The sequence below is a fragment of the Nocardioides sp. NPDC004968 genome, from assembly GCF_040608935.1.
Taxonomy (GTDB): Bacteria; Actinomycetota; Actinomycetes; order Propionibacteriales; family Nocardioidaceae; genus Nocardioides.
In genome coordinates, this window is record NZ_JBEXJF010000021.1 from 1 (window position 1) to 55,593 (window position 55,593).

Genomic DNA, 55,593 nt, shown 5'->3' on the forward strand with positions numbered 1-55,593 from the left:
TTCTCCACCGCCTTGACGGAACCAGCATGGACAGCCTCGTCAAGACGACGCTCCAGCTCGGCCAGCTTCCCGGCAGTCGTGTGCAGATCGATCTCTGGCTGAGGAGTGGGTTCGGCGCTCACGGTGCTCCTTTGGACTTCGTGCGGTGCGAGGGCCAATCTAATCCTCGTGCCACCTATCCCGATGCGACGCCCGTCACTTGACCGCTCCCGGCTCGATGCGTTGCCGGGGGGATGGCGCGTCGAGGTCCTCGACGAGACGCCCTCGACCAATGCCGTACTGGCCGAGCGTGCGCGCTCGGGCGAAGCGCCTGGCCTGGTGATCACCACCGAGCACCAGACCGCCGGCCGGGGACGCCTCGACCGGGGCTGGACCACCCCGGCGCGCTCGGCGCTGACCGTATCCGTGCTGCTGCGGCCCTCGCCCTCGATCCCGGTCGAGCGGTGGCCGTGGCTCCCGCTGATGACCGGTGTCGCGGTCGCATCGGTGCTGCGGAAGAAGGGGTACGCAGCCGGGCTGAAGTGGCCCAACGACGTACTCATCGAGGGTCGCAAGGTCTGCGGGATCCTGATCGAGCGGATCGAGGCGCCTGAGGGTGCGGCCGCCGTGATTGGGTTCGGGCTCAACACCTCGCTGACGCGCGAGGAGCTGCCGATCGAGACCGCCACCTCGCTGGAGCTGGAGAGCGGCGTGCCCGTCGACCGCACCGAGATGCTGGCCGTGCTGCTGGAGGAGCTGGGTGCTGCGTACGAGATCTGGGGGTCGGACCCCGCCGAGCTGGCTCGCCGCTACCGGGAGCTGTCGGTGACCGTCGGTGAGCAGGTACGCGCCGAGCTGCCGGGTGGGGACGTCTGGGAGGGCGTGGCCACCGAGATCGACGACTTCGGCCGCCTGGTCATCGCGACCGACGAGGGGTCGCGGGTGGTCGGTGCGGGCGACGTCATCCACGCCCGGCTCCGTCCGCGATCGTGACGGACGGTTGTGACGGGCGGTCGTGACGAGCCGGATGGCATGATCTGTTCGTGGCGAAATCGAAGCAGCCCGTCAACCTGACCTCGGCGGAGGTCGCCGAGAAGGCCGGCGTGAGCCTGGACCAGGCGAAGCGCCTGTGGCGTGCGCTCGGGTTCCCGGAGATCAAGGACGACGAGGCCTTCTTCGACGAGGCGGACGTGCAGGCCCTGGCCAAGGCCAACGAGATCGCCGGCAACGGGCTGGTCAGCTTCGACCTGGTCGTCAACCTGACCCGCGGCATCGGGCAGTCGATGGCGCGGCTGTCCGACTACGAGGTCTCCGCGCTGCTGCACCACGTCGAGACCCAGAACGAGGACGACCGGACGCCCGCCGAGCTGCTGAAGGCGACCGTCTCGGTCTCCGAGCAGTTCGAGAGCGCGTTCGAGGAGATGATGATCTTCGCCTGGCGCCGGCACACGCGCGCCGCGCTCGCGCGGGCCGAGGCCTCGGTCGCCGGCCCCGAAGAGCAGCTGGGCACGGTCTGGCAGACGGTCGGGTTCGCCGACATCGTCTCGTTCACCGCGCTGTCGAACACGCTGACCGAGGAGAAGATCGGTGACCTGGTCGAGCTCTTCGAGTCGCGGTGTGCCGACGTGGTGGCGACCTGGGGCGGCCGGATCATCAAGTCGCTCGGCGACTCGGTGCTCTTCGTCAACGACGACCCGCTCCAGGCGTACGGCACCGCCGAGGGGATCATCAACGTGATCGGCCGGGACCCGCGGATGCCGGACGTACGTGTCGGGCTCGCCTCCGGCAACGTCGTCTCGCGTCTCGGCGATGTCTTCGGACCGCCCGTGAACATGGCCGCGCGGCTGACCGCCGTCGCCCGCCGCAACCGGATCATCGTCGACGAGGCGACCGCCGGGACGATGCCCGAGGACGAGTTCGAGACCCGGCGACTGGCCGCTCGACCGGTGCGAGGCTTCGGGATCGTGGAGCCCGTCGCCGTCCGCCGTGTCTGAATCGTGACCTTCAAGGGTGCTGTTGACCTGCGGTTTCGCGGATTTGTTCACATTCCGTTGTAGTTAACAGTCGATCAACGCCGGGTGCTGACTGCTTTACCTGACCATGCCTTCGTGGGCATGGTTGAGTGCGCCATTCGGGGGCGCACGTTTGTCATGCCCAATTCGTTGCACTCTGGCATGAAGATGTCAGTGGCAATATCGTGCAATCCTTTGCCAAGGGCTCTTTACCTCTTTAATGTCGGTCTCATGATCGAGGTACAGGAGATCAAGCTCGACCCGGAGACCCGGCGAGCATGGCGGAACAATGAGGAGCTGACGCTCTCTCGCAAGGAGTTCGACCTGGTCCACGCCCTGATCAAGAGGGCTGGCAACGTCGTCTCCCGTGACGAGTTGATGAGGGACGTGTGGAACGCGACCTTCTACACCTCGTCGAAGACCATCGACGTACACCTGGGATGGGTGCGTCGCAAGCTGGGCGACGACCCCCGGAAGCCCCATCTGATCACCACCCTGCGCGGCAAGGGCCTGCGCTTCGAGAAGGCCTGACCTTCGTTCACCTGCCGGGGGTCGGGTTTCGCGGATTGCGTGAGGGGGATCCGCGAAATCGGCCCCGGCGGGGCAGTTTCCTTATTCTGTCGTCGTGACCCTCGCACCGACCCTTGCGATCATCGGCGGCGGCCAGCTGGCCCGCATGATGGCTCAGCCTGCAATCGCGCTCGGCCTCCCGCTCCGGCTTCTCGCCGAGGGCGAGGGTGTCTCGGCCGCTCAGGTCATCCCCGACCAGCTGGTCGGCGACTACCGCGACCTGGACACGCTGAAGAAGGCCACCGAGGGCTGTGAGGTGGTCACCTTCGACCACGAGCACGTCCCGACCGAGCACCTGCACGCGCTCGAGGCCGGCGGCGTCGCGGTCCGCCCCGGTCCGGACGCGCTCGTGCACGCCCAGGACAAGGGCGTCATGCGCGCTCGGCTGACCGAGCTCGGCATCCCGTGCCCGCGCAACGCCATCGTGTCGTCCACGACCGAGGTCGAGGCGTTCGGCTTCCCGTGCGTCCTCAAGACCACCCGCGGTGGATATGACGGCAAGGGCGTCTGGGTCGTACGCGACGTCGCCGATGTCGCCGAGCCGCTTCGTGTCGCCGAGGAGGCGGGTGTCCAGGTCCTGGCCGAGGAGCTCGTCGACTTCCGCCGGGAGCTCTCCGCGATCGTCGCCCGTTCGCCGAGCGGCCAGGCCGCTGCGTACCCGGTCGTGCACACCTACCAGGAGAACGGCGTCTGCAAGGAGGTCATCGCTCCGGCGCACGACCTCTCGCCCGAGCTCGCCGTCCAGGGGGAGCAGATCGCGCTGCGCATCGCGGGTGAGCTCGGCGTCGTCGGCATCCTGGCGGTCGAGATGTTCGAGACCGTCGACGGCCGGCTGCTCGTCAACGAGCTCGCCATGCGCCCCCATAACACCGGCCACTGGACCCAGGACGGCGCCGTCACCTCGCAGTTCGAGAACCACCTGCGCGCGGTCATGGACCTGCCCCTGGGCTCTCCCGCGCCCCGCGCGAAGTGGTCGGTGATGGTCAACATCCTCGGCTCGACCCGGGAGAACGTCGGCCGCCTCTACGACGGCTACCCCCACGCCATGGCCCGCGACCCCCACCTCCGCGTCCACCTCTACGGCAAGGAGATGCGCCCGGGGCGCAAGGTCGGCCACGTCAACGTCTACGGCGACGACCTCGACGACTGTCTCGAGCGCGCCCGCCACGCCGCCGACTGGTTCCAGGGAGACCTCGGCAACGACTCCGACTGACCGAGAAATCACCTGCGCCGGACGAGACGTCACTTAGGTCGGTCGAAACGTCAGTTAGGTCGGTCGAGTTGTCACGGCGCTGCCGACTCGGCCTGCATAAGTGACGTTTCGACCTGCACAAGTGACGTCTCGGCGGGAGTTGGGCGAGGTCAGACGCCTAGGCGCTGGCGTTCGGTGGCGACGACGTCGCGGGCGATCTCGGCGTCGGAGGCTTCGGCGGCGAGGGTGGTGGAGGGATCCTCGGGGTGCGAGGTCTCGTACGCTTCGGGGCTGCTGGCGGCGGTGGCGCTGACCCGGGCGAAGTCGTCGAAGAGCTCGGCCTTGGCGGCGAGGATGTCGTGGACGCGCTGGTCGACTCCGACCTCCGAGAGCAGGCGGTGGACCTGGACGGACTGGAGCTGGCCCATCCGGCGGGCGCGGGCGATGGCCTGCCACTCGATGGTCGGCTTGAGTTGGGGCTCGCAGATGACGACGACGCTGGCCGACTGGATGTTGAGGCCGACGCCGCCGGCGACGATCTGGGTGATCAGCACGGCACCGTGCCCGGCCGCGGAGAACTCGTCGACCATCTGCTGGCGCTCCTCGGCGGGGACCGACCCGGTGAGCGGGCCGAAGACCTCGCCCGGCAGGAGCGTGACCAGGTCGTCGAGGACCTTCCTGAAGTGGGAGAACACGATGACGCGGCGGCCGTTCTCCTCGGCCTCGCCGACGATCTCGACCAGCCGCTCGACCTTCGCCGACGAGGTGCCCTGAAGCATCGCGGCCTGCCGCATGGCCATGAAGTTGCCGTCGCGGACGCACTCGGCGTACGCCCTCTCGTCGGCCACGGACAGGGGCAGCCAGTCCTCGACCTCGACGAGGTCGGGCAGCTCGGTGAGTACGTCCTCCTGGTTGCGGCGCAGGTAGACCGGGGCGACCTGCTTGCGGAACCGGTGGGGGTTGAAATCGTCGGCGGAGAGCAGCAGGTCGGGGCGGAGATAGGAGACCAGGTTGCGGAACTCGTCGATACGGTTCTCCATCGGCGTGCCGGTGAGCAGGATGGCGCGCTCGCAGGAGTCGAGGACGCGGCGTACGCGTTCGGTGCGCTGGGTGCGGGGCGACTTGATCATGTGCGCCTCGTCCACCACGACGCAGGCGACCTTGACCTGGTCGAGGAACGGCTGGATCGCGTTGAGTGTCTCGTAGGTGGTCACCGCGACGCCGCCCTGCTCGACCCAGATCTTGGCGGCCTTCAGGCGGCGGTTGCCGTGGAGACGGTGGGGGATCAGGGTCGTCTTCGAGTCGGTCTCGCGCACCCAGTTGGTGACCACGGCAGCGGGGCAGACGACCAGCGTGTGGGACGCGCCCATCGTGTGCAGATGAGCGAGCACGGCCAGCGACTGGAGCGTCTTGCCGAGCCCCATCTCGTCGCCGATTATCACCTTCATCTGCACCAGCGCGAAGCGGACGCCGAAGTGCTGGTAGCCGCGCAGCGACGCGGTCAGGTTGTTGGTGCGCAGCTCCTGCGCCCGCACCGCCTCGATGATCTCGGCCGACAGGTCACCGTGGATCTTGTCCTCGTCCTCGGTGAGGAAGCCGAGCTCGGAGAGCATCGCGTAGTAGTCGGCCGGCCGCTTCTCGAAGTCCTCCCACGGGTCGCCGGGGCGGTTGCCCGGGCGCACCCGGCGGGCCATCTCGGCCCGGTGTGCGATCGCCCGTAGCGCGCCCTGGAAGTCGTCGAGGCTGGCCGCGTTGGCCAGGATCAGATGGAACCTCGCGCCGCTGTCGAGCGACCGGGTCAGCGGCCGCAGCGACTGGACCAGGGCGAGCTCCGCCCCCGCGTCCTTCGTACGCCGCCCGGCCTCCCACTCCGCCAGCCGCGCGAGCAGCCTGGTGGCCGCCGGGGTGCGGCGCTCGTGGTCGATCGCGAGCGGCATCTCGTCGTAGGTGCGCTGCCACAGCGCCTGTGCCGCCTCCTGCATCCGCATTGCGGTGGCCGGGCCGACCCCGGGGAGTTGTCGCAGGTCAGAGGAGGGATGGATGACCTCGTGGACGGTATGGATCCCGGCCTCGAGGAGGGGTTCGACGCGTACGAGATCGGCGAGCTCGTCGACCGGCAGCGACCTGACCGCCGTGTCGGTGTCCGCGCTCCGGACCGCGTTGGCGGCGTCGGTCGCGGCTCGACGCGCGGGCTCCTCGGAGCGCCTGGCCTCGTTGAGGGCCTCGCCCTCGTTGCGCAGCACGAGGACGCCCTTGCGCGGAGCCAGCACCGCCTCGGAGCCGAGGTCGGAGAGCGCCTCCAGCAGACCGACGCTCGGCAGCAGCGCCTCGCGGATCCGTACCCGGCGTCGGGACGGGAGCCTGGCCAGCCCGTCGAGCCGCGCCGGCGCCTGGATCTCGCTCGCACGCTGGTGTAGATCGAGGACCTGTCTCCCCGCCAGCTCGGCCTCCCCGCGGCGGCTCCTGCGCACCAGCAGACGACGCGCCCCGGAAGCCTTCTTGGCCTGCGTCACGACGTCCGCGGCGTCGGCGAGCGAGTCGACGAGCTCCTGGGTGGTCTCCTCGACCGGCTCGAGCGCGTGACGCCGCGCGATCGCGGCCAGGCGCGGCCCGTCGCTCCGGTCCAGGGCGATGCTGCGCCAGGCCACCTGCGCCGCGCGCTTCAGCTCGGCCGCGCTCGCCCGGTAGTGGTCTACGGCCTCCGCCGCCTCCTGCTCGATCTCAGCCCGTGCGCGGGTCGCCGACGCCGCCTGCCGGGACCAGGACGCGACCTGCCGCACCCGGGACGGCAGCGCCTTGCGCTCCGCCTTGGTCAGCCCGGTGAACCGCTCGACCGCGGTCGGGTTCGGTCGCGCGCTGACGACGACGTCGGTGCTGGTAGCTGGATCCATCTGCCTTTGTGGGGTCGTGGGGGAGAGTGGCCAGCACACTAGCGGGCAGGACCGACACTCAGGTGACAGGCAGAGGTCGGGGCCATGACGCGACCCCTTCGTCGAGCGCGAGCTCGGCGTCGGCCTCGGCGGCGGCTTCGGGGTCATGGGTGGCGAGGACGACGATCGCCCCCCGCGCCGCCTCGGCCCGAAGCGCGGCGATCATCCGCTCCCGGTTGCCGGCATCCAGGTCGCTGGTGGACTCGTCGGCGAGGATCACCGCGGCCCGCATCGCGAAGGCGCGGGCGAGCGCGACCCGCTGCTGCTGACCGCCTGAGAGCTCGTCGACCAGGTGGCGTCCGGACTCCTGTAGACCGACCAGCTCAAGCGCGGTCTGCGTGCGCCTGCGCGCCTCGCCGGGTGTGGTGCCGAGAGCCAGCAGCGGTACCAGGATGTTCTCGGTGGCGTTGAGCGACCCGGCGAGCCCGTTGCCCTGCGGGATCAGAGCGACGCCGAGCCGCGCGGCCTTGTCTCGCCCGTCCAGCTGCGTCCCGTCCAGGCTGAGCCTGCCACCGGCCGGCGTGACCGCGCCCCCGAGAGCCCACAGCAACGACGACTTCCCGGCGCCGGAGGGACCGGTTACGGCGAGCATGTTCCCCGGGCGCAGGCGCAGATCGAGAGGACGCAGGGCGACCAGGTCGTCGTACGTCACGCTCAGCTGCTCAACAACCAGGTCACCCATCCTCGGTCCCTCCCTGCTCCGGCACCAGCTCGTAATGGTCGCCGGCCGGGTGGAAGCGAACCAGCGTCCCAGGCGGGAGATTGTCGCGTACGTGGTGCGGCAGCGGTAGGAACCCGTCGGCCGTCACCACGGCGTACTCTTCACCGCTGCGCCCCTCGCCACCGATCCGACCGTCGCGGATCGTGACGGTCCGAGGCAGAAACGTGGCGACATGCGGATCGTGGGTGACCAGTACGACGGTGGTGCCGTGAGTGCGGTTGATCCTTGCCAGGCGCTCGAGGACCCGATCGCGAGCATCATGGTCGAGTTGGCTGGTCGGCTCGTCGGCGAGGACCAGCCCCGGGCGCGTGCCGAGCGCGACTGCCATCGCCACCAGCTGCAGCTCGCCGGGAGTGAGTCGGGAGAGCGGGCGGTTGGCCACAGCCGGGATGCCGAGCTCCTCGAGCACGACCTCCGGCTCCGGCAGATCCATGCCGGCCAGGCGCGCGGTGTGCTGCGCGAAACGTATGTTGGCCGCCGGTGTGGCGTAGGGCAGCAGGTTGCGCGCTGCGCCCTGCAGGATCAGTGAGACATGGGTCGCCTTGAGCCTGTCGAGCTCCTTCGTCGATGCCGCCGAGACCTCGTACTCGCCCACGAAGATCTTGCCGGCGCTGGGCCGGAACAGGCCCGCAAGCAGGCTCATCAGCGTCGACTTGCCCGACCCGGACGGACCGAGCAGCCCCATCAGCTCGCCGGCTCCGACATCGAGGTCGATGCCCGAGAGCGCGGCCACGTCATGCCCGTCGGCGTGGTAGATGTGCACCAGTCCGTGGGTGCGGATCGCCAACCCGTTCATGCGGTCTCCCGGAGTCGGTCGAATCGAACCGTGGCGGCCACCGAGCGACCGAGAACCACGGCGGTCGCGCAGAGCACGATCAGGCACCCGATGGTGGTCGTCGCGACTGCCAGCCAGGGGATGCTCAGATCGGTGACGTCGACCTCCGGTGGAATTGCAAACAGCGGGATATCCGGCAGGGTCAGTGCAGCGCCGATCGCGCCACACGCTGCACCGGCCACGACCCCGACGAGTACCGAAAGCAACTGGGCGTCGGTGGGAATCCGAGCGACGGTCCGCTGGCCCACTCCGGCTAGCCTCAACGCGGTCAGGTCCATGGCCCGGACACGCCAGCTGGTGACGGTGAGCACAGTCAGCGCGACCACCGCGAGGAGCACCGCGGCGATTCCGACCACGCCACCGAGCCAGAGGCTCCAGGATGCCATCGAGGCATCCAGGTTGTGGCGTACGCCGGTCAGGGTGCGGGTGTCAGCCGCGAACACTCCCTTGCTCGCGAGTGCGTCGGTGACCTTGTCGATGAACGCCGGGTCCTCAGAGGCGAACCAGATCGAGATGCTGGACTCGGAGTCGGGCTCGGCGAGCTTCTTGGCGGTGGCGAGGTCGACCACGGTGAGGTCGGGTCCGTCACCAGGGATCCGGTCGACGACCGCGACCCGCCTGGCCTCCTGCAGGATCCCGTCGACACCGTGGACCTTCACCTTGTCGGCCTCGACCTCCGCGGGCTCGCCTGCGGCGATGGTCGGAATCGGCGTCCGGGCGGGCCCGGCGGAGAGAGCCGCCCAGGCCTTCTGGCTGGGTGCACCTTCGGCGAAGAGCGCGATTCGACTGAACGCCTCGGGCTCGACCGCGAGGGTGGCGATACCACCGCTGGGTGCGGCAGTGCGTACGACCGGAGTCACTCGCGTCCCGTCGGGGTCCAGGTCGGCCAGCACCGACTCGACCTCCGTCAACCGCGTCGCGGTGAGAGAGGTGCTCTGTAACTCGACCACAGCTGGTGCCCCGACAGCCTGCTCGGCGGCAAGTCCGCGGTTGCGATCGCCGACCACCAGCCCGCAGACCGAGAAGACCGCGAGAGCCCCGGCAACCGTGGCCAGAGCGACCGTACGCCGCGTCATGATGCTCCGCGAGGCGTCCAGTAGCGAGACTCCGGCCCGCAGGCGGCCCTGCTGGAGGAGTGATCCACCCAGCCGGGCAGCGGCCGGAGGAAGGATGTGGGCGAGAACCAGTCCGACGAACACTGAGAGCAGGGCCGGCGCGGCCAGAGCGAGAGCGCCGGTGAGGCTGCTGGTCGCGAAGGCGACCACCCCGACACCAGAGACAGCGATCGCGATCGCGTCGCCGACGCCTGGGAGCCATCCGGGGCGATGGCCCGCCGTCCGGTGCAGGAGCGTGCCGAGCGGTTCGCGGGCGACCCGGATCACGGCGGCGTACGTCACCAGCACGAGCACCGCCACCGCGATGAGGATGGCGACCAAGAGACCGCGGGGCAGCTCGAACGGTGGGTCGCCGGGCAAGATGTAGGTGCGCGCCAGCCACGAGCCGATCAGGGCGACCGCCGCTCCGGGCACGACCCCGAGCAATGCCGCCGGAACAAGCTCGCGCATCAGCAGCGTCCTGGCACCCGCGGTCCCGCGTCCGCGCAAGCGGGCAACCACGACCTCGAACCGGCGCTGATCGGTTGCCGCGCGCAGCATCAGCCAGAGCACGAGGAGGCCGAGGAGCCCGAGCTGACACAGCAGCAACGGGACGGTGGTGCGACCTTGCTCGATCTGCGCGTCTACCTGCTCGGCGAGCGCCGGCAGCGACGTGACGGCGCTAGGGGACGGGTCGTCACGTGCCGTCGAGTCGGTGGCCGCGCCCGCCTGATCCTCGAGCATGGTCCTGAGCCGGGCTATGTCGGTTGCGATGGTCTCGAGCTCGTGGACCCCAATGGTCTGTGTTCGTAGTCGGTAACCGACCCACGGGCGCTCTCGGGACAAGATGGGCGTGGGCGTGGCGAACGTCGACTCGTCGGTCAGCCAGACATCGTGCCGCGCTAGGTCACCGTCGGCGACACCTGCCAGACCTTCGAGCTGCAATCCCTGCCACCAGTCCGGGTCAGCGGCGCGGTAGACGCCGACGATCTCATATTGGACGATCGGCGGATCCGGGTTGCCGGGGGTGGCCACGAGTGACGACGCCTCGGCATTGACGGTCGTCCCCACGGCGAACCCGTAGGCATGCGCCTCGTTCTCGGAGACCATGATCTGTCGGCTTGCGGACGGACAGGAGCCGACAGTGACCACGACGTGCTCACACTGGCCCGCACGCCACCAAAGGTCACCCTCGATGGTGTCGAAGCGACCCAGGTCCAGCTCTGTCGTTGCCGAATTCCCCCGCACGGGCTTCTGAAACAGGTGATCAGCGCCGGGAATGAGGCCTAGCAGATCATCCGGAGCAGTGCGGAGGGACCAACCGGCGTCCGGCCCATAGATCTGCAGGTCGCGCACCGCGCTCGGTGCATCCTCGAGGATCACGGAGACAGCCGCCTGCTGCATCGCCCGGTCATAGAGAGGTGCGAAGGCCGCGCAAGCTGTGACCAGGGCGGACAGGAGGGCGATGACCACGACCTGGCCGGCGCGGAACCTCAGAGCCGACAGCATCGGGCCACGATGGCAAAGTCCGACAGGTTCGGAAACCGAAATACGACACGGCCCAAGTGCCCGCCGTTGTTCAGCAATCTCCTAGATGACGTCGCCGCGTCGGCCCCGGTTCCGTCAGGGAGGCTTCGCTCGGCCTAGCCTGTCCCCATGAGTGCGCGCGTGGGGATCGTGATGGGGTCCGACTCCGACTGGCCGACGATGAAGGCTGCGGCCGAGCTTCTCGACGAGTTCGGGATCGAGTGGGAGGCCGATGTGAAGTCGGCCCACCGGATGCCGCAAGAGATGCTCGACTACGGTCGCGAGGCCGCCGGTCGCGGCATCTCGGTGATCATCGCCGGCGCCGGTGGGGCGGCTGCGCTCCCGGGCATGCTGGCCTCGGTCACCCCGCTCCCGGTGATCGGCGTCCCGGTGCCGCTGAAGTACCTCGACGGCCTCGACTCGCTGATGTCGATCGTCCAGATGCCCGGTGGCATCCCGGTGGCCACGGTGGCCATCGGCAACGCCAAGAACGCCGGCATCCTCGCCGCCCGCATCCTCGGCGTCGCCGACCCAGAGCTGCAGCAGAAGCTGGTGGCGTACGAGAAGTCACTCGCCGAGCTGGCGGCCGCCAAGGGCGAGGTCGTCCGCAACGCCACCTCCTGAGTTTCAGGGCAGGAGCGAGAGCCCCTTGACCAGCTTGTCGATGATCCGGCGGGGGCCGAAGAGGCTGACCGCGTAGTAGGACATGTCGGCGCTGCGACTGTTCCCGACGGCGTACAGGTAGTCGTCGTAGACCCTCGTGTGCTGCGCCTGGGTGGGCATGTCGATCACCGCGACCCCGGGCTGGGCGACCGCCTGACGCCGCAGGTCGGTCAGCCGCTGTGCCGGGGCGCCCAGGACCGTACACCCGATCCAGGGCAGGCCCGGGTGTGCCGAGTCGTCGGCATCGACCGCGTCCTCCCCGAGGAGGCCGACCGTACGCTGCGTGGTCGCCCCCGCGACGCAGACTGCGGCGTTCACCGCGCGTCCGGCGGGAAGGGCCTGGTCGACGACGACCACCCACTTGAATGGCACGTCCCGCGTGCTCGCGGACTGGTCGATCTCGTCCGGTGCGAACCCGACCCTGGCTTCCTCGACGTCTGTGCTCATCACTCTGACTCCTGTCATTCGCCAACTGATTCGAGGACAAGTCTTGAGAATGTCAGGACTGAGCGCAATCACACCGGTCATTGTCAGGAGGGTCGGTTAATCTGGCGTGCATGGACGAAGTCGACCGTCAGATTCTGGCTGCCTGGACGATGGATGCACGGCGGAGCCTTCGGGACATCGCCGCAGAAGTCGGCGTCTCGGCGACCACCGTGCACGACCGCGCGCGGGCGATGCAGCGCCGCGGGCTCATCCGCGGGGCGTACCTCGATCTCGACCTGCGCCAGATCGACCGGGGCGTGCAGGCGCTCGTCGCCGTGCGGATCCGACCGCCCTCGCGCGCCAACATCGAGTCCTTCCGCGACTGGGTCGGCGCGCTCCCGGAGGCCATCGGCGTCTTCGTCACCTCCGGCCGGATGGACTTCATCGTCCACGTCGCGGTCGCCGACAACGACGCGCTCTACGCGTTCGTGATCGACCGGCTCACCTCGCGAGCCGAGATCGCCGACGTGGAGACCTCGGTGATCTACGAGCACCTGCGGACGATGACGTTCGAGCCGTAGCCCTTATGCCTGTGCGCCGGACCTGCCGCGCTGGAACCAGATCTTGCTGGGGCAGGTGTCCATGACCATGGGTACGCCGGCCGCGGTGGTGCGCTCGAAGGCCGACTCGTCGACCACACCCATCTGGAACCAGACCCCGCCGGCGCCGATCGCCACGGCCTCGTCGGCGAACTGGCCAGCGGCCTCGGAGCGGCGGAAGACGTCGACGACGTCGATCTTCCCGACGGCCGCGGCGGCGTCGGCCAGGGTCGCGTAGACCTTCTCGCCGAGCACCTCCTTGCCCTCTGCCGCGGCCCCCGGGTGGATCGGGATGATCCGCTTCCCGTGCTGCTGGAGCTCCTGCGCGATCGAGTAGGCGGTTCGCCACGGGTCGCCCGAGAGGCCGACGATGGCCCACGTCTCGGAGTCGTCGAGGAGCTTGTCGATGGTGTCCTGGTCAAGCCATGCCGAGGTCATGTAGCGCACAACAACAACCTGGCTCGGAGGATTCCGTGACCCGCCGACGTAGCGGCGACTTACTGGCGAGTAGCAAACAGGCATAGACTCCGGGACATGAGTGCCGAGTACCCGTTGTTCGCCCTCTCCGAGGAGCACCAGGAGATCCGCAAGGCCATCCGCGAGATCTGTGACGCGAAGATCGCGCCGGCCGCTGCTGCGGTCGACGAGGAGGCTCGCTATCCGCAGGAGGCCCACGACGCGTTGGTCGAGACGGAGTTCTTCGCGCCGCACGTGCCGGAGGCGTACGGCGGTGTCGGTGCCGACGCCCTCGCGACCGTTCTGGTCATCGAGGAGATCGCTCGTGCGGACGTCTCGGCCTCGCTGATTCCCGCGGTGAACAAGCTCGGCTCGCTGCCGGTGCAGATCGGTGGCTCGGAGGAGCTGAAGAAGAAGTACCTCGGCAAGCTCGCCGCAGGTGAGGGCAACTTCTCCTACTGTCTCTCCGAGCCCGATGCGGGCTCGGATGCGGCCAACCAGAAGACCCGGGCCGTACGCGACGGCGACTTCTGGGTGCTCAACGGCGTCAAGCGCTGGATCACCAACGCGGGTGTCTCGGAGTACTACACGGTGTTGGCGGTGACCGACCCGGAGAAGCGCTCCAAGGGGATCTCCGCGTTCGTGGTGGAGAAGTCCGACGAGGGCGTGTCCTTCGGTGCGCCGGAGAAGAAGCTGGGCATCAAGGGTTCGCCGACGCGCGAGGTCTACTTCGACAACGTACGCATCCCCGCCGACCGGCTCATCGGTGAGGAGGGTATGGGCTTCACCTACGCCATGCAGACCCTGGATCACACCCGGATCACCATCGCGGCTCAGGCCGTCGGTGTCGCGCAGGGTGCGCTGGACTACGCGCTGGGCTACATCAAGGAGCGCAAGCAGTTCGGCAAGCCGATCGCGGAGTTCCAGGGCCTGGAGTTCATGGTCGCCGACATGGGCATGAAGATCGAGGCCGCCCGCCAGCTCACCTATGCCGCGGCGGGTCGTTCCGAGCGCGGCGACAAGGACCTGACCTTCTTCGGCGCCGCGGCCAAGGCGTTCGCGAGCGATGTCGCGATGCAGGTCACCACCGACGCCGTGCAGCTGTTGGGTGGCTACGGCTTCACCCGCGACTACCCGGTCGAGCGGATGATGCGTGACGCCAAGATCACCCAGATCTACGAGGGCACCAACCAGGTCCAGCGGATCGTCATGGCCCGCCAGCTCCTCGCCGGCATCCAGTCGACTCTGTGACCGATCGGTGCACCGCGCCGGTGTCGGCGGGTGCACCGATCGATCAGGTGCACGATCCATGCACCCGTGATCCCCGCAAAGGTGCACGGATCGTGCATCGATGGCGAAGATCAAGCCGAGCACGCGGCGGGGGCCGCGCTTCGTACGCCTCTTCAGTGGTGTGTACGTCTCCGCCGACGCTCCGGCAACGCCGTTGCAGCGGGTCCAGGCTGCCCTCGTCCCGTTCCGGGGACACGGCTTCGCGAGCCACGCGTCCGCGGCCAGGGTCTACGAGGTGCCGATCCCGACGCTGCCCGACGAGCATGCGACGGTGACGGCCGCGGCCCACCGGCGTACGCATCCTGGCATCGTCTGCCATGTGATGCGGAAGCCGCGAGCGGTGGTTCTCGACGGCATCGGCGTCTCTTCACCTGACCAGCTCTTCACCGAGCTCGCGAGTCAGGTGAGCCTGGTCGACCTCGTAGTCGCGGGCGACCACCTCGTACGCCGTCACCGTGGCGTGACTGCGTCGACGTTGGCCGATTTCGCGGCGACCGGCGTCCTGCCCGGCTCGCGCGTTGCTGCCACGGCTGCGGGCTACGTACGCGAGAACGTGCGCTCCCCGATGGAGACTCGCCTTCGCATGTTGATCGTGCTCGCGGGACTCCCCGAACCACGCATCAACGCCCTCGTCGGCACCGGAGACGGCATGCTCAAGCGGGAGCATGATCTGGTGTACGCGGCGTCGAAGACAGTGGTCGAGTACGACGGCCAACAACACGCTGCTGAGCAGTGGGAGCGTGACCTCGAGCGACGTGAGGAGGCCGACGATGACGGCTGGCGCATCCTGACCGTCGTAGCGAAAGGCATCTACCGTCGACCCGACCTGACTCTGGAGAAGATCCACCGGGTGTTGCTGGAACGAGGTGAACCCGGAGTGCCGAAGCATCTCTCGGATGCCTGGCGTCCCCACTTCCCGGTGGTGCGCTAGCAGCCGTGAACGATCTGTGCACCTAAGCAGTGCTCGCCGATGCCTGGATCGTGCATGTGCACGATTGGTGCATTCGAGTTGGCGGTGTCGGTGCACCGATCGTGCACGACTGGCTGGTGGCTATCGTGTGCCTTATGAGGAACGACGGGTTTCGGCTCCGCGAGTGGGAGGAGTCGGATGCGGCGGTCCTGCTCGCTGCGTACGCCGGTGCTGGGATGGAGACCGAGCGGCCGGAGGACGTGGCCACCATCGAGGATGCGAAGCGGCTGATCGCCGGGTGGGCTGAGGACGCGGTCGCGGACCGGGCCTACACCTTTGCAGTCATCGACGGCGTCGACATCCTCGGGCAGATGCGGGTCACCACCCAGATGCGGGTCCACAGCATCGGCTGGATCTCCTACTGGACCCTCGAGAAGCACCGCGGGCGCGGTGTCGGCAGCACCGGCCTGAAGCTGTTGGCCAGGCACTGCTTCGACGAGCTCGACCTCTTCCGCCTCGAGACCGGCCACCGGATCGACAACCCCGGGTCGTGCCGTGTCGCCACCGCGGCAGGCTTCCTCGTCGAGGGCCGCGAACGCCAGAAGCTGCTCTACGACGGCGTCCGCTACGACACCGAGACCCACGCCCGGCTGGCCACCGACCCCGACCCCGCCTGACGCCGAGAGGGCGCGTACGTCGGCCGAGGCGTCACCCCGGTCGGGCGAGGCGTCGCGTACGTCGCGCGAAGCGTCGCTCCGGCGAATCGAGATGTCCTTGGTGACATCTCGCCCGACGTAAGTGACGCCTCGGCTGACCTAGACGACGCCTCGCCCGACGTACGTGACCTTTCGGCCGACCGGGTTGACGCTTCGGCCGACGGGGGTGACGGCTCGCGAGGTCAGTCTTGGACGCGGCCGCGGAGCTGTTTGGTCTGGCCGCGCTGGCGCTTGGCGTCGAGACGGCGCTCCTTGGAGCCACGGGTGGGCTTGGTGGGGCGGCGGGTGGGAGGTGGCGGGGCGAGGAGCTCGCGGATGCGGAGGGCCAGTCGCTCGCGCGCGGCGATGCGGTTGCGGTGCTGGGAGCGCTGCTCGTGGGAGACGACGAGGAGCGGCCCCGAGGAGCGGGCCAGGAGGCGGGCGAGCTGGCGCTCGTCGAGGGCGGATGATGCGGCCGGGTCCCAGGAGAGCTCGACGCGGGAGTCGGTGGTGTTGACCGACTGCCCGCCGGGGCCGGGGGAGCGGGAGAAGCGTTCGACCAGCTCGGTGTCGGGGATGACGAGACCTTCGGGCAGCCCAGGGCCCGGTGGTACTCGAAGATCCTTCACTCGAAGAACCCTAGACCGCGGGTCTACCGAGCGGCGGGCCCGGTCGAGTCGCGCACCACGAGCTCGGCGGGGACCCGCTGCCGCCGGGCGCGTGAGCCGGGCTCCTTCAACGCCAGCGTCAGCGCCCGGGCGCCCATCTCGGCCATCGGCAGGCGGACGGTGGTGAGTCCGGGGGATAGGTCCTGGGCGACGGCGACGTCGTCGAACCCGCTGACCGAGACCTGGCCGGGCACCGAGACGCCGGAGCTGCGCAGCTGGGAGAGGCACCCGATGGCCATGTCGTCGTTGAGGGCGATGACGGCGGTCGTACGCGGGTGGTCGGCGAGCATCCGGCGGATGCACTCGCGACCGCCCTCGCGGGTGAACGGCCCCTCGAGGACGGGTACGTCGCGGGCGTCGAGCCCCGCCGCCTCGAGCGCGTCGCGCACTCCCTCGAGTCGGTCGGCGACGGTGGTCAGCTCCAGGGTGCCCGAGACGACCACGATGCGCCGGTGGCCCAGGCCGAGGATGTGCTCGGCAACGGCGCGGCCGCCGGGGCGGTTGTCGGGCAGCACGCTGTCGACTCCGAGGTGGTGCCGGCCGACGACGGCGACCCGGCCGCCTGCCTCCGCGTAGCGCTGCACCTCGAAGCGCATCGGCGCCTCGACCGAGGCGTCCACGAAGCCCGACCCCGCGATCAGGATCGCGCCGACGCGGTTGGCCACCAGGCTGCGTACCTGCTCGACCTCGGCCTCGGGGTCGCGGCCGGTGTGGCAGATCTGGACGGTGCGCCCGTGTTCGGCGGCGAGGCTGAGCACGCCGCTGGCGATCTCGGAGAAGTAGGGGTCGCCGATCTCGTGCACGACGAGCCCGATTGTGGCGGTCGATCCGCTGGCGAGCGAGCGGGCATGGAGATTGGCGACATAGCCGAGCTCGCGTGCCGCCTGGCGGACCTTCTCGGCCACCGAGTCGCTGACACCGGGGGTTCCGGAGAGCGCGCGGGAGGCGGTTGCGATCGACACGCCGGATGCATGCGCGACGTCGATCAGGCGGGGGGAGCTGTTGGTTCGGACCATCGATGCCCCTTGTCGTCAGGAATGTGACTCTTGCCACACTAAGCGAGAGTGGGTAACGTCATCGTAAACGCTTACGTAAGCGCTTTCGTAGAGGAGACCCGCAGATGCGCTTCACGAAGATCCCCACCGCGAGCAAGCGGTCCAGAGCAACCCTGGCTGCCGCGGCGGCCGTGACTCTCGCCTCCACCCTCGCCGCCTGTGGCGCCGCCGAGGAAGGAGGCAGCGACGACGAGATCGTGATCGGCATCTCGCTGCCCCTGACCGGCGACTTCAGCGAGCCCGGCAAGGGCATCCAGCGCGGATACGAGGCCTGGGCCGAATACGTCAACGCCAACGGCGGCCTGCTCGGCCGCGACGTACGACTGGAGATGCTCGACGACCAGTCCAGCGCCGAGCGTGTCGCCGCCGACTACGAGAAGCTGATCAACCAGGAGCAGGTCGACCTCGTCGTCGGGCCGTTCTCGACCCGCCTGGTGATCCCGGCCGCCCAGGTCGCCCAGGACTACGGCTTCCTCTTCGTCGAGCCTGCCGGTGCGGCGCCCGAGGTCTTCGAGGAGGGCTTCGACAACCTCTTCTACGCCGCCCCCGCCGTCGCGAACGACCACTACAAGCTCCTCGCCGAGCACATCCTGGCGATGCCGGAGAGCGAGCGGCCCAAGACCGCGGCGTACGCCTCCATGGACGACCCGTTCGCCCAGGGCACCGCCTACGGCCTCAAGGACGCGCTGGAGGAGGGTGGCGTCAAGACCGTCGCGGACGAGGTCTACCCGCCCAACACGACCGACTTCAGCGGCATCGCCGCCAAGATCGCCGACAGCAAGGCCGACATGGTCGTGGGTGGCAGCCAGTACCAGGACGGCGTCAACCTGATCGTCGCGCTGCAGCAGCTCAACTACCAGCCCAAGCTGGCCGCGTTCTCGACCGCGCCGACCGAGACCGAGTTCGCCGAGGCGATCGGCGACAAGACGCAGGGCATCATCGCGCCGACCGGCTACACCACGAAGGCGGACTACCCCGAGAACCAGGAGTTCGTGAAGTTCTACGAGGAGAAGCACGGCGAGGCGCCCGGTGAGGACGAGGCCAACGCCTGGACCACGGGTCAGGTCGTCGCGGCAGCGGTCGAGGCGGTCGAGTGCGCCGAGCCCGACCCCGACTGCCAGTCCAAGCTGATCGACTGGCTGCACGAGAACGAGGTCGAGACCGTCGTCGGGCCGCTGAGCTGGGACGAGAAGGGTCGCCCGCAGAGCGCCCACATGATCCAGCAGTGGGTGGACGGCGAGATCAAGATCGTCCTGCCCGAGGACCAGGCCGAGGCCGAGTTCATCTACCCGAAGCCGGCGTGGTGAGCCGATGTCAGGACCACTCCTTCTGCAGAGCCTGATCCTTGGGCTGCTGCTCGGAGGCCTCTATGCCCTGCTCGCCGCCGGCCTGACGCTCTACTTCGGCGTCATGCGGGTCGTGATGATCGCCCACTCCGCGTTCCTGATCCTGGCTGCGTACCTGGCCTGGTTCTTCACCACGCAGACCGGACTCGACCCGCTGCTCTCGCTGATCATCACCGTGCCGCTCTTCTTCGCGGCCGGCTATGGGATGCAACGGGCGCTGCTCTCCCGGCTGCGGCCGGCGACGCTGACCATGATGTCGGTGCTGCTGACCTTCGCGATCGCGCTGGTCATCGAGGGCGGCCTCGGATACCTCTTCTCCGGCACCCAGCGGCGGATCCAGCTCGACTACTCCAGCGCGAGCCTGGAGCTGTGGGGAGCACGGATCGCGGTGGTCAAGCTGGTCGCCTTCGGGCTGGCCGCGGTCTCGCTCCTGGCGCTCTACCTGCTCCTCAAGAAGACCCGCTTCGGCCAGGCGCTGCGCGCCACGATCCAGCACCGTGAGGCCGCCCAGCTGCTCGGCATCGACACCGACCGGATCGCCGGCTTCGGCTTCGGGCTCGGCCTGGCGACCGCGGCGGTCGGTGGCACCGCGCTGGCGCTCGACGCCACCATCTATCCCTCGCTGCACTGGCACTGGATCGGACCGTTGATGGCGATCATCGTGATCGGCGGCCTCGGCAGCATCCCCGGCGCCGCGGTCGCGGCGATGGTCCTCGGCGTGACCCAGAGCCTGCTGCAGATCCCGATGGGCACCACCTGGGCGCAGACGGTCTTCTACCTCGCCCTCTTCGCCACCCTCATGTTCCGCCCCCAGGGATTCTTCGGAGGTCGCCTTGCTCAGCGCTTCTAAGCACAGAGAAAGCCGTACGCATCCGGGCCGATCCGTCCTGGTGACGAAGCTCGTCGCGGCCGCGGTCGCACTGGGCCTCGTGCTCGCCTTCCCGGCGCTCGCGCCGGACCCGTTCATCCTGTCAGTGGGCGTGGTGATCGCCAGCTACGCCGCGCTCGCGGTGGCGTGGAACTTCGTCGGCGGGCTGACCGGCTACATCTCGCTGGGTCACGCCGCCTACGCCGGGCTGGGTGGCTACGGCACCGCCCTGCTGGTGACCGAGGCCGGGGTGAACCCGTGGGTCTCGATGGTCCTCGCGGCCGTGCTCGTGGGCCTGGCGGCGGTGCCGATCGGGATCGCGTCGCTGCGGGTCCGGGGCGCCTCGTTCGTGATCGTCTCGATCGCGCTGGTGCTCATCCTGCTGCTGGTCGCGCAGAGCTGGGCCGACGTGACCGGCGGGTCCAACGGGCTGCGGGTGCCGCGGCCGTTCGGCACCGACGTACTCCGGCCCGAGCAGCACGAGCGGTTCTTCTACCTGTTCGTGGCGTTGACCCTGGTCGCCCTCGTGCTGTGGTGGGTGATCGACCGGTCGCGGCTCGGCACCGGACTCAAGGCGATCCGGGAGGACGAGGACAAGGCCCAGGCGCTGGGCGTGCCCACGTTCGCCTACAAGCTGGTCGTCTTCGTCGTCTCGGCGTTCATGACCGCGATGGCGGGCGGGATGTACGCCCTCTGGTTCGGCTCGCTCGACCCGATCTTCCAGTTCTCGATCCTGACCGGTTCCTATCTGGTGCTGATGTCCCTGCTCGGCGGCGTACGCAGCCTGCTCGGTCCAGTCGTCGGCGCGGTGATCGTGGGCTACGCGGTCGAGTTCTTCAAGAACCAGTACGGCGACACCCAGCTGCACCTGGTCGCGCTCGGTCTGCTGCTCGCCCTGGTCGTGCTCTTCATGCCCGACGGGGTCATCCCCTGGCTGACCGCGCAGTTCGACCGGTTCCGACCCGGCGACACCTCGATCCGCGAGGTCGACGCCGCCCAGCTGGCCGAGGAGCGCAAGGCGCTCGAGGAGACGAAGTCATGAGCGCAGCGAGCGAGCAGTTCCTGACGACCCAGAACCTGACCAAGGCGTTCGGCGGCGTACGCGCCGTGGACGAGGCCACGGTCAGCTTCCAGGAGGGCAAGATCAACGCCCTGATCGGCCCGAACGGGTCGGGCAAGACCACCTTCTTCAACTGCGTGACCGGGATGATCCGGCCCGACTCGGGCACGGTGACCTACCAGGGTCGCGACGTGACCGGCCACGCACCTCACCGGATCGCGCGGGCCGGGCTCGGGCGCAGCTTCCAGCTGTGCCGGATCTTCCCGCGGATGACTGTGCTCGACAACGTGCTGGCCGGGGTCCGGTCCAAGGGGCTGGTCCACCGGCTGCGCGGGGCGCACAACCCCGACGACATCGCCCGGGCGCGGGAGCTGCTGGCCCGGGTCGGCATCGAGCACCTCGAGCGCAGCGAGGCCCGCGACATCTCCTACGGGCAGCAGAAGCTGCTCGAGCTCGCGGGGGTGCTGATGGCCGAGCCCGACACGATCATGCTCGATGAGCCCGCCGGCGGCGTGAACCCGGCGCTGATCGGCCGGATCGCCACGCTCGTGCGCGAGCTCAACGCTGAGGGCCGCACCTTCGTCATCGTCGAGCACAACATGGAGCTGGTGATGAGCCTCTCCGACCATGTCGTGGTCTTCGACCGCGGCCGCCCGATCGCCTCCGGTGCGCCGGCGGACGTGCAGAACGACCCACGAGTCCTGGAGGCCTACCTTGGTGTCTGAACCTCTTCTCGAGCTGCGCGACATCGAGGCCGGCTACGGCCGTGCGGCGCTGGTGCTGCGAAGCCTCACCGTCACCGTTCCCGCAGGTCAGATCGTCTGTCTGGTCGGCCCGAACGGAGCCGGCAAGTCCACGGTGCTCAAGGTCGCCAGCGGCATGCTGACGCCCCGCTCGGGGACCATCACCGTCGACGGTGTCGACGTCACCCGCAACGGGCCGCAGCAGATGCTCCGCGCGGGCATGGCCCATGTCCTCCAGGGCCACTCCGTCTTCAAGGAGATGACCGTGGCCGAGAACGTCGGCCTGGGCGCCTACACGGTGCGCGACGCGGCCGCGATCCAGGAGCGGACCGACTTCGTGAAGACGCTCTTCCCGGTCGTCGCCGAGCGGTGGAACGCCCTCGCCGGCGCGCTCTCGGGCGGCCAGCAGAAGCAGGTCGAGTTCGCCCGCTCGCTGATGGTGAGCCCGAAGGTGGTGCTGCTCGACGAGCCCAGCATGGGCCTGGACCCGAAGACCACGGCGACCGTGTTCGAGCAGGTCGTACGCATGCGGGACGCCGGTCTGGCGGTCCTGCTCGTCGAGCAGAACGCCCGGCGGGCCCTGGAGTCGGCGGACCTGGGCTGCGTACTCGATCTGGGGAAGGTGCACATCGCAGGGGCCGCTGCCGACCTGCTCGCCGACCCGCGCATGGCCGAGCTCTACCTCGGGGGAGCCGCAACAACCTCAGCAGGGACCACCGACGGTCCCGATTAGGGGAAGGGAAAGCACCATGAGATGGAAGCTGAACCGAATGGTGGGGCGAGGCGTACGCGCCGGTGTGGTCGCCCTCGCAGTGGCTCTGGCCGCTCCGGTCGCCGGAGCCCATGCCCAGACACATACACAGCCGACCGAAGGACCCGGCCTGGCCGTGGTCAAGCCCAGGGCGAGCCTCGCCGACTGGGATCCGGTGACCGATGACAAGTGGGCCTTCGAGGGCGGCCAGGTGATCCTGACCGAGCCTGGGACGGCGCAGCCCGGCCCGCGACGCCCCTTCGAGTACGCCGTGGTGACCAAGGGTCCCCAGCTCGGCTCGCTGACCTACCGCGCCGAGGTCCGCATCGACGAGGCCGTCGAGGTCACCAACCGCGACGTGATCCTGGTCTGGAACTACCAGTCCCCGACGCGCTTCTACTACGCCCACCTCTCGACCGACAACACCATCTACCCCCACAACGGCATCTTCGTGGTCAACGACGCCGACCGGCTGCGCATCGACCACCAGTGGAACGGCACCGTCGGCGCCGCGCCGTCGATCACCGACGCCGAGTGGCACGACGTACGTCTCGACTACAACGCCCGCACGGGCGCGATCGCGGTCTACCTCGACGGTGCCGACGAGCCCCGGATGACCGCCACCGACACCACCTTCACCGGAGGCCGGTTCGGCTTCGGTTCCTTCGACAACTTCGGTCGCATCCGTGACGTCACCGTCGCGGGCCTCCGTCATCGCTGAACCTCGGTAAGGAGAGAACACACCCATGGGAACCTCACGTCTATGGGGCGGTCTCGCGGTGGGCGCCATGCTCGCCGCGCTACTCACCCCCACACTCTCTGCCAACGCCGCCATCCCCGGCAGCGAGCCCGTCCCCGACCCCATCCCCGAACAGCCTCTACGCAGCAGTCTCGGCCTCGTCCTCCAGGAGGTCGCACAGCTGCCGAAGACCGAGCCTTATCCCGCCCCCACCGACCAGCGCCTGGTCCGTCAGAACCGCATCAACTTCATCGGCGAGGTCCCCGACGGCTCGGGCCGGATGTACGTCCCCGACCTCAACGGGCCGATGTATCTGCTCGAGGGCGGACAGCAGCACGAGTACCTCAATCTCCGTGACCACTTCGTCGACTTCTGGTCCGGTGCCGGGCTGGGCAGCGGCGCCGGGTTCATCACGTTCCACCCCGAGTTCGAGACGAACGGGCTCTTCTACACCACCCACACCGAGCGCTTCGGCGGCTTCGCCAAGACGCCCACCTTCCCGTCGCAGACCAACCCCGGCTCCGGACGCACGGTCAGCGTGGTCACCGAGTGGGATGCCACCGATCCTGCGGCCGACACCTTCGAGGGCACCAGCCGTGAGGTGATGCGGATCGACTTCGCCGGCCAGATCCACGCCATCCAGCAGATCGACTTCAACCCGACCGCCAGGCCCGGCGACGAGGACTACGGGCTGCTCTACATCGCCTCGGGCGACGGCGGCAACGGCGTCCGCAGCGACGACCCGCAGAACCTCGGGAACCCGTTCGGCAAGATCCTGCGGATCGACCCGCTCGCCCGCGACGGGCGCAACGGGGCGTACGGGGTCCCGGACAGCAACCCGTTCGTCGACCGCGAGGGTGCGATCGGCGAGATCTGGGCGTACGGCATGCGCGACCCGCACCGGTTCTCCTGGGACGTCGAGAAGGGCACCTTCCTGCTCGGCCACATCGGCCAGCACGCGATCGAGGCCGTCTACGACGTACGCGCCGGGGACAACCTCGGCTGGAGCGAGATCGAGGGCCGGCTGCTCTACGACAACACCGACGAGTGTGCCCTCTACACCGTCCCGGACGACTACGACATGTCCGGCTTCACCCTTCCGGTGGCCTCCTTCGACCACGACCCGCCGGCCAACTACTCCTGCACCTCCGACAGCGGCCACGCGGTCAGCGGCGGTGTCGTCTACCGTGGCCGGTTCAACGACCTGAAGGGCAAGTACGTCTTCGGGGACCTGGTCAACGGCGAGGTCTACTGGACCGATGCCAAGCAGATGCGCCGGGGGAGCAGCCGGGAGGCGACCCTGCACCAGATGCAGCTCTTCGACACCTCGGGCAAGCGGCTCTCGATGCAGGACTTCGTCGACGACCCGCGCGTCGACCTGCGTTTCGGCACCGACTCCCGCCGCAACCTCTACCTGCTGGCCAAGGCCAACGGGAAGATCTGGAAGGTCGTGAACACGGTGCACCGGCCCTGGCCGAGCGAGGTCGTGCCGTCGCTGCGCGAGGACCTGGTCAGCTACTACGACTTCGAGCACCCCTTCGCCCCGGGGTCGCGCGAGGAGGACCAGGGCTTCTCGCGGACGCTGCTGAACCAGGTCAACGGCGGCAACGCCATGCAGGTGCGCGACTCGGCCTACCGGACCAGCAACAACGCGCTGCAGACCCAGCAGCTGAACCCGGAGGTCAACGGCAACGACGACTGGAAGGCAGGGTCGTGGAACCAGAACGGGGTCGCGTCGCTGGCGCCGTTCGCGGGAGCCGAGCAGATCACCGTGGCCGGCTGGTTCAAGGTCGACATGGACGCGCCGGCACTCAACTCGGTGACCGCTGATCCGACGGACCGGTTCAACGCGATCGGACTGGCCGGGGTGCTCTCGGGCAACTCCGACGGCCATGGCGTACGCGCCCTGCTCGAGCTCATCAACGTCGACGGCACCCTGCGCCTGGTCGCGCTGGGACGCCGGCTCGACGAGGGGGCCTCGCAGACCTTCGCCGCCTCGGCGGACTGGCAGACCCTGCTGCCACGAGGTCAGTGGGTGCACCTGACGGCGACGTTCGACTACACCACGGGCAAGATGGCGCTCTACCGCAACGGCAAGGCCGTCGAGGGGTTCTACACCACTCCCGGTGACCCGTGGCAGGTTGACGGCACCGGCACCTCCGACACGTTGCCGCGCGGCTACAAGGTCGGCGGATCGTTCCCGCAGGACACCGTCGAGCGGAACCCGTGCAACTGCCGGATGGACTCGCTGATGTTCCTCGACCGGGCGATCACGCCGGACGAGGCGCGAGCCCAGTATCAGCGGTTCGTCAACGGCCGCTGAGCCTGTGAGCGTCCGCGGCCCGGTTCAGCGAACCGGGCCGTGGACCTCGCTGCGTAGCCGCGCCATGGTGGCGTCGAGGTCGGCCGCGGTGCGGGCCGCGGCGCCGAGCTCGTCGCGCAGGGTCGTGGGGACGGTGCCGTCGTACTTGTAGTAGATCGAGTGCTCGACGCTGGCCCAGAAGTCCATCGCGATCGTGCGGATCTGCAGCTCGACCGGCACGTCCACCGCCCGGTCGGAGAGGTAGACCGGGACCTTGATGATCAGGTGGAGGCTGCGGTAGCCGTTGGCCTTCGGGTCGGCGATGTAGTCCTCGACCTCGACCACGTCGACATCGGACTGGCTGCCCAGCATCTCCATGATCCAGTAGACGTCGGAGACGAACGGGCACACGACCCTGATCCCGGCGATGTCGCGGATCTGCTGCTCGAGCGCCTCGAGGGTGAGCGGGCAGCCGATCTTGCGGGCCTTGGCGAGGAGGCTGTCGGGCGTCTTGAGCCGGGTGCGTACGTGCTCGATCGGGCTGTGGTCGTGAGCGTGCTCGAACTCCTCGCGCAGGATCGCGATCTTGGTCGAGACCTCGTCGATCGCGAACTTGTAGCGCATCCGGAACTTGGCCAGCTCGCGCGCCATCTCGTCGCTACTCGTCCCGACGAGATCGATCAACCCGTTGATCGGGTTGTCGTCGACTGTTGTCATTGTCCCCTCCTGACAGAGCCATCTTTACAGGCGTCGACAAGACGGCAGCGCGGTGCCCAGCATGAGACCGGGGCGAGCGGCCCGGGCCTCACCAGGTCTTCCGTCCCTCGTCTGGACACCAACGTGCGCTCGGCCGGACGTGCCCGATACAGTGACACCCCTCGGGGGATAAATACCCCTCGGGGGATACGAGGTCTGTTCGGGCTACTGACAAGAAGGACACTTCCCCCACATGCGCATTCTTCTGCTCGTCTCCGCGTTCAACGGTCTTACCCAACGCGTCTGGTGCGATCTCAAAGAGGGCGGCCATGACGTCGGTGTCCTCCTGGCGCCGGTCCACGACGACTCGTCCCTGGTGGCGGCCGTCGAAGCGATCGAGCCTGACCTGATCCTGTGCCCGTTCCTCAAGCACCGGGTGCCGGAGGCGGTCTGGGGTCGTTATCGAACGGTGGTGATCCACCCGGGCCCGGTCGGAGACCGGGGCCCGTCCTCGCTCGACCACGCCACCCTCGACGGACGGGACCGCTGGGGCGTGACCGCGCTGTCGGCCGTCGAGGAGATGGACGCCGGCCCGGTCTGGGCGACCGAGACCTTCGCGATGCCCGAGATCCCGATCGCGAAGAGCGCGCTCTACAACGGCCCGGTCGCCGATGCCGCGATGGACTGCGTCGCGGAGGTCCTCCGGATGGTCGCGGCGGAGGAGGCGCCGAAGCCTGCCGAGGAGTGGGCCGCCGGGGTCGAGGGCACCGGCGAACTGCCGCTGCTGCGCCGCAAGGCCTTCGAGATCGACTGGTCCGCGCCGGCCACCGAGATCGCCCGGCGGATCGCGGCGGCCGACGGTGCCCCGGGTGCGCCGGCGATCGTCGACGGGAAGACGTACTGCCTCTTCGACGCTGCCACGACGCCTGAGGACCATGGCGACGTGGAACCGGGCACCATCGTCGGTGTCGACACCGACGCGGTCGCGATCGCCACCGGCGAGGGCACTCTGTGGGTCGGCTACGCCGCCACGCTCGAGAAGAAGCGCGGTCCCAAGCTCCCGGCGGCCTGGGTGCTCGACCCCGGGCACGCGCCCTACCGGCGGATGCCGGATGCGCTGGCCGAGACGACCTACGAGCGCGACGGCGACGTCGGCTACCTCACCCTCCGCTCCTACAGCGGAGCGATGCACACCCAGCAGTGCCGGCGGATGACCGATGCCGTCCGCAAGGCGCTCATCGAGGACACCAGGGTCCTGGTCGTACGCGGCACCGAGCACGCCTTCTCCAACGGCATCCACCTCGGCGTGATCGAGGCGGCGCAGGACCCGGCGGCCGAGGCCTGGGACAACATCCGCGCCATCGACGAGCTCTGCCTGGCGATCGCCGAGGCCGAGCAGCTGACCATCGCCGCGTTCACCGCCAATGCCGGAGCCGGCGGGGTGATGGCCGGCCTCTGTGCCGACATCACGGTCTCGCGCGCCGGTGTCGTGCTGAACCCCTACTACGACATGGGCATCTTCGGGTCCGAGCTGCACACCTGGGGCCTGCCGAGCCGGGTCGGCGCCGAGAAGGCCGATGAGCTGCTCGGCGCGAAGCTGCCGATCTCGGCGGCTGAGGCGGCGCGGATCGGCATGGTCAGCGATCTCGGTCCGCGCGACGCGGCGGAGTTCGAGGGCTGGCTGCGCCACCTGGCGCAGAGCGTTGCGGAGCCCGAGGCGTACGTCCCGGCCCTGGCGGCGCGCGAGGCACGCCGTGCCTGTGCGATGCCGATGTCCTACTACCAGAGCATCGAACTGGCCGAGATGGCCCGCGACATCTTCGACGACCGCTTCGGGTTCGCCGCGAAGCGGAAGGCGTTCGTCACCAAGGCCGCGCCGACCGAGACACCGGCGAAGATCCAGTTCTGATCGGTTGACAAACTAGAACGTGTTCCACCAACCTGGTGGTGTGTGACCTGACTCACACGCCACCAGGAGGAGCACGTGACCCAGGCGCCCCCACCGCCCGAGATGACCTTCCAGCGATCGGGCCGCGACCCTGCGGCGATCGGCGCGAGGCTGAAGCAGTGGCTGGCTACGGCGCTACCGCCCGGTGCCGACCCCGACGTAGCCCTCATCGGAGGCATCGACGCCAACGGGCTCTCCAGCGAGACCGTCCTGCTCGATGTCACCTCGACCGTCGCCGGAGAGAGGCAGACGAAGGCGTACGTCCTCCGGGTGGCGCCCCGCCCCGAGGACATCCCCGTCTTCGCGACCTATGACCTGCAGGCGCAGTACGACGCGATGCGCCTGGCCGGCTCGCTGTCGCCCGTGCCGGTGCCGGAGGTCGGCCTCGCCGAGATGAGCGGCTCGGTCCTGGGCACGCCGTTCTTCCTGATGGAGCGGGTCGAGGGAGTCGTCCCGCCCGACGTGATGCCCTACAACTTCGGCGACAGCTGGCTCTTCGACGCCTCGTCCTCGGACCGGGCGGCGCTTCAGCGGCGTACGGTCGAGGTGCTCGCCGGGCTCCACTCGATCCCCGACGCCGCCTCGCGGTTCGGCTTCCTCGATCCAGCCGCGGCCGGTCACTCCGGCGAGACGCTGGTCGCCCGCAACCTGGCCAAGACCCGGGCCTGGTACGCCTTCGCCTCCACTGCCGAGGAATGGGGCGGCCGCTCGCCGCTGGTCGAGCGAGGCCTGGCCTGGCTCGAGGCACACCTTCCCGAGACTGGCCTCTCCGAAGACGGCGGCGAGCCCGTCCTGTGCTGGGGTGACGCGCGGATCGGCAACATCATCTACCGCGACTTCGCGCCGGTGGCGGTCCTCGACTGGGAGATGGTCAGTCTCGGGCCCCGCGAGATGGACGTGACCTGGATGATCTTCGCCCACCGCATCTTCGAGGACCTGGCCGCGATGCTGGAGCTGCCCGGGATGCCGGGTTTCCTCACCGCCGACGAGGTCCGGAAGACCTATGCCGCGGCGAGCGGCATCGAGCTCGGCGACCTGACCTGGCACGAGGTCCACGCGGCCGTCATGTGGGGGATCATCTACCTGCGGATCGCGGCGCGGCAGATCCACTTCGGTGAGATCGAGGCGCCCGAGGACCCGGAGTCTGTGCTCTACCACCGGGCGATGTTCGAGGCGATGCTGGACGAGGTCGGCGCGTGAGCGTGCTTGGCGGGCACGGCGAGTACGTCGGTGTCGGGCCGCTCGACGAGTACCCGATCCACCAGCTCCCGCGACCGGTGGCCTGGGCTGGGAGCAGCGACCGCAACTTCTACGACCGCTGCTACCTCAACGCCCACGACCGCACGGGCGACATCTTTCTCATCTCCGGGATGGGGTTCTATCCCAACCTCGGCACCAAGGACGCGTACGTCCTGCTCCGCCGTGGCGACGAGCAGACCGCGGTGCACCTGGGCGACGGTGCCGATCCGCGGGGCGGTGACCGGCTGGAGCAGCAGGTCGGGGCGTACCGGATCGAGGTCTCGGAGCCGCTGCGGAAGCTCCGGCTGGTGATGGAGGAGACCCACGGGATCGCCCTGGACCTGCGATGGGAGGGCTCGTTCGAGGTGGTCCAGGAGCAGCCGCACGTGATGCGTCAGGGTGCGGCGACAGTGCTCGATGCGCAGCGGTTCGCGCAGGTCGGGACCTGGGAGGGGGTGATCGAGGTCGACGGCGAGACGATCGTCGTCGACCCCGACCGCTGGGTCGGCACCCGGGACCGGTCCTGGGGCATCCGCCCCTCCGGCGAGGGGCTGCCGCCGGGCAAACCGGCCGACCCCGGGTTCGACGGGATGTGGTGGCTCTATGTGCCGCTGCGGTTCGAGGAGTTCGCCGTCGTCCTGATCATCCAGGAGACCCCGGACGGTCATCGCACCCTCAACGACTGCACTCGCACCTTCGCCGACGGGCGGGTCGAGCAGCTCGGCTGGCCGCACGTCCGGATCCGCTACCAGGACGGGACGAGGCTCCCGGAGGGTGCGACGATCACGTGCACGACACCGGCGGGGGAGCCGCTGGTGCTCGAGGTCTCCTCGCTGCTGGGGGTGCCGATCCATGTCGGTGGTGGCTACGGCGGCGACTCCGACTGGTCCCACGGGATCTGGAAGGGCGCCGGGTTCACCGAGCGGCTGACCTACGACATGAAGGCGCCCGACGTCGTCGGCCGAGTGCCGTTCGGGGTGATCGATCACGTCGGGCACGCGGTCGCGCGCGGTCCGGGGGTCGCGGATGCCGCTGGCGCTGTCGGTTGGGGGCTCTTCGAGCACGGGATCCTCGGTCGCCACGACCCTTCCGGGTTCACCGACTGGCTCGACCGCGTCTGACCCCATCCCGCCGAGACGTCGCTCCCGTCGGCCGAGATGGCAATCGAATGCCAACTCGGCCGACGCAAGTGACGTCTCGGCCTGCGTACCTGACTTCTCGGCGGTCTCAGGATCCGAACGGGCATTTATGGCTAAACTCTAGTGACTTACTCTGGTTTGGACGGACCAACCAGAGGAGAGCCATGATCCGCCCCACCCCACCGCGCCTGACCGCCATCGCCGCCGTTCTCTCGACCCTGCTCCTGGGGTTGACGGCGTGCGGCGGCGCCGATGCGTCCAGTGCCTCCAAGCTCGCCGCCGACGCGGCGCTCCCCGACCAGGTCCCGGAGGGGACCGTCCTGCGCCTCGGGCTGCCGCCGATCGAGGTGGCGCTGAAGGCGTCCGGCCTGATCGACGAGGTCGAGGGCTACGAGATCGAGTGGGCCAACATCTCCGGTGGTCCGAAGAGCATCGAGGCGTTCCGCGCAGACGCGCTGGACGCGAGCTACGTCGCCGACATCCCGCCGCTGTTCGCGACCTGGACCGACACCCCGGTCAAGATCGTCGCGGTCACCGAGAACCCGGACCCGCTCGACAACCCGATCTACGAGCTCGGCATCGCCCCGAAGTCGAAGGTCAAGACGCTCGAGGATCTCGAGGGCAAGAAGATCGCCTACTCGCCCGGCCAGGCTCAGGGTGCGCTGGTCCTCAAGACGCTCGAGGCTGCCGGGCTCAGCCAGGAGGACGTCGAGCTGGTGGAGATCCAGAGCGTCGACGACACCTTCGCCAACGCGCTGGCCTCGAACCAGGTCGACGTCGCCCCGCTGGGTGGGCCGCAGCTGACCTCCTACCTGGCCAAGTACGGCCGCGACGGTGCCACCTCGATCCGGACCGGCATCCGCGACGACGCGACGCTCATCTACGGGCCGGAGGAGACCTTCGAGGACGCCGCCAAGGCGGCCGCGTTCAAGGACTTCCTCGCGCTGTGGGTCAGGTCGGAGAAGTGGGTCGACGAGCATCCGGACGAGTGGATCCAGGCCTACTACGTCGACCACGAGGGTCTGACCTTCGAGGACGGCAAGAAGGTGTTCGAGTCGTCAGGGCAGACGGTCATCCCGGAGAGCTGGGACGAGTTCATCAAGCGTCACCAGGAGACCGCGGACATCCTCTCCAAGGAGCAGGACCATCCGGAGCTGGACGTCACCGACCTCTACGACCGCCGCTACGAGAAGGTCATCGCCGAGGCCGTGAAGGGCGGTCAGTGATGGCCACCACGGCAGTCGAGGCGCCGATCGTCGGCGCCGTCGCCGAGAAGGCCGGCGACAAGCGGGTCGTACGCCGCCGCCTCGGCCCAGGGCCGCGGGTTCCCGGCACGCTGTGGATCGGACCGATCCTGCTCCTGGGTCTGTGGTGCCTCGCCTCGGCGACGGGCGTGCTCGATCCGCGTACGTTGTCCGAGCCGTGGGTCGTGGTCGAGACCGCTCAGCGGCTGATCGCCGACGGACGGCTTCCCGAGGCCCTCGCCACCTCGGCCTACCGGGCCGCGCTCGGGCTGGTGATCGGGGTCGGCGTCGGGCTGGCGCTCGCGCTCGTCTCCGGGCTCAGCCGGGTCGGTGAGGCGCTGATCGACGGTCCGGTGCAGGTCAAGCGGGCGATCCCGAGCCTGGCGCTGATGCCGCTGCTGATCCTGTGGCTGGGGATCGGGGAGCCGATGAAGGTGATAACGATCGCCCTCGGCGTACTCATCCCGATCTACATCCACACCCACAACGGGCTGCGTGGCATCGACAGCCGCTACGCGGAGCTCGCCGAGACCGTCAGCCTGCGCCGTGGAGCGTTCGTCCGGCATGTCGTGCTGCCCGGCGCGACCCCGGGCTTCCTACTCGGGCTGCGGTTCGCAGTGCTCAACGCACTGCTGTCGCTCGTGGTCGTCGAGCAGGTCAACGCGACCAGCGGCATCGGCCACATGATCACCCTCGCGTCCAGCTACGGCCAGACCGAGATCATCGTCGTCGGCCTGGTCGTCTACGCCCTGCTGGGCCTGGTCGCCGACGGCATCGTCCGCTTCACCGAGAGGAAGGCACTGGCATGGCGACGCACGCTGGAGAGTCACTGAGGGAACCCGCCGTACGCGTCGAGGGGCTGCGCCGCAGCTTCTCCGAGGCCGGCGGGGTGCTCAACGGGCTCGATCTCACCATCGCTCGCGGCGAGTTCGTGGCGCTGATCGGGCGCTCGGGCTCCGGGAAGTCCACGCTTCTGCGGGCGCTGGCCGGTCTCGACCGCGCCGTCTCGGGCTCGGGTGTCGCGGAGGTGCCCGAGCGGGTCTCGGTCGTCTTCCAGGACTCCCGGCTGCTGCCGTGGCGGCGGGTGCTGGACAACGTGACCCTGGGGTTGAGGGGGTCGGATTCGCGTGAGCGTGGTCTCGAGGCGCTCTCCGAGGTCGGGCTCGAGGGCCGCGACAAGGCCTGGCCGCACGAGCTCTCCGGTGGCGAGCAGCAGCGCGCGGCGCTGGCGCGGTCGTTGGTGCGCGACCCTCAGCTGCTGCTCGCCGACGAGCCGTTCGGCGCCCTGGACGCGCTGACTCGGATCAAGATGCACAAGCTCCTCAAGAAGCTGTACGCCGCCCACAACCCCGCCATCCTGCTGGTCACCCACGACGTCGACGAGGCGATCGCGCTCGCCGACCGGGTGATCGTGCTGGTCGACGGAGTCGTCGGCTCCGACCTCCGGATCGACCTGGGCGCGAAGCGGAGCCCGGGCGACCCGCGGTTCGCGGCGCTGCGGGCCCAGCTGCTGGCCGAGCTCGGCGTGGTCGAGGAGGAGGTGGCCTGATGGGCGCCCGACAGCTCCACTTCAACCTGTTCCTGCTCGACACCGGTCACCACGAGGCGTCGTGGCGACTGCCGGCCTCGGACCCGCACGCCAACCTGTCGCTCGCGGCGCATCAGCATCTGGCGCGGGTGGCGGAGGAGGCCAAGTTCGACTCGCTGTTCCTGGCCGACTCCCCGGCTCTGTTCGGCGAGCCGGGCCGTCGGCCGTCGGGGCGGATCGAGCCGACGGTGCTGCTGTCCGCGCTGGCGGTCTCCACGCAGCACATCGGCCTGATCGCCACCGCTTCGACGTCGTACAACGAGCCGTTCAACCTCGCCCGGCGGCTCGCCTCGGTGGACCACATCTCCGGTGGGCGGGCCGGGTGGAACATCGTCACGACGGCCGGGGACGCCGCGGCGCGCAACTTCGGTCTGGAGGGTCAGCCGCTGCACAAGACCCGCTACGAGCGGGCCTCGGAGTTCATGGAGGTGGCGACCAAGCTCTGGGACAGCTGGGCCGACGACGCGATCGTGGCGGACAAGGACGCTGGGCTGCATGCGCTCGGTGACCGGATTCGGCCGATCTCTCACGTCGGGCCTCACTTCTCGGTCGAGGGCCCGCTCAACCTGGCGCGATCGCCGCAGGGCCACCCGCTGCTCGTCCAGGCCGGCTCCTCCGACGACGGCAAGGAGTTCGCGGCCCGCTGGGCCGAGGCGATCTTCACCGCCCAGCCGACGCTGGCCGAGAGCCAGGCGTTCTACGCCGACATCAAGCGGCGCGTCGTCGGTGCCGGCCGCAATCCTGACCACGTGCTGGTCCTCCCCGGGATCGTCCCGGTCCTCGGCGAGACCGAAGCCGAGGCGCGCGAGCTCGAGGCCGAGCTCGACCGGCTGATCGCTCCGGAGTACGCCGTCACCCAGCTCGCTCAGCTGCTCCGGGTCGATCCTTCGCGGCTGGACCTGGATTCGGAGCTACCCGCCGATCTACCGTCGGAGGACTCCATCGAGGGCGCCAAGAGCCGCTACACGCTCGTCGTCGACTGGGCTCGTCGTGATCGGCTGACCGTGCGTGAGCTGATCGGAAAACTGGGTGGTGGGCGTGGTCATCGCACCTTCACCGGGACCCCTGTCCAGGTTGCCGACACCATCCAGCACTACTTCGAGAACGGTGCTGCTGACGGGTTCAACATCATGCCCGCTGTGCTTCCGTCGGGGATCGAGGCATTTGCTTCCTCCGTTGTTCCGATCCTGCAGGAGCGTGGGCTTTTCCGGACCGAGTACACCGGGGTCACTCTCCGGGATCACTACGGGTTGCCGCGTCCGGAGCGGGTCGATCTCGGGGAGGTTGCCTCCTCGGCGATCGCGTAGTCGCGGCATTGCCGGCACTCGTCGACGATCGGATGCTCACACTCCGCGGTGTGGCGCAGGAAGGTGGCTGCCGCAGCGAGTCGGTTCGCCTCCGCGGCCATCCGCTCGGCTGAGGCTGTCAGCCGAGCCGAGCGGTGGCCGGCAGGGGCGGATCGGAGCTCTCTGATCTCCGCGAGGCCGATGCCGGCATGGCGAAGGCGATGGATGATCCGCGCCTCGTTCACGTGCTGATCGGTGAAGTCCCGCTGATTTCCGTTCTGCCGGCTCGGCGCGAGCACCGCTTCGTCCTCCCAGTGCCGCAGGACGTGGGCAGGTACGCCGACGAGGTCGGCGGCCAATGAGATCCGCATGGAAGCATCTTGCCTTCAGGTCGACCTGAAGTTCTAGCGTTCGGGACATGGAACTACGCAACCGACCCAACCCGTTCGCAGGACTCGATCCGCTGCCCGCCGCCTACACGTCCCGGCAGCTGGTGGAGACAGCTGTGGCGGGAGCTCGCTCGTTGGTGGCGCCGAGACGAGCCGACCGGCGCCTGCTGGACTCGTTGTCGGAGCGCGCGCAGGGTCCGCTGCCACCGGCGACGAGAACCGTCCGGCTGCAGACGCTGCGGCAACGACCGCGGCCGGTTCCGAGCCGGCTGTTGTACGAGGGGATGCCGGGCGCGGATCAGCTGAGTCTCCAGTCCTTCGTGGTCCATCATCCCGAGGCGACGATCCTCATCGACCCGGCGGTGCCGCGAGACGCTGACGCCCAGGCGGTGTCCGAGCTCCAGCCGCTGTTGCGGCGGACCGTACGACCGCCGGCGGCGACGATCCCGACGATCGAGGCCCTCGCGACGGCAGGAGTCAGACCCGACCTCGCCCTGAGCACTCATGCCCACTGGGACCACGTCTCGGGGCTGCTCGACCTCCCGGATCTGCCAGCGATCCTCCATGACGAGGAGCTGACCTGGGCCGCTGCCGGGGACCAGGCGCCGGTGGGCGGCGTACGCCGGGGGCTCGCGGATCGGGACCTCCTGGAGTTCTCCCTCGACGGGCCGCCGGTCCTCACCTTCGAGCGGAGCCACGATCTCTTCGGCGACGGCAGCGTCGTGCTGGTGGACCTGGCCGGGCACACGCCCGGGAGCGTCGGCGTCCTGCTCGCCACCGCGGGCGGGCCTGTCCTGCTCGTCGGAGACGCCGCGTGGCACGGGCTGCAGATCGAGCACCTGCGCCAGCGTTCCGGCTTCCCCGGCTGTCTGGTGGACGTGGATCGTGAGCAGACCTGGCGCACGCTGCACCGTCTCCATGCCCTGCCAGCCTCGGTGAAGGTGGTCCCTGCCCACGACCACGAGCGGGCGTCCGACTGGGCCACCCCGTGAGCAACCGGTGATCGACGTTCTCCGGTCAGCGGACGACGTCAGGCGTCAGCAGATCCTGGTTGTCCTCGGCCCACTCGCCCATGCGATCCTCGCGGACGGCGCGCCACAGGTCGCGGTCGCGGGAGGGGTCCAGGCGTACGACCGACTGGTCGCCGACCATGCCGGTGCCGTCGGTGGGGACGGTGAGGTAGCTGATGTCGTCAGTGCGCAGGTTGCGCAGGGAGGCGGCGAGCTTGGCCATCTGGGTGGTGGACCAGTCGTCGTCGACGGAGGCGTGCTTCGAGAAGAGGGAGAGCAGGTCGAGGACCTGGTCGGGGTTCTTGCGCAGCTCCTGCTCGAGGGTCTGCTTGAGCAGCGTGCGCAGGAAGGCCTGCTGGCGCGCTACGCGGTCGAGGTCGCCGTCCTGGAGGCCGTAGCGCTGGCGTACGTAGAGAAGAGCCTCCTCGCCGTCCAGGTGGTGGCGGCCGGCTTCCCAGCGGACGTCACGGGCGGAGTCGTAGACGGTCTTCGGGATGTCGATGTCGACGCCGCCGATCGCATCGGTGAGGGCCTTGAAGCCGTCCCAGTCGATGACGGTGAGGTGGTCGATGCGTACGTCGGTCATCTTCTCGACGGTCTCGACCGTGAGGTTGGGGCCACCGAAGGAGTAGGCCCAGTTGACCTTGCCCTTGCCGTGGCCGGGGATGTCGACCCAGGAGTCGCGCGGGATCGAGATCACCGAGGCGGAGTCGCGGTCGCCGTCGATGTGGACGAGCAGCATCGTGTCGGAGCGTGCCTGGCCCGGCTCCCAGCCGGGCGCCTCGGCTCCGGTGGTGGGCATGTCTGAGCGGGTGTCGGTGCCGAGGACCAGGATGTTCGTCGCGTCGGCGGCCGACCCGGCGGTGGGCTTGGCTGGCCGGTCGGTGAGGCCGGCGAACGTGTCGGGCAGTCGCTGGATGTTTCCCTCGACCTTCGCCTGAAGCCACAGGACCCCGGTCAGGGCCGCGGCGCAGAGCAGGAGGAGGCACACCAGCAGCCCGATCAGTGGCTTGCGGGCCCGACGCCATCCGCGCGCGGGGGGTTCGTCCGCAGGCTCCGGCTGCGGCGGCACGGGCGGATGATCGAGGATGGCCACCCGAGTATGGGACCCGGGACTCCCTCCATATGGGGTCCAGATGCTCGCCATTCCTCAATTTCAGGCACCAGTCGGTAACGGCCGGTAACCAAAAATAGGTAGGCGATACGTCCCCCGGATCGAGTGAGTACAGTCCCTTTGCCGTAGGGCGCTGTTCATGTCGGACCTTCAGGTCCGCACGTGTTTCGTGCGCCTGGCCGCGTCTTGGGAGGCCGTGGGACGAGGATGACCTGGGAGAGCTGTGTCAATGTCAAGAGTCGGTCGGGATGAACGAGCCCGGCTGCACGAGGCTGCCTCCGCGCTGGCCGGGATCCGGGCGGCGACCACGCTGCTCAGCTCTCCGCGTGCGATCGGTGACGACCGGCGGGCCGCGATGACGGCGATGGTGCAGAGCGAGCTGGAGCGGCTCGAGCGGATGGTCCAGCGGCAGCAGGATGCCGCGAGGCCGGGGATCCCGGAGCCGCGGACCGATGAGTTTCTGGCCGATGAGATGGGGGCCGAGGTGATCGACCTCGACTCCGTGGTGGCCACGATGGTGCTCGCTCATGAGGCCAAGGGCACCGACGTGGTGTGGCGCCCGAGCCGGATGCTCGCGCTGGGCGACTCCGACCAGCTGACCGAGGCGCTCAACGTGCTCCTCGACAACGCCGCAGCCCACGGGAGCGGGTCGGTCCGGATCGAGGTACGTGCCACCGAGCCGGCGAGCACCTCGGTCGAGATCGCGGTGACCGACGACGGGCCGGGAGTCCCGCCGGAGCTGCGCCGGCGGATCTTCGCCTGGGGCGTCAGCAGACCGGGCTCGACGGGCCAGGGCATCGGCCTCCACGCCGCGCGAGACCTGATGGAACGCCAGGGCGGCTACCTCGAGCTGGTCGAGGCGAGCGAGCGCACCACCTTCGTCCTCGGCATCCCGATGCTCGGTTGTGCCGATGGCGGGACAGGCGACGGGGCCGACCAGCACGACACCCCGACCCGGGGAGGTCGCCGTGGTGTCGCCGCGTAAAAGGGTGAAGGTGGTCATCGTCGAGGACCACACCCTGTTCGCCGAGTCGCTCGAGCTGGCCCTCACCTTCGAGGGCTACGACGCCCACCGCGTCGACCTGCCCGAGGAGCCGCCCTCGGAGGCCAAGCTCACCTCGCTGATCATGCGCTCCCAGCCACGCATCGTCCTGCTCGACCTCGACCTGGGGCAGCACGGTTCGGGCGTACGCCTCATCGCGCCGCTCGCCAGGGCGGGTGCCGACGTCGTCGTGGTGACGGGCTCGACCGACCAGACCCGCTGGGGGCACGCCCTGCATGTCGGGGCTCGCACGGTCCTGCCCAAGACGGTGCCGCTGGGCGAGATCCTGGGCACCGTACGCAGGCTCAACTACGGTCTCAGCGTCCTCGACGTCGACGACCGTGAGCGCCTGATCCGGGCCTGGGTGGGGCAGGAGCAGGGCGTCATCGAGATCCGTCGCCGGCTCGCCCAGCTCTCCCCGAAGGAGTCGCAGGTGCTTGAGCACCTGATGGACGGCTTCACCGTCGGCGACATCGCCAAGCTCCGCGTGGTGTCCGAGGCGACCGTGCGCACCCAGGTGAAGTCGATCCTCGCAAAGCTCGGGGTCTCCTCGCAGATCGCGGCGGTCAGCATCGCCCACAAGGCCGAGTGGCGGGCCGCCTGACCCTCGGTCGATCGACGCGTCAGACCGCGACCAGCCCGTCGTCCTCGCTCGTGCCACGCAGGACGTAGAGCGTGCCGGTCTTCGGGCAGCGCCAGGCATCTCCCTGGGCGACCAGCGGCGCGCCCGCGTGCCCGACCCAGCCCATCCGCTGCGCCGGGACCCCGACGACCAGCGCGTGGTCGGGTACGTCGCGGGTGACCACGGCGCCCGCCGCGACCATCGCCCAGGCGCCGATGGTGACCGGCGCGATGCAGACGGCCCGGGCGCCGATGCTGGCGCCGGTGCGTACGGTCACGCCGACGGCCTCCCAGTCCTTGCCGTCCTTGAGGGTGCCGTCCGGATTGACGGCACGGGGGAGGTAGTCGTTGGTGAATACCACCGCCGGCCCGACGAAGGCGCCGTCCTCGAGCACCGCCGGCTCGTAGACCAGCGCATGGTTCTGGATCTTGCAGCGGTCTCCCACCACGACCCCGGGACCGACGTACGCCCCTCGGCCGATGATGCACTCGCTGCCGACCCGGGCGTGCTCGCGGACCTGGGCCAGGTGCCAGACAACGGTTCCGGCGCCGATCGTGGCACGGTCGTCGACGTCCGCGCTGGGCTCGATCCTGGACTCGATCCTGGGCTCGATCCTCGGGGCGGCGGCGTGAGTCTCCTCAACGGTCATCCCCACAGCAAACCGAAGCTCGGCAGGCGGGTGGGCAGACCCGCGATGGAGTACCCGATTCAGCGTAGGACCGCGGGCGAGGCCGCCTCCGCGACGAGCACTCGAGGGGTAGCGGAGGCCGAGGTGTCGAGCGCCCACACGTCGCTGACCGGCTCGCCTTCGCGCTCCAGGCCGTAGAGGACGGTGTCGTCGTCGAGCCACTCGATCTGGTCGTCGATGCTGTGGGTCTCACCGGCGAGCACGGTGCGTCGGCCGGTGGCGAGGTCGAGGACCGCGGGCGTCCACCGGGTGCCGTCCTTGTCGGCCTCCTTGAACGCGATCCGGGTGCCGTCGGGGGAGAGCGACGGGCACTCGACGTGGTCGGCGATGGTCGTCAGCGAGCGTTCGGTGAGATCGCCGCGGGCCAGGTAGGTCCGCCCGCCCGTGGCGACGGTGGCGTAGAAGGTGCGGTCGTCGTCGGCGAAGGTGATGCCCCAGATGTTGCGGTCGACCGGGGAGACCTTGCGGCCGTCGACGACCAGCCTGAACTTCTCCAGGTCCCCGTAGCTCGCCCCGCCGATCCGGCGGATGAGGGTGCGCGTCGAGAAGCCGCTGACCATGTAGGAGTCGCCGTTGACGAACACCGTCGAGGAGACCAGCTGTCCGTCCGGCGAGATCCGGGTGCGGCTGGGCAGCCCCGGCAGGTCGGTCCCGTCGACCTCCTTCCAGGCCTTTCCCGGCGCCGAGGTCGCCAGGTCGGTCGCCCGGTAGCGGCTCACCACGCCCCGCTCGGTCACCAGGCAGGAGATCGACCGCGCCTGCGCGTAGACCCGGTCACAGCTCAGGTCGGTGAGCGCCCGGGCGCCGTCGGGGTCGGCCAGTGCCACGGCGCCGACGTGGCCGTAGTCGGCGTCGCGTCCGGTGTGCCGGAAGAGGATTCTCGGCTCCTCCTCGATCTGCTTCAGGGAGGTGGTCGTCGCGTCGGTCGCCCGGGACGTACGTCGGTCGTTCTCCGCGATCGCGGAGAGGGCGTACGCCGTCACACCGGCCGTGACCAGCACGACGATCGCGCCGAAGATCGCCGTGCGCTGCTTGACCCAGAACGACCTCATCGCACCGCCCTCCGCATCACGGCGAGCCCGGCCGGGATCGCGGCGAGCAGCACCGCGCAGACCGCGAGCATGGCGACCCGGGGGCCGACGGCGTACCAGAGCAGGCCGAAGCCGGTCGCCGCGACGAGGCGAGCCAGCGCGACGGCGGTCTGGGCGGTGGCGATGCCGCTGGCGCGTACGGTCTCGGGGACCAGCTGCCCGGCGACCGCGGCGAGAGTGCCGTCGGTCGCGGCGTAGAAAACGCCGAGGAGGAGCACCGCGGCGCACGTGGTCCAGAGCGCGCCGGACCCGGTCGCGGCGCACAGGTAGGCGGCCGCGAGCGGGAGATGGCCGAGCACGAGGACCCTGACGCGCCCGACCCGGTCCGCGAGCCTGCCCATCGGGACGGCCAGGGCGAGGTAGGCGAGGTTGGTCCCGACGTACAGGACCGGGAACCACTGCGCCGCAAAGCCGCCGGTCTCCAGCAGCGCCAGGTAGACGAACCCGTCACCGATGGTGAGCAGGGCGAGCACGGCGGACACACCGGTCACCCGCGCGAGACCGGGCGTCAGCACGGTGCGCCAGCGCACCTTGGGAGCCTTGAGGCGCGGCCCGCTGCGGCGAGGAGCGGTCCGGCGGACGGCGCCGGTGCGGAACGGCACGAAGCACGCCATCGTCGCCACCCCGAGCACTGCGAAGCCGAGCGAGACGACGAGCACGGTGTCGTAGCCGTCGGCGATCCGCCACAGGATCACGAACGCCAGCAGCGGCCCGAGCGTGGCCCCGATCGTGTCCAGAGCCCGGTGGACGCCGAAGCTGCGGCCCAGATGCGCCGGGTCGCTGGAGGCGGCGATCATCGCGTCGCGCGGAGCGGTGCGTACGCCCTTGCCGACCCGGTCCAGCGAGATCGCCGCGGAGATCGTCCCGAAGCCGCCGGCGAAGATCAGGCCGAGCCGCGCGACCGCGCTCATCGCGTAGCCCGCCAGCGCCACCGGCTGCGGCCGGTCGGTGCGGTCGGCCGCCCACCCGGCCGCGATCCGCACCAGCGAGGAGACGCCCTGGTAGAGCCCGTCGATGAGCCCGTACGCCACCGGAGAGAGCCCGACCACCGCGGTCAGGTAGAGCGGCAGGATCGCCGAGACCGACTCCGAGGAGATGTCGGTCAGCAGGCTGACGATGCCGAGGGTGACGACGGTCCGGGAGACCCGCCCGCCGGTCTGCCGCGGCTCGGCACTCGAGGTGGGACGGTCGCTGAGAGACAGATACACCGGCTCAGGTCTTCGTGTGGAGGACGGAGTAGAGGGTGAAGTCGACGTTGCGGCGGCCGGTGTGGGTGACCGTGACGCTCACGGTCTCGTCGCCGCGGTGCATCGACATCGCCGGAGTGTTCTCGACCGATGTCGTCGTGACCTCCTTGAAGCCGTGCTTCGCGAGGGTGGTCCGGAAGTGACGCAGTACGTCGCACGGTTTCCGGCAGCTCGCGGTCAGCGCGACCTGGAGCGCGCCCTTGGTGGGCGAGACGCTGGAGACGTCGACCGTGGTGCGTGACGGGGGTTCGAGCGCTGCCGGGTAGCCGGCCACCAGCGTGCCCTTGCGGACCGCCTGCTTGGGCAGCGGCTCCGAGATCAGCGCCGCCGTCTTCGTACGTGGCTTCTCGGTGAGGCCGGGCAGGCCCGACTCGCTCGGCGTCGAGGCCGCCTCCGGCAGCGCTTCGGTCGCGGGCTCGGGGTCCTTGTCCGACTTCTCGCCGGACCCGGATCCGGCTTTGGAGCTCGGGTCGGCTCCCGGCGAGCCGGACTGGGACGAGGAGCTCGAGCCTCCGCCGTCGTTGCCGGACGAGGAGTCGGCGAAGCGTCCCGGCGCCCAGAAGATCGCGACGCCGACGAGCACGCCGAGCAGCACGAACATGAGGAGGCGCTTGAGGTTCACGAGACCAGTCGACGCGTAGCGGACCCGAGTCGGGACCGATGGGTGGGTCGCGTACTCAATTTCAGGCAGCCTGCCGAGCGGCCCACCGCCGGTCGAGGTGAGGCATGCGACGTTGCCGTAGCCGGGAACGGTCCCGGCCCAAGCATCCCGGGGGACGGGCCACGTTGAACACTGCCGACTTTCTTCTCGAGCACGCGCCCGAGGATTCGATCGCGCTCGCCGAAGCGGGTCGCGAGTACACCTTCGAAGAGCTGCGAACCAGCGTGTCCGTGCTCATGGGACGGCTCTCCGTGCTCGGTCTTACTCCGGGCACGCCGGTCGGGATCATGGCGCCCAACGGGCTGTTCTGGACCTCGGCCTATCTCGCCGCGCTCCGGATGGGGCTGGTCGTGGTGCCGCTGGCCGTCACGCTGCCGACCGAGGAGGTCGTGGCGCGGGCCCGGTGGGTCGGCGCCGACGCACTGCTGGTGGGACGCGCCCAGGCCGAGGCGCTGAGGCTGAGCCTGCCCCGAAGCCTCCCGGTCCTGGTGGAGCGGAAGGAGCGGCTGGTCCCGAAGCAGAGATCGACGCCGATCGAGCTGACCGACGCGGTCGAGGTCGACCCGGACCAGGACGCGCTCTACATGTTCACCTCCGGCACCACCGGAGAGCCGCGCGCCGTCCGGATCACCCACCGCAACATCCAGGCGAACACGACCTCGATCCTCGGCTACCTCGACGTCACGTCGGAGGACCGGATGCTGGTCGTGCTGCCGTTCACCTACGTCTTCGGGCTCTCGCTCCTGCACACCCATCTGCGTGCCGGTGCCGCGATGGTCATCCAGCCCACGTTCGTCTTCCCGCAGGCGGTGGTGGACCGGATGGCCTCCGCGCGCTGCACCGGCTTCGCCGGGGTGCCGTCGACGTTCGGGATGCTGCTGCGCAACAGCACCTTCGGCAGCACGGCGGTGCCGACGCTGCGGACGATCCAGCAGGCCGGCGGCCGGCTGGCCCCCGCGCTGGTGGAGCAGATGGCGTGTGCCCAGCCGCAGGCGCGGGTCTTCGTGATGTACGGCGCGACCGAGGCCACCGCCCGGCTCTCCTATCTTCCGCCGGAGGAGCTCCCCCGGCGGCCCGGGTCGATCGGCCGGGGCATCCCGGGCGTCGACCTGCGGGTCCTCGACCGCGACGGGGTGCACGTCGCCCCGGGCGAGGTCGGCGAGATCTGGGCCAGCGGCGCGAACATCTCGCCCGGCTATCTCGACGACCCCGAGGCGACGGCCCGCAAGATGCCCGGCGGGATGCTGCGTACGGGAGATCTGGCGAAGGTCGACGAGGACGGCTACATCTACGTGGTCGACCGGGTCGAGGACTTCATCAAGTCGTGGGGGCACCGGATCGCGAGCCAGGACGTCGAGTCCGCGGCTCTCTATCTTCCGGACGTGGTGGCGGCGGCCGCGGTCGGGCTCCCGGACGATGCCGCCGGTGAGCGGGTCGAGCTCGTGGTGGTGCGGCGCCGCGGGTCGGTGCTGCGCGGCGCCGACGTGATCGCGCACTGTCGCGAGCGGCTCTCGAAGCACATGGTGCCCGAGGTGGTCCGCTTCGTCGACGCGCTGCCGCTGAACGCGAACGGGAAGGTCATCAAGCGCGACGTACGTGCGATGTGTCTGCGGCTGGGCCAGGAGCCGGCCGAGGGACAGGACGACGATGTCGATGATGCGGATGATGCCGGCTTCGAAGGGGTCAAGGTGGGTTGAGGATGTCGATGAAAAAGGTTTCCGGTTCGGTGAAGCTGCTGGCCGGAGTGTGGGCAGGAGTGCTGGTGGTCACGGTCGCGCTGGCCGGGGCATGGTTGCTGAGGAGTCCAGGGATGAACGAGCAGGTCGCGATCGCAGAGCCCAGCGAGTCCGAGCTGCAGGTCGCGGGGCAGACCAAGGTGCTCTTCGGGCACAACTCCGTCGGGATGAACATCCTCGACGGAGTCACGAAGGTGTACGCCGACGCCTCGGTGCCGGCGCCGGCCATGGCCGATGTGTCCGGTCCCGAGATCTCCGGCGCCAGCATGACTGATGCGGAGGGCGCGACGATGCGGCATGCCTATATCGGGGTGAACGAGGATCCGCTCAGCAAGTTCGCCGCGTTCGCGGAGCTGGTGGACAGCCCCGCCGGGAAGGACATCGACGTCGCGCTGATGAAGCTCTGCTACGTCGACATCACCGCCTCCACCGATGTGCAGGCCGTCTTCGACGCCTATGTGTCGACGATGGACGAGGTCGAGGCAGCCCATCCCGACGTACGTTTCCTCTACACGACCGTGCCGCTCACCGCCGACCGCAACTGGAAGTCCAAGGTGAAGGCGGCCCTGGGTCGCGACGACGAGATGGGGCCGGCCGACAACATCGCCCGGGAGCGCTACAACGCGATGATCCGGGAGAAGTACGGCGCCACCGGCCGCCTCGTCGACATCGCCGCGGCCGAGGCCGACGGCACCGGGGAGCGCAGCCAGGACGGCAGCACGTACTACGTGCTCAACAAGAACCTGACCTTCGACCGCGGTCATCTCAACGAGGCCGGCTCGGAGGCCGTCGCCGCCGAGCTGCTCAAGATGGTGGCGACCCACAGTCCGGTCGCCTGAGGTGCTGACACAGGGCGATGAGCGTGCGATGAGCCTGCAGGGAGTCGGGATCGACATCGCCGACATCAGGCGCTTCGCTCGGCTCCTGGCGATGCGCGGCTCCGGGTTCGCGGTGCGCTGGTTCACCGACGCCGAGATCGCCCAGTGCATGGCCGCCGCGACCCCCGCCACGGCCTTCGCGATGAGGTACGCCGCCAAGGAGGCCGTCTGGAAGGCGCTCGGTCCCGGGGAGTGGTGCGGGCCGCTGCCGTGGCGCGGGATCACCGTGCTCGAGGATGCTCCCGGGTCTCTCGAGGTCACCCTCGAAGGCCCTGCGGCGGACCTCGCGGCGCTGGCCGGTGTCACCGCCGTCCGCGTCGCCACCGTCCCCGGACCCCGGATGGCCATCGCCACCGCCGTCGCCGAAGGCGTCCCGATGCGGGGCGACGATGCCTGACCTCCGGCTCGACCACATCGGCATCCAGGTCCGCGACCTGCTCCGCACCGCTGAGGCCTTCGAGCGGCTCTTCGGCTACCGTCGCGTCACGGACCCGGTCGTCAACACCCGCCACGGGGTCAGCGGGGTCTTCCTGGAGAAGCCCGACTCGATCCCCATCAAGCTCATCACTCCGGTGACTCCTGGGCCGCATGCGTACGGTCTCCATCATCTGGCCTTCATGGTTCCTGATCTGGAGTCGACTCTTGTCGAGCTCGGGGTCGCTGGGGCTCGTACGCTCAGTCCGCCTCAGCCTGGGGAGATGTTCGACGACGAGCTCATCGCGTTCGTGCGGGCTGCTGGGATCAATGTCGAGCTCATCACTACTGATCGGCGTCGGGCTCGGATCCGCTGATGTTCTTTCGTGGTTGGGGTGGGCCGCCGACCCGTTCTTGGAGGGTCTTCTCAACGGACCCCGGAGTAAAGGACGGCCTTCGGCCGCCGGCTTCGCCGGCCGCTTCGCGGTCCTTGACACCGGGGCCCGTCGAGAAAAAATTTGGCTGGCTATCGGGGCGGCGGCCCGGGTGTGGCGCAGCGGATTCTTGCTGGGACAGGTGAGGTTGTTGGGGTGGAGGGGTGGCCCTTCGGGCCACTTACCATCCACAGATGCTAGGTCGTTCGCTCACCGCGAAAATGGTGGTTGACCTGGGAAAATAGATGGTCAGGGACGGGCTGGAGGCGTAGAATCAGACTCATCACAGCACGCCTCTGAAGGGGAGGATGGGCGATGAGTCTCGGCCGCTCGATCGACCACTGGGGCACCAACCCCGGCGACGCGATCGACGCTGCCTTGAAGGCCATCGAGACCGCCCTCCAAGACCTGTTGGCAACAGATCCCGCCTATTGGCGCACCGAGCAGAAGAAGGACTTGCTGGAACGCTTGGAGAAGCTCCAGGCCCAGCAGGCCGCGCTCAAGCTGCGGGTGCTCGCGTCCGCCGGCGATATCGCTGAAGAGACCGGTGCCAAAGACGCGTCCGGCTGGATGCGGGCCGAGTTGTTGGTCGACAAGGCCGTGGCCCGCTCTCAGATCAAACTCGCAACCAGTGTCGCGAAGTACGACCTCGTCGCCGCCGGTCTCGCTGAGGGTGTCGTGTCCCAGGACAAAGCCAGGGTGATCACCAAGGCGCTCGAGAAGATCGAGACCAACCCGGTCGCCAGTAGTGAGGACCTGATCATGGCGGAGAAGCTGCTGGTCGACTACGCCGGTCGCCTGACCGCGAACGAGCTCCGCATCGTCGGGAAGCGGATCCTGGTCGAGGTCGACCCGGCCCGGTTCGAGGACGCTGAAGCCAAGGCCCTCCTTGCTGAGGAGGAACGTGCCCAGCAGAAGACGGCGTTGCGGGTGTGGGATAACCACGACGGGACCGTCGGATTCGAGGGTGTGTTGCCGGTCTCGGCCGGGATGCGGTTCAAGCGGCTGGTCGAGGCCTACGCCCAACCCCGCAAGCAACAACTCGTCACCAAGGGTGCCCCGCTGCCCCCGTGGGAGCGACTCATGGGACAAGGCTTCGTCCGGCTCCTGGAGACGGTGGACCCGGCAGCGTTGCCCCGTCACGGCGGTGACGCGACCACCATCAACGTGGTGATCTCCCTCGAGGAACTCCGCAAAGACCTCGGCATCGCCACCCTCGGCTACGACGAAACCAACGGCACCACCATCTCGGCAGCGGAAGCCCGGCGGATGGCGTGCAACGCCACCATCATCCCCTGGGTCCTCGGCGGCGACAGCGAGGTCCTCGACGCCGGCCGGGGCAGCAGGTTCTTCCAGCCGATCCAGCGCAAGGCGATGCGGTTGCAGCACAAGTGCTGCCAAGCCGAAGGCTGTGACATGCCACCCGAATGGTGCGACGCCCACCACCTCGAACCCTGGGCCGCCGGCGGAAAGACCAACCTGAAAGACGGGGCGTTGTTGTGCCCGCATCATCACCGCCTGGCGCACAACCCTGCCTACACCCATGAGCGACTACCCGATGGCACCATCCGGTTCACCCGCCGCCCCTAAGTCGGGGGTCAGGAATCACGTCGCCAGGACCTGCGCGCCAGGCCCGCCGACCCCGCTGGCGACCGGTCTCAGCTTTCGCTGAAGCCGTCCACCGCGATGCCCCACGAGCGTTCTGGCCAGCTCTGTCGACTCCGCACTGGCCGTTTCCCTGCTGATGGGGACTTTTCCCCACTGCGGCGGAGGTTCCCCACGCTCCGGAGGGTGGGGAACCTCCGCGCCCATGGGGAACTTTTCCGGTGAGTGGGGAGCTCGTGACCCCGCCACCCGCGAGCCTCGCGGCCCATCGTCACTGGCCCGAGATCCCGATCCCGTGCCCAACTAACTGACTCCGCGCCAAACCCCGCCGCCGACCCGATATACAGCCAAAATTCTCGGCGGAGCCCGGTGTCAAGGACCGCGAAGCGGCCGGCGAAGCCGGCGGCCGAAGGCCGTCCTTTACTCCGGGATCTGGCGAGAACACCCTCCGTAACGGGTCGGCGGCCGGTCCCCAATGCGGCTTCAGTCCCCCGTAGAACCCCTCCGACGCCCACGCCGAATCTCCGTGTCGAGAGCATCGAGGTGCTGGGTCCAGAAGCGGCGGAAGGGGGTGAGCCAGGCGTCGACCTCGGCCATGGGGCCGGTGTCCAGGGAGTAGATGCGGCGGGTGCCGTGGGGGCGTACGTTGGCGAAGCCGTGCTCGCGCAGGACCTTGAGCTGCATGGAGACCGCCGGCTGGCGGATGCCGAACTCGGCGGAGATGGTCTCGACGATCTCGCCGGAGGTGAGGTCGTCGTCGGCGAGGAGCTCGAGGATGCGGCGGCGTACTGGGTCGCCGAGGACGTCGAAGGCGTGCAAGCGGCTAGTCCGGCATCGCGGTGTAGGCGGCTACGCAGCGCTCGCCGGCGGCGCGGGCCTGGTCGGGGGAGGTGCCGAAGGCGATGTCGGCCTCGACCCAGGCGGCGGCGGAACCCTTGGTGTGCTCGATCATCGCGGGCAGCGCGTCGGGGGACATCGGGTCCATCTTCTCGGCCTCGGGGGCGGAGAGGTGGAGGGCCAGGCCTAGCAGCATCTGCTCCCAGCCGATGCCGACGGCACTGGGGCCGAACTCCTTCCACTGCTCCGGCGGGACGGGGGCGGAGTGCTCGAGGCGGAGCAGCGTACGGCCGCCGGAGGCGGTCAGGGTCGCGTCGACCCAGGACATCATGTCGCCGTAGGCCCAGGTGATCGAGAGCAGCTTCGGGCGGTCGCAGGCGAGGATCTCGCCGCCGGCGTTGCCCTCGAGCTGGTAGCGGCCGCCGACCTCGAAGTCGCCGGTGACCGGCATCAGCCAGCGCGGGATGCGCTCCTTGGTGGTCAGGGCGTCCCAGACCTCGTCGGGGTCGGCGTCGTAGCTGCGCTCGACGACGAGCACGCGCAGCTCCTCGCCGCCGCGGGTCGTCGTGGTCAGGGCGCGGTTCACGGCGCCGAGGTGGTCGGCAGGGATGAAGGGTGGTGTGCTCATGCCTGCCGACGTTATATCAATGGATCTTGATATTCAACCCTGATCACCCGCCGGGCAGGTGCGCCTCGGGCCCGACGAACCGGAACGCGATCTGGAGCTTCTTGAGGCTCCGCGGATCCGGAGTCGACTTCGCGCCGGTGCCGCCCGTCTTGATCTCGAACTTCTTCCAGGTGGCGAGCGTGGCGCTGTCCACGATGCCGTTGACCACGAGGTCCGAACCGGCCTTGGCGTTGAGCGCGTTCTGGATCCAGCCCACGCCGTTGGTGCGGATCCGCTTGCCCTTGCGCAGACCCGCCGCGATCTGGAACTGGTGCTGGACGACCGCCAGGTTCGACTTGGTGTTCTTCGGCTTCCACACGGGCTTGGCCTTCGACCTCGCGTACGCCGCGTAGTCGAAGATCGTGGCCCTGACGTTGGCGGGGTGCCAGCTCTTGTCACTGCCTTCGCCGTGCTGGCCCTTGAGACCGAACGCGTGGTGCAGGTAGTCCTCGAGCTGCGAGCTCGTGGCCTGGAAACCGAAGAGCGCCGAGCCCCCGTCGACGTACTTCCCGACGGTGACCCCGAGGTCGCGGAAGTCGTCGGTCCGGACGACACCGGACTGCGGCGGCAGCGTGAACCCGTGGATGTGGTGGCCGAACGCCGGCGGGAAGCGGTACCAGCAGGCGTACCCGAGCGCTCGTAGCCACTTCTCCTGCGTTCGCCAGTTCACGCCCGGGATGTGCAGGTCGGTGCAGGCGTCGTGGTCGTGGGTGCCCGCGGACGCCCTGACGGTGTTGTTGAACGGCGCCTGGATGATGACGATCCTGGTGCCGAACTTCTTCTGCGCAGCGGCGTCGATCGCGCACAGGTGCGCGATGGTCCGAGCCGATCCCTTGACCAGCTTGCCGCTCGAGGTCGTTCGCGACCACAGCGCCAGAGCGGTCTGCTTCGGTGGGTTGTTCCAGTCGATCGGCTTGCCGCTGAGGGTGAGCATCTCACTCATAGATCAGGTCCTCCGGAAGATCCTCGGCAGGGATCATCGCGTCGGTGCCTGCGGTCTCCGCAGCCTCGCCGTCCTCGGTGTCCTCGTCGAAGATGTTGATAGCGGTGACGGCCTCGTCGATCTCGATCTCGAGTGCGTCGATCATCGGCTTGGCGTCGCTGTCGGAGAGACCGAGTGACAGGTCTACGATCTCGCCGGGTTCTGGTGACGGTTCGGACATGGAACCTCCTCGGTTCTGGGTGGGACATGTCTCCATCCACCCTGTTCCGGTCACCGCACGGCGAGCCGCAGCGTCAAGGATCTACCTAGGACTGGCGATCTCGGCGACGTCCTCGACGAGCATCGGGGCGGCATGGAAGTAGGCGGTCGTACGCCGCTTCTGCTCGATGTCGCGGTAGACACGCTCGACCTGCTCGACGGTCAGCCCGGTGGCCTCGGCGACCTCGGCGGTCGGGACGTCGTGGTTGAGCCCGTAGAGGCACAGGTCCATCCGCTGGTAGGGCAGCGAGAAGTAGAACTCCTCCTGCGACTGCTCCAACGAGTAGGTGTCGGTCGTCGAGGGACGGGCCTGGATCTCCTCGGGCACGCCGAGGTGGGCGGCCATCGCGTAGACCTGCGACTTGTAGAGGTGCGCGATCGGCTTCACGTCGGCGGCACCGTCGCCGAGCTTCACGAAGAAGCCCTGGTCGTACTCGAGCCGGTTCGGGGTGCCGGCGACGGCGTAGTTGAGCCGGTCGGCGTGGAAGTACTCCAGCGCCTTGCGGGCGCGCTGCTTGAAGTTGGTCGCGGCCACGATCTCCAGGTAGGCCTCGGTGGTCAGGCGGTGCGTGCTCTGCGCGCCGGACGGGTCCTCGACGACGACCGAGAAGAGCCGGAACGCGTCGGAGTCGACCACGCTGGGCAGCACGATCTTCGACTTCCACCCCTGCCCGTACGCCGGCACGACCCGCCGGATCGCGTCGTCCCGCCGCTGGTAGGCGCCGAGACCGACCAGGACCGGGGAGATGTCCTCGAGCACCGAGTCGATCCCCAGGGCATCGGTCAGCTTCGTGCTGAATCCGATCGTGTCGTCGGAGGACTCCTGCTCGGGCATGTGCAGCGCGAAGACCCGATCCGGGCCGAGCGCCTTGACCGCCAGCGCGGCGACCACGCTGGAGTCGATTCCGCCGGAGACACCGAGCACGATGCCCTTGCGCTTGTTCGCCACCAGATAGTGGCGGATCGCGTCGCCGATCCGGATCGCCTCCGCCTCCTCGTCGAAGCGGAGCGTCTCCAGTCCGTACGCTGCGTTCTGGCTGGTCGTGGTCATGCTGAGGTCCTTCCGGTCGGCTCGAGGCTGGGCCCGAGAATCTGGTCGAAGACGGTGAGCGGGGCCGGCGGTGCGGCCGATGAAGTCGGTGCGGTGAGCAGCTCGCTGTGCAGCAGCTGGGTGGACAGGACGGCGACCAGGCGCATGTTGTCGGTGTTGCCCAGGCCCCGTCCGCCCGTCCGCCGGGCCTTCTCCAGCAGCCGCTGGACGAGCTCTGGCCGGAAGACCCCGGCGGCCTCCAGCGCGGAGCCGGAGGTGACGTCGAAGACCCAGTCCGGGGTGCCGCCGGCGAAGAACGCGGCGGCATCAGGTGCCCGGTAGGGCTGCTTGGGGCGGCGCAGGATCTCCTCGGGCACCAGGTCGGCGAAGGCCCGCTTGAGCAGGTGCTTCTCGTCCATGCCGTGGATCTTGTGCTCGGCCGGGACCCGGCCGGCGAGCTCGGCGACGTGCGGGTCGAGGAACGGGAACCGGCCCTCGACCGAGTTGCCCATCAGCATCCGGTCGCCCTGGGAGGCCAGGATGTAGCCGGGCAGCAGGGTCGTCATCTCCAGCCACTGGGCGCGCGCGACCGGGTCCCACGACGCGGCCGAGGCGGGCATCGCGTCGACGACGCCGGCCGCACTGCCACCGACCGACCGGATCTCGGGCCGCAGCATCGAGGCCAGCACCGCCGTGGAGTCCCACCGCGGCCGGTGCGACATCGCCAGATCGTCGGCCGAGAGGTTGCGGGAGAAGAAGCTGCGTGCGAACGCCGGCGCCTGGTTCGGGGAGCGGTGCATCCACGGGTAGAGCTGCTGGACGGCCGCCTCGGCGGCCTCCGGGTCCCGCAGCCACAGGTCCCGGATCTTGGCCTCGCGGAAGATGTCGTAGCCGCCGAGCACCTCGTCGGCGCCTTCGCCGGTGACGACCACCTTGAAGCCGGCTTCCCGCACGAGCCGGGAGAGCAGGAACATCGGCGCCGGGGCGGTCCGCAGGAGCGGCGACTCGGCGTGGCGTACGACCTGGGGGAAGACGTCGGCGATGTCGCGCTCGCTGACCACGACGTCGTGATGGACGGTGCCGAGCCGCTCGGCCATCAGCGCCTGGAAGCCGCCCTCGTCGAACTCGGCCTCGGCGAACCGGAGCGAGAACGTGTGCAGCGGCGCCGATGTGAACCCCGCGATCGCGCCCGCCGTGACCGCGGAGTCGATCCCGCCGGAGAGGTACGCGGCCACCGGTACGTCGCTGCGCTCGAACCGTAGCCGGGTGGCGGCCATCAGCGTCGTACGCAGCGCCTCGGCGTTGGCCTCCAGGTCGGTGAGCTCCTCGGCACCCGCCGGTGGGAACGAGGGCGCCCAGTAGCGGCGCTCGACCTCGACCCCGTCTCGGAAGGAGAGGTAGGAGCCCGGGGGCACCTGCGCGATGTCGCGGAAGACGGTGCGCGGGGCGACCGCCGACCACAGCGTCAGCACCTGGTCCAGCCCGGCCGGGTCCAGCTCGCGCGGGACGTCGGGGGAGGCGTACAGGGCCTTGACCTCGGAGGCGAAGAGCAGCTGCCCGGCGGCGCGCGTGTAGAAGAGCGGGCGGACGCCGAAGCGGTCCCGGGACAGGACGAGCGTTCCGGTCCGGCGGTCCCAGATCGCCAGCGCCCACTGGCCGTTGAAGCGTTCGAAGCAGCCCGGCCCCCACTCCTCCCAGGCGTGCACGATGACCTCGGTGTCCGAGCGGGTGTCGAAGACGTGGCCGCGGGAGCGGAGCTGGGCGGCGAGCTCGACGTGGTTGAAGATCTCGCCGTTGAAGGTGACCCAGACCTGCTCGCTCTCACCTGCGGATCGGCACGTGCGGCTGGTCATCGGCTGGGTGCCTCCGACCGTGTCCACGATCGCCAGCCGCGTGTGGCCCAGCGCGACCCGCTCGTCGCGGTAGTAGCCGCTGCCGTCGGGGCCACGGTGGGCGAGAGCGCCCAGCATGTCCCGCACGAGGGCAGGGTCAGGCGCCTCGGTGCTGCTCAGCACCCCACAGATCCCGCACATGGCGCTCCTCGATCGATCCCGGACGGTGCCCGAAGGTTTGCTCGCGCAGGTATGCCAGGGCACCGGGATCGACCCGTTTATCACCCAATGTCGGCATCTCCGGGCCCGATTTCTGCTCCCGACCCGCTTCGGCTGACAGAACGGAGGGGCATTCGTAGACCGTTCACAAACAGGGAGATGTGATGGCGGACGTACAGCGCACGATCGAAGGCTTCATCCTGGACAGCCTGCTGTTGGGTGATGAGACCCGGTTGCCCGGGCCGTCGGAGTCGCTGGTCGAGTCGGGCGTGATCGATTCGACCGGGATCCTGGAGCTCATCGAGTTCCTCGAGGCGGAGTTCGAGATCTCCGTGGACGAGGCCGAGACCGTGCCCGAGAACCTCGACGGGGTCGCCAATCTGGTGGCGTACGTCGGCCGGAAGACAGCGGCCCAGGATCGAGAGAGCCTTGCTAGTTGACGGAGCCCAGGTGACAGGCGACTTCGAGGTCGACCTGGCCAAGATGTACGCGATCGTCCTCGACGGTCCGCGTACGTCTCGCCTGTCCAGGCTGCGGTTCTGGCTCTTCGACTACGAGCTGCACTGCGTCGCCTGCTATCGCTTCGGACGCTGGGCGACCCGGCTGCGCACCCGCAACCGTCTGCTCGGTGTGCTCGCGCTGGGGGTCTACTGGTTCTGGAACCGGCGCAACATCCGCGTCCACCACGCCGACATCTTCCGGCGCGCCGACATCGGGCCCGGGCTGCTGCTCATGCACCGCTCGGGGATCATCGTCGGCCCGGCCGTGGTCGGCAGCAACTGCGTCCTCCACCAGAACGTCACCATCGGCCAGCGCATCGCCGACGGCGACCAGGGCCTGCCCACGATCGGCGACGACGTCTGGATCGGTCCCGGCGCGGTGATCACGGGCGCGATCACGGTCGGCGACGGCTGCACGATCTCCGCCGGCACGGTGCTGTCGAAGGACGTCCCGCCCCACAGCCTCGTCTGCGGCAACCCCGGCCGGGTCATCGCCAAGGACTACGACAACAGCAACATGATCAACTTCGTCGTCCCCAGCGGGGAGCGACCATCATGATCGCGAGCGTCGTGGTGCCGGCGCACAACGAGGCCAAGGGGCTGTCGGAGAACCTGACGGCCCTGCTCGACGGCATCCCCGAGGGGGCCGTCGAGGTGGTGGTCGTCTGCAACGGCTGCACCGACGACACCGCCGCCGTGGCCCGGAAGGTCCCGGGCGTACGCGTCCTGGAGATCGCCGAGGCCTCCAAGGCGCGCGCGGTCGAGGTCGGCAACGCCGCTGCGATCACCTATCCGAGACTTCACCTGGATGCCGACGTACGCCTCACCGGCGCCGACCTGCTCCGGCTGGTCGACGCGCTCGAGGAGGACGGGGTGCTGGCCGTCGCGCCCGGGCGGAGCATCCCGACCGAGCACTCCTCCTGGCCGGTCCGCGCCTACTACCGGGTGTGGCAGGCGCTTCCAGCAGTACGCAGCGGCCTGTTCGGCCGCGGGGCCTTCTGCCTCACCGCCGAGGGCCAGGCCCGGATCGCCGCCGCTACCGGTCCGGGGGCGAGTCTGATGAACGATGACCTGGTCGCCTCGGAGCTGTTCACGCCAGCCGAGCGCCGCGTCGTCACCGACGCGACCGTGGTCGTGAGGCCGCCGCGTACGGTGAAAGACCTGGTCAGACGCAGGATCCGCGTCGCGACCGGCAACGCTCAAGCCGACGCCCATGGTGCTCGGCACGGATCCACCTCGTTCTCGGATCTCCTCACGCTCGGGCTGCGTCAACCTGCGATCGGACTTCGGGTTCCGGTCTTCATGACAGTCACCCTCGTCGCCCGGATGCTCTCCCGCAGAGCGGTCCGGACCGGCGACTACACCACCTGGTTGCGCGACGAGAGTTCGCGAGCCTGATCCGAGAAGGAGCACGACTGTGAAGCTGCGAACGGGACTGGCCGCGTTGCTCGGAGTTGTTCTTGTCACACCTGTCATATCGCTCGTCACTGCGTCCAGCGCGAGTGCCGACCCATGTGGGCCGGAGGGCAATGCGATCGCGTGTGAGAACAGCAAACCAGGGAGTCCCGCGAGCGAATGGGGCATCACCGGCGCCGGCGACAGCTCGATCCAGGGGTTCGCGACCGACATCAGCGTCGACGTCGGCAACCGGATCGACTTCAAGGTCGACACCGATGCCTCGGCGTACACGGTCACCATCTACCGGATGGGCTACTACGGCGGTGACGGCGCCCGCCGGATCACCTCGGTGACCCCGTCGGCGAACCTGCCGCAGAACCAGCCCAACTGCTATCGCGACACCACCA

General features: G+C 69.2%; 56 protein-coding genes (1 of these 56 only partly in view). 35 read left to right on the forward strand and 21 right to left on the reverse strand.

What is annotated here, in order from left to right:
* The first annotated feature begins 183 nt into the window (after window positions 1-183).
* The 4 genes from ABZU72_RS18540 (at window position 184) to ABZU72_RS18555 (ending at window position 3,774) form a co-directional block, all read left to right on the forward strand.
* Entirely contained in the window at window positions 184-972 is a 789-nt protein-coding gene (locus ABZU72_RS18540) for a biotin--[acetyl-CoA-carboxylase] ligase (protein ID WP_355020301.1), read from the forward strand.
* A gap of 50 nt (window positions 973-1,022) precedes the next feature.
* A complete protein-coding gene (locus tag ABZU72_RS18545; protein WP_355020302.1) occupies window positions 1,023-1,973 on the forward strand; it encodes an adenylate/guanylate cyclase domain-containing protein in 951 nt (316 codons plus the stop codon).
* A 249-nt stretch (window positions 1,974-2,222) separates the two neighbouring features.
* Window positions 2,223-2,522, forward strand: a complete 300-nt coding sequence (locus tag ABZU72_RS18550) for a winged helix-turn-helix domain-containing protein (RefSeq protein WP_355020303.1) — start codon at window positions 2,223-2,225, stop codon at window positions 2,520-2,522.
* Between the two features lie 94 nt (window positions 2,523-2,616).
* Window positions 2,617-3,774: a 5-(carboxyamino)imidazole ribonucleotide synthase gene (locus ABZU72_RS18555; RefSeq protein ID WP_355020304.1), complete on the forward strand. Its 1,158-nt coding sequence runs from the start codon at window positions 2,617-2,619 to the stop codon at window positions 3,772-3,774.
* A gap of 149 nt (window positions 3,775-3,923) precedes the next feature.
* Here the strand turns inward: ABZU72_RS18555 and ABZU72_RS18560 are convergent, their stop codons facing one another.
* The 4 genes from ABZU72_RS18560 to ABZU72_RS18575 are packed head-to-tail and all read right to left on the reverse strand — an operon-like array spanning window position 3,924 to window position 10,842.
* Entirely contained in the window at window positions 3,924-6,644 is a 2,721-nt protein-coding gene (locus ABZU72_RS18560) for a DEAD/DEAH box helicase (protein WP_355020305.1), read from the reverse strand.
* Between the two features lie 58 nt (window positions 6,645-6,702).
* Window positions 6,703-7,365 (reverse strand): ATP-binding cassette domain-containing protein, encoded by a 663-nt coding sequence (locus ABZU72_RS18565; protein WP_355020306.1) that lies wholly within the window; start codon window positions 7,363-7,365, stop codon window positions 6,703-6,705.
* Window positions 7,358-8,200, reverse strand: a complete 843-nt coding sequence (locus ABZU72_RS18570) for an ATP-binding cassette domain-containing protein (protein WP_355020307.1) — start codon at window positions 8,198-8,200, stop codon at window positions 7,358-7,360. The genes ABZU72_RS18565 and ABZU72_RS18570 overlap by 8 nt, the downstream gene beginning before the upstream one ends.
* Window positions 8,197-10,842, reverse strand: a complete 2,646-nt coding sequence (locus ABZU72_RS18575) for an FtsX-like permease family protein (protein WP_355020308.1) — start codon at window positions 10,840-10,842, stop codon at window positions 8,197-8,199. Before ABZU72_RS18575 ends, ABZU72_RS18570 begins: the two co-directional genes overlap by 4 nt.
* A 147-nt stretch (window positions 10,843-10,989) precedes the next feature.
* Here ABZU72_RS18575 and purE point away from each other — a divergent pair, with 147 nt between their 5' ends.
* Window positions 10,990-11,484 carry a 5-(carboxyamino)imidazole ribonucleotide mutase gene (gene purE, locus ABZU72_RS18580; protein WP_355020309.1) on the forward strand — a complete coding sequence of 165 codons (495 nt, stop codon included), beginning with the start codon at window positions 10,990-10,992 and terminating at the stop codon, window positions 11,482-11,484.
* A 3-nt stretch (window positions 11,485-11,487) separates the two neighbouring features.
* On the opposite strand, the gene ABZU72_RS18585 is transcribed toward purE, so the two are convergent.
* Window positions 11,488-11,970, reverse strand: a complete 483-nt coding sequence (locus ABZU72_RS18585; RefSeq protein ID WP_355020310.1) for a DUF2000 domain-containing protein — start codon at window positions 11,968-11,970, stop codon at window positions 11,488-11,490.
* A gap of 110 nt (window positions 11,971-12,080) precedes the next feature.
* Between ABZU72_RS18585 and ABZU72_RS18590 the strand changes: the two genes are divergently transcribed.
* Window positions 12,081-12,530, forward strand: coding sequence for an Lrp/AsnC family transcriptional regulator (locus tag ABZU72_RS18590; protein WP_355020311.1), 450 nt, complete (start codon window positions 12,081-12,083; stop codon window positions 12,528-12,530).
* A 3-nt stretch (window positions 12,531-12,533) separates the two neighbouring features.
* On the opposite strand, the gene ABZU72_RS18595 is transcribed toward ABZU72_RS18590, so the two are convergent.
* Window positions 12,534-12,986, reverse strand: coding sequence for a CoA-binding protein (locus ABZU72_RS18595; RefSeq protein WP_355020380.1), 453 nt, complete (start codon window positions 12,984-12,986; stop codon window positions 12,534-12,536).
* A gap of 96 nt (window positions 12,987-13,082) precedes the next feature.
* Here ABZU72_RS18595 and ABZU72_RS18600 point away from each other — a divergent pair, with 96 nt between their 5' ends.
* The 3 genes from ABZU72_RS18600 (at window position 13,083) to ABZU72_RS18610 (ending at window position 15,881) form a co-directional block, all read left to right on the forward strand.
* Window positions 13,083-14,255 (forward strand): acyl-CoA dehydrogenase family protein, encoded by a 1,173-nt coding sequence (locus ABZU72_RS18600; protein WP_355020312.1) that lies wholly within the window; start codon window positions 13,083-13,085, stop codon window positions 14,253-14,255.
* A gap of 100 nt (window positions 14,256-14,355) precedes the next feature.
* On the forward strand, window positions 14,356-15,225 hold the full coding sequence (locus tag ABZU72_RS18605) for a DUF559 domain-containing protein (protein WP_355020313.1): 870 nt from the start codon (window positions 14,356-14,358) through the stop codon (window positions 15,223-15,225).
* Window positions 15,226-15,359: 134 nt separating this feature from the next.
* Window positions 15,360-15,881 (forward strand): GNAT family protein, encoded by a 522-nt coding sequence (locus ABZU72_RS18610; RefSeq protein WP_355020314.1) that lies wholly within the window; start codon window positions 15,360-15,362, stop codon window positions 15,879-15,881.
* 221 nt (window positions 15,882-16,102) lie between these two features.
* Here the strand turns inward: ABZU72_RS18610 and arfB are convergent, their stop codons facing one another.
* Complete coding sequence (gene arfB / locus ABZU72_RS18615; protein ID WP_355020315.1) at window positions 16,103-16,528, reverse strand: alternative ribosome rescue aminoacyl-tRNA hydrolase ArfB; 426 nt, start codon at window positions 16,526-16,528, stop codon at window positions 16,103-16,105.
* 23 nt (window positions 16,529-16,551) lie between these two features.
* Entirely contained in the window at window positions 16,552-17,583 is a 1,032-nt protein-coding gene (locus ABZU72_RS18620; RefSeq protein WP_355020316.1) for a LacI family DNA-binding transcriptional regulator, read from the reverse strand.
* Window positions 17,584-17,687: 104 nt separating this feature from the next.
* On the opposite strand from ABZU72_RS18620, the gene ABZU72_RS18625 reads away from it, so the two are divergent.
* From ABZU72_RS18625 to ABZU72_RS18655, 7 genes are read left to right on the forward strand one after another with little or no spacing between them, the layout of a single operon-like run.
* On the forward strand, window positions 17,688-18,929 hold the full coding sequence (locus ABZU72_RS18625; RefSeq protein WP_355020317.1) for an amino acid ABC transporter substrate-binding protein: 1,242 nt from the start codon (window positions 17,688-17,690) through the stop codon (window positions 18,927-18,929).
* A gap of 4 nt (window positions 18,930-18,933) precedes the next feature.
* Window positions 18,934-19,818, forward strand: coding sequence for a branched-chain amino acid ABC transporter permease (locus tag ABZU72_RS18630; RefSeq protein ID WP_355020318.1), 885 nt, complete (start codon window positions 18,934-18,936; stop codon window positions 19,816-19,818).
* Window positions 19,819-19,858: 40 nt separating this feature from the next.
* The gene (locus tag ABZU72_RS18635; protein WP_355020319.1) at window positions 19,859-20,878 is read left to right on the forward strand and encodes a branched-chain amino acid ABC transporter permease; all 1,020 of its coding nucleotides are present in this window, start codon (window positions 19,859-19,861) and stop codon (window positions 20,876-20,878) included.
* Complete coding sequence (locus ABZU72_RS18640) at window positions 20,875-21,621, forward strand: ABC transporter ATP-binding protein (RefSeq protein ID WP_355020320.1); 747 nt, start codon at window positions 20,875-20,877, stop codon at window positions 21,619-21,621. Before ABZU72_RS18635 ends, ABZU72_RS18640 begins: the two co-directional genes overlap by 4 nt.
* Window positions 21,614-22,372 carry an ABC transporter ATP-binding protein gene (locus ABZU72_RS18645; RefSeq protein WP_355020321.1) on the forward strand — a complete coding sequence of 253 codons (759 nt, stop codon included), beginning with the start codon at window positions 21,614-21,616 and terminating at the stop codon, window positions 22,370-22,372. Before ABZU72_RS18640 ends, ABZU72_RS18645 begins: the two co-directional genes overlap by 8 nt.
* A 16-nt stretch (window positions 22,373-22,388) precedes the next feature.
* Window positions 22,389-23,111: a hypothetical protein gene (locus ABZU72_RS18650; protein WP_355020322.1), complete on the forward strand. Its 723-nt coding sequence runs from the start codon at window positions 22,389-22,391 to the stop codon at window positions 23,109-23,111.
* A 25-nt stretch (window positions 23,112-23,136) separates the two neighbouring features.
* Entirely contained in the window at window positions 23,137-25,452 is a 2,316-nt protein-coding gene (locus tag ABZU72_RS18655) for a PQQ-dependent sugar dehydrogenase (RefSeq protein WP_355020323.1), read from the forward strand.
* A gap of 24 nt (window positions 25,453-25,476) precedes the next feature.
* Here ABZU72_RS18655 and ABZU72_RS18660 read toward each other — a convergent pair whose 3' ends face one another.
* Window positions 25,477-26,148, reverse strand: a complete 672-nt coding sequence (locus tag ABZU72_RS18660; protein ID WP_355020324.1) for a GTP pyrophosphokinase family protein — start codon at window positions 26,146-26,148, stop codon at window positions 25,477-25,479.
* A gap of 232 nt (window positions 26,149-26,380) precedes the next feature.
* Between ABZU72_RS18660 and ABZU72_RS18665 the strand changes: the two genes are divergently transcribed.
* From ABZU72_RS18665 to ABZU72_RS18695, 7 genes are all read left to right on the forward strand, one after another.
* Window positions 26,381-28,036, forward strand: a complete 1,656-nt coding sequence (locus tag ABZU72_RS18665; RefSeq protein WP_355020325.1) for an enoyl-CoA hydratase-related protein — start codon at window positions 26,381-26,383, stop codon at window positions 28,034-28,036.
* A gap of 75 nt (window positions 28,037-28,111) precedes the next feature.
* Window positions 28,112-29,275, forward strand: coding sequence for a phosphotransferase family protein (locus tag ABZU72_RS18670; RefSeq protein WP_355020326.1), 1,164 nt, complete (start codon window positions 28,112-28,114; stop codon window positions 29,273-29,275).
* The gene (locus ABZU72_RS18675) at window positions 29,272-30,435 is read left to right on the forward strand and encodes a hypothetical protein (RefSeq protein ID WP_355020327.1); all 1,164 of its coding nucleotides are present in this window, start codon (window positions 29,272-29,274) and stop codon (window positions 30,433-30,435) included. Before ABZU72_RS18670 ends, ABZU72_RS18675 begins: the two co-directional genes overlap by 4 nt.
* Before the next feature lie 182 nt (window positions 30,436-30,617).
* Window positions 30,618-31,679, forward strand: coding sequence for an ABC transporter substrate-binding protein (locus ABZU72_RS18680; protein ID WP_355020328.1), 1,062 nt, complete (start codon window positions 30,618-30,620; stop codon window positions 31,677-31,679).
* Complete coding sequence (locus tag ABZU72_RS18685; protein WP_355020329.1) at window positions 31,679-32,530, forward strand: ABC transporter permease; 852 nt, start codon at window positions 31,679-31,681, stop codon at window positions 32,528-32,530. Before ABZU72_RS18680 ends, ABZU72_RS18685 begins: the two co-directional genes overlap by 1 nt.
* The gene (locus ABZU72_RS18690) at window positions 32,503-33,246 is read left to right on the forward strand and encodes an ABC transporter ATP-binding protein (protein WP_355020330.1); all 744 of its coding nucleotides are present in this window, start codon (window positions 32,503-32,505) and stop codon (window positions 33,244-33,246) included. The genes ABZU72_RS18685 and ABZU72_RS18690 overlap by 28 nt, the downstream gene beginning before the upstream one ends.
* On the forward strand, window positions 33,246-34,592 hold the full coding sequence (locus ABZU72_RS18695; RefSeq protein WP_355020331.1) for an LLM class flavin-dependent oxidoreductase: 1,347 nt from the start codon (window positions 33,246-33,248) through the stop codon (window positions 34,590-34,592). Before ABZU72_RS18690 ends, ABZU72_RS18695 begins: the two co-directional genes overlap by 1 nt.
* On the opposite strand, the gene ABZU72_RS18700 is transcribed toward ABZU72_RS18695, so the two are convergent.
* Window positions 34,529-34,942: a helix-turn-helix domain-containing protein gene (locus ABZU72_RS18700; RefSeq protein ID WP_355020332.1), complete on the reverse strand. Its 414-nt coding sequence runs from the start codon at window positions 34,940-34,942 to the stop codon at window positions 34,529-34,531. The two genes, ABZU72_RS18695 and ABZU72_RS18700, sit on opposite strands and share 64 nt — an antisense overlap.
* Window positions 34,943-34,989: 47 nt before the next feature.
* Between ABZU72_RS18700 and ABZU72_RS18705 the strand changes: the two genes are divergently transcribed.
* Window positions 34,990-35,952, forward strand: a complete 963-nt coding sequence (locus ABZU72_RS18705) for an MBL fold metallo-hydrolase (protein ID WP_355020333.1) — start codon at window positions 34,990-34,992, stop codon at window positions 35,950-35,952.
* A 25-nt stretch (window positions 35,953-35,977) separates the two neighbouring features.
* Here the strand turns inward: ABZU72_RS18705 and ABZU72_RS18710 are convergent, their stop codons facing one another.
* Window positions 35,978-37,066 (reverse strand): LCP family protein, encoded by a 1,089-nt coding sequence (locus ABZU72_RS18710; protein ID WP_355020334.1) that lies wholly within the window; start codon window positions 37,064-37,066, stop codon window positions 35,978-35,980.
* A gap of 247 nt (window positions 37,067-37,313) precedes the next feature.
* Between ABZU72_RS18710 and ABZU72_RS18715 the strand changes: the two genes are divergently transcribed.
* Window positions 37,314-38,069 carry an ATP-binding protein gene (locus tag ABZU72_RS18715; RefSeq protein ID WP_355020335.1) on the forward strand — a complete coding sequence of 252 codons (756 nt, stop codon included), beginning with the start codon at window positions 37,314-37,316 and terminating at the stop codon, window positions 38,067-38,069.
* A 4-nt stretch (window positions 38,070-38,073) separates the two neighbouring features.
* A complete protein-coding gene (locus ABZU72_RS18720; protein WP_355020336.1) occupies window positions 38,074-38,730 on the forward strand; it encodes a response regulator transcription factor in 657 nt (218 codons plus the stop codon).
* Window positions 38,731-38,749: 19 nt separating this feature from the next.
* Here the strand turns inward: ABZU72_RS18720 and ABZU72_RS18725 are convergent, their stop codons facing one another.
* The 4 genes from ABZU72_RS18725 to ABZU72_RS18740 are packed head-to-tail and all read right to left on the reverse strand — an operon-like array spanning window position 38,750 to window position 42,396.
* The gene (locus tag ABZU72_RS18725) at window positions 38,750-39,397 is read right to left on the reverse strand and encodes a DapH/DapD/GlmU-related protein (protein ID WP_355020337.1); all 648 of its coding nucleotides are present in this window, start codon (window positions 39,395-39,397) and stop codon (window positions 38,750-38,752) included.
* A gap of 59 nt (window positions 39,398-39,456) precedes the next feature.
* Window positions 39,457-40,488: a hypothetical protein gene (locus ABZU72_RS18730; protein ID WP_355020338.1), complete on the reverse strand. Its 1,032-nt coding sequence runs from the start codon at window positions 40,486-40,488 to the stop codon at window positions 39,457-39,459.
* Complete coding sequence (locus tag ABZU72_RS18735) at window positions 40,485-41,735, reverse strand: MFS transporter (RefSeq protein ID WP_355020339.1); 1,251 nt, start codon at window positions 41,733-41,735, stop codon at window positions 40,485-40,487. Before ABZU72_RS18735 ends, ABZU72_RS18730 begins: the two co-directional genes overlap by 4 nt.
* Window positions 41,736-41,739: 4 nt before the next feature.
* On the reverse strand, window positions 41,740-42,396 hold the full coding sequence (locus ABZU72_RS18740) for a hypothetical protein (protein ID WP_355020340.1): 657 nt from the start codon (window positions 42,394-42,396) through the stop codon (window positions 41,740-41,742).
* Between the two features lie 164 nt (window positions 42,397-42,560).
* Between ABZU72_RS18740 and ABZU72_RS18745 the strand changes: the two genes are divergently transcribed.
* From ABZU72_RS18745 to ABZU72_RS18765, 5 genes are all read left to right on the forward strand, one after another.
* Complete coding sequence (locus ABZU72_RS18745) at window positions 42,561-44,132, forward strand: AMP-binding protein (RefSeq protein WP_355020341.1); 1,572 nt, start codon at window positions 42,561-42,563, stop codon at window positions 44,130-44,132.
* Window positions 44,133-44,140: 8 nt separating this feature from the next.
* Entirely contained in the window at window positions 44,141-45,010 is an 870-nt protein-coding gene (locus ABZU72_RS18750; protein WP_355020342.1) for an SGNH/GDSL hydrolase family protein, read from the forward strand.
* Window positions 45,011-45,038: 28 nt separating this feature from the next.
* Window positions 45,039-45,446: a 4'-phosphopantetheinyl transferase superfamily protein gene (locus ABZU72_RS18755; protein WP_355020343.1), complete on the forward strand. Its 408-nt coding sequence runs from the start codon at window positions 45,039-45,041 to the stop codon at window positions 45,444-45,446.
* Window positions 45,439-45,840 (forward strand): VOC family protein, encoded by a 402-nt coding sequence (locus tag ABZU72_RS18760; RefSeq protein ID WP_355020344.1) that lies wholly within the window; start codon window positions 45,439-45,441, stop codon window positions 45,838-45,840. Before ABZU72_RS18755 ends, ABZU72_RS18760 begins: the two co-directional genes overlap by 8 nt.
* Before the next feature lie 372 nt (window positions 45,841-46,212).
* Window positions 46,213-47,487, forward strand: coding sequence for a DUF222 domain-containing protein (locus tag ABZU72_RS18765; RefSeq protein WP_355020345.1), 1,275 nt, complete (start codon window positions 46,213-46,215; stop codon window positions 47,485-47,487).
* 498 nt (window positions 47,488-47,985) lie between these two features.
* Here ABZU72_RS18765 and ABZU72_RS18770 read toward each other — a convergent pair whose 3' ends face one another.
* The 6 genes from ABZU72_RS18770 to asnB form a co-directional block, all read right to left on the reverse strand.
* Window positions 47,986-48,321: a metalloregulator ArsR/SmtB family transcription factor gene (locus ABZU72_RS18770; RefSeq protein WP_355020346.1), complete on the reverse strand. Its 336-nt coding sequence runs from the start codon at window positions 48,319-48,321 to the stop codon at window positions 47,986-47,988.
* Between the two features lie 4 nt (window positions 48,322-48,325).
* Window positions 48,326-48,967, reverse strand: a complete 642-nt coding sequence (locus ABZU72_RS18775; protein ID WP_355020347.1) for an SRPBCC family protein — start codon at window positions 48,965-48,967, stop codon at window positions 48,326-48,328.
* A gap of 43 nt (window positions 48,968-49,010) precedes the next feature.
* Window positions 49,011-49,949: a hypothetical protein gene (locus tag ABZU72_RS18780; RefSeq protein ID WP_355020348.1), complete on the reverse strand. Its 939-nt coding sequence runs from the start codon at window positions 49,947-49,949 to the stop codon at window positions 49,011-49,013.
* Complete coding sequence (locus ABZU72_RS18785; protein WP_355020349.1) at window positions 49,942-50,169, reverse strand: hypothetical protein; 228 nt, start codon at window positions 50,167-50,169, stop codon at window positions 49,942-49,944. Before ABZU72_RS18785 ends, ABZU72_RS18780 begins: the two co-directional genes overlap by 8 nt.
* An 81-nt stretch (window positions 50,170-50,250) precedes the next feature.
* Window positions 50,251-51,258 (reverse strand): NAD(+) synthase, encoded by a 1,008-nt coding sequence (gene nadE / locus ABZU72_RS18790; protein ID WP_355020350.1) that lies wholly within the window; start codon window positions 51,256-51,258, stop codon window positions 50,251-50,253.
* Window positions 51,255-53,270 (reverse strand): asparagine synthase (glutamine-hydrolyzing), encoded by a 2,016-nt coding sequence (asnB, locus tag ABZU72_RS18795; protein WP_355020351.1) that lies wholly within the window; start codon window positions 53,268-53,270, stop codon window positions 51,255-51,257. The genes nadE and asnB overlap by 4 nt, the downstream gene beginning before the upstream one ends.
* Window positions 53,271-53,452: 182 nt before the next feature.
* On the opposite strand from asnB, the gene ABZU72_RS18800 reads away from it, so the two are divergent.
* The 4 genes in view from ABZU72_RS18800 to ABZU72_RS18815 are tightly spaced (at most 19 nt apart) and all read left to right on the forward strand, a layout consistent with a single transcriptional unit that may run on beyond the window.
* Entirely contained in the window at window positions 53,453-53,728 is a 276-nt protein-coding gene (locus ABZU72_RS18800; RefSeq protein WP_355020352.1) for an acyl carrier protein, read from the forward strand.
* A 10-nt stretch (window positions 53,729-53,738) separates the two neighbouring features.
* Window positions 53,739-54,347, forward strand: a complete 609-nt coding sequence (locus tag ABZU72_RS18805; RefSeq protein ID WP_355020353.1) for a serine acetyltransferase — start codon at window positions 53,739-53,741, stop codon at window positions 54,345-54,347.
* A complete protein-coding gene (locus ABZU72_RS18810; RefSeq protein ID WP_355020354.1) occupies window positions 54,344-55,186 on the forward strand; it encodes a glycosyltransferase in 843 nt (280 codons plus the stop codon). Before ABZU72_RS18805 ends, ABZU72_RS18810 begins: the two co-directional genes overlap by 4 nt.
* Before the next feature lie 19 nt (window positions 55,187-55,205).
* Window positions 55,206-55,593, forward strand: partial view of a DUF4082 domain-containing protein gene (locus tag ABZU72_RS18815; protein ID WP_355020355.1) — the start only. Its footprint extends 4,367 nt past the window's final position; only the first 388 of its 4,755 coding nucleotides appear in the window; the start codon lies at window positions 55,206-55,208; its stop codon lies off the right edge, out of view.

Excerpts from the sequence above, each read along its gene's own strand:
- ABZU72_RS18540 (WP_355020301.1), top strand. The coding sequence starts at position 184 with ATGCGACGCCCGTCACTTGACCGCTCCCGGCTCGATGCGTTGCCGGGG.
- ABZU72_RS18550 (WP_355020303.1), top strand. The coding sequence starts at position 2,223 with ATGATCGAGGTACAGGAGATCAAGCTCGACCCGGAGACCCGGCGAGCA.
- ABZU72_RS18560 (WP_355020305.1), bottom strand. The coding sequence starts at position 6,644 with ATGGATCCAGCTACCAGCACCGACGTCGTCGTCAGCGCGCGACCGAAC.
- ABZU72_RS18565 (WP_355020306.1), bottom strand. The coding sequence starts at position 7,365 with ATGGGTGACCTGGTTGTTGAGCAGCTGAGCGTGACGTACGACGACCTG.
- ABZU72_RS18570 (WP_355020307.1), bottom strand. The coding sequence starts at position 8,200 with ATGAACGGGTTGGCGATCCGCACCCACGGACTGGTGCACATCTACCAC.
- ABZU72_RS18575 (WP_355020308.1), bottom strand. The coding sequence starts at position 10,842 with ATGCTGTCGGCTCTGAGGTTCCGCGCCGGCCAGGTCGTGGTCATCGCC.
- purE (WP_355020309.1), top strand. The coding sequence starts at position 10,990 with ATGAGTGCGCGCGTGGGGATCGTGATGGGGTCCGACTCCGACTGGCCG.
- ABZU72_RS18585 (WP_355020310.1), bottom strand. The coding sequence starts at position 11,970 with ATGAGCACAGACGTCGAGGAAGCCAGGGTCGGGTTCGCACCGGACGAG.
- ABZU72_RS18590 (WP_355020311.1), top strand. The coding sequence starts at position 12,081 with ATGGACGAAGTCGACCGTCAGATTCTGGCTGCCTGGACGATGGATGCA.
- ABZU72_RS18595 (WP_355020380.1), bottom strand. The coding sequence starts at position 12,986 with ATGACCTCGGCATGGCTTGACCAGGACACCATCGACAAGCTCCTCGAC.
- ABZU72_RS18600 (WP_355020312.1), top strand. The coding sequence starts at position 13,083 with ATGAGTGCCGAGTACCCGTTGTTCGCCCTCTCCGAGGAGCACCAGGAG.
- ABZU72_RS18605 (WP_355020313.1), top strand. The coding sequence starts at position 14,356 with ATGGCGAAGATCAAGCCGAGCACGCGGCGGGGGCCGCGCTTCGTACGC.
- ABZU72_RS18610 (WP_355020314.1), top strand. The coding sequence starts at position 15,360 with ATGAGGAACGACGGGTTTCGGCTCCGCGAGTGGGAGGAGTCGGATGCG.
- ABZU72_RS18620 (WP_355020316.1), bottom strand. The coding sequence starts at position 17,583 with ATGGTCCGAACCAACAGCTCCCCCCGCCTGATCGACGTCGCGCATGCA.
- ABZU72_RS18625 (WP_355020317.1), top strand. The coding sequence starts at position 17,688 with ATGCGCTTCACGAAGATCCCCACCGCGAGCAAGCGGTCCAGAGCAACC.
- ABZU72_RS18630 (WP_355020318.1), top strand. The coding sequence starts at position 18,934 with ATGTCAGGACCACTCCTTCTGCAGAGCCTGATCCTTGGGCTGCTGCTC.
- ABZU72_RS18640 (WP_355020320.1), top strand. The coding sequence starts at position 20,875 with ATGAGCGCAGCGAGCGAGCAGTTCCTGACGACCCAGAACCTGACCAAG.
- ABZU72_RS18650 (WP_355020322.1), top strand. The coding sequence starts at position 22,389 with ATGAGATGGAAGCTGAACCGAATGGTGGGGCGAGGCGTACGCGCCGGT.
- ABZU72_RS18655 (WP_355020323.1), top strand. The coding sequence starts at position 23,137 with ATGGGAACCTCACGTCTATGGGGCGGTCTCGCGGTGGGCGCCATGCTC.
- ABZU72_RS18660 (WP_355020324.1), bottom strand. The coding sequence starts at position 26,148 with ATGACAACAGTCGACGACAACCCGATCAACGGGTTGATCGATCTCGTC.
- ABZU72_RS18665 (WP_355020325.1), top strand. The coding sequence starts at position 26,381 with ATGCGCATTCTTCTGCTCGTCTCCGCGTTCAACGGTCTTACCCAACGC.
- ABZU72_RS18680 (WP_355020328.1), top strand. The coding sequence starts at position 30,618 with ATGATCCGCCCCACCCCACCGCGCCTGACCGCCATCGCCGCCGTTCTC.
- ABZU72_RS18685 (WP_355020329.1), top strand. The coding sequence starts at position 31,679 with ATGGCCACCACGGCAGTCGAGGCGCCGATCGTCGGCGCCGTCGCCGAG.
- ABZU72_RS18690 (WP_355020330.1), top strand. The coding sequence starts at position 32,503 with ATGGCGACGCACGCTGGAGAGTCACTGAGGGAACCCGCCGTACGCGTC.
- ABZU72_RS18695 (WP_355020331.1), top strand. The coding sequence starts at position 33,246 with ATGGGCGCCCGACAGCTCCACTTCAACCTGTTCCTGCTCGACACCGGT.
- ABZU72_RS18700 (WP_355020332.1), bottom strand. The coding sequence starts at position 34,942 with ATGCGGATCTCATTGGCCGCCGACCTCGTCGGCGTACCTGCCCACGTC.
- ABZU72_RS18705 (WP_355020333.1), top strand. The coding sequence starts at position 34,990 with ATGGAACTACGCAACCGACCCAACCCGTTCGCAGGACTCGATCCGCTG.
- ABZU72_RS18715 (WP_355020335.1), top strand. The coding sequence starts at position 37,314 with ATGTCAAGAGTCGGTCGGGATGAACGAGCCCGGCTGCACGAGGCTGCC.
- ABZU72_RS18725 (WP_355020337.1), bottom strand. The coding sequence starts at position 39,397 with ATGACCGTTGAGGAGACTCACGCCGCCGCCCCGAGGATCGAGCCCAGG.
- ABZU72_RS18730 (WP_355020338.1), bottom strand. The coding sequence starts at position 40,488 with ATGAGGTCGTTCTGGGTCAAGCAGCGCACGGCGATCTTCGGCGCGATC.
- ABZU72_RS18750 (WP_355020342.1), top strand. The coding sequence starts at position 44,141 with ATGAAAAAGGTTTCCGGTTCGGTGAAGCTGCTGGCCGGAGTGTGGGCA.
- ABZU72_RS18755 (WP_355020343.1), top strand. The coding sequence starts at position 45,039 with ATGAGCCTGCAGGGAGTCGGGATCGACATCGCCGACATCAGGCGCTTC.
- ABZU72_RS18760 (WP_355020344.1), top strand. The coding sequence starts at position 45,439 with ATGCCTGACCTCCGGCTCGACCACATCGGCATCCAGGTCCGCGACCTG.
- ABZU72_RS18765 (WP_355020345.1), top strand. The coding sequence starts at position 46,213 with ATGAGTCTCGGCCGCTCGATCGACCACTGGGGCACCAACCCCGGCGAC.
- ABZU72_RS18775 (WP_355020347.1), bottom strand. The coding sequence starts at position 48,967 with ATGAGCACACCACCCTTCATCCCTGCCGACCACCTCGGCGCCGTGAAC.
- ABZU72_RS18780 (WP_355020348.1), bottom strand. The coding sequence starts at position 49,949 with ATGAGTGAGATGCTCACCCTCAGCGGCAAGCCGATCGACTGGAACAAC.
- ABZU72_RS18785 (WP_355020349.1), bottom strand. The coding sequence starts at position 50,169 with ATGTCCGAACCGTCACCAGAACCCGGCGAGATCGTAGACCTGTCACTC.
- nadE (WP_355020350.1), bottom strand. The coding sequence starts at position 51,258 with ATGACCACGACCAGCCAGAACGCAGCGTACGGACTGGAGACGCTCCGC.
- asnB (WP_355020351.1), bottom strand. The coding sequence starts at position 53,270 with ATGTGCGGGATCTGTGGGGTGCTGAGCAGCACCGAGGCGCCTGACCCT.
- ABZU72_RS18800 (WP_355020352.1), top strand. The coding sequence starts at position 53,453 with ATGGCGGACGTACAGCGCACGATCGAAGGCTTCATCCTGGACAGCCTG.
- ABZU72_RS18810 (WP_355020354.1), top strand. The coding sequence starts at position 54,344 with ATGATCGCGAGCGTCGTGGTGCCGGCGCACAACGAGGCCAAGGGGCTG.